This window comes from Xanthomonas sp. NCPPB 3442, assembly GCF_056725145.1.
Genome location: NZ_CM161514.1, coordinates 2,980,562 through 3,038,232 on the forward strand (window position 1 = coordinate 2,980,562; position 57,671 = coordinate 3,038,232).

General features: G+C 65.6%; 40 protein-coding genes and 1 other RNA gene (1 of these 41 cut by a window edge). 22 read left to right on the forward strand and 19 right to left on the reverse strand.

Translation table 11 applies throughout. The annotated features are described in order from the left end of the window. Positions 1-511, reverse strand: partial view of a helix-turn-helix transcriptional regulator gene (locus AC1POX_RS13015; protein ID WP_372356241.1) — the 5' portion only. Its footprint begins 455 nt before the window's first position; 511 of the gene's 966 nt are visible here — the first part of the coding sequence; the start codon lies at positions 509-511; its stop codon lies beyond the left edge, outside the window. Positions 512-615: 104 nt separating this feature from the next. Here AC1POX_RS13015 and AC1POX_RS13020 point away from each other — a divergent pair, with 104 nt between their 5' ends. From AC1POX_RS13020 to AC1POX_RS13060, 9 genes are all read left to right on the forward strand, one after another. Then, entirely contained in the window at positions 616-1,260 is a 645-nt protein-coding gene (locus tag AC1POX_RS13020) for a glutathione S-transferase family protein (protein WP_011347777.1), read from the forward strand. Positions 1,261-1,298: 38 nt separating this feature from the next. After that, positions 1,299-2,753, forward strand: a complete 1,455-nt coding sequence (gene miaB, locus AC1POX_RS13025) for a tRNA (N6-isopentenyl adenosine(37)-C2)-methylthiotransferase MiaB (protein WP_029819632.1) — start codon at positions 1,299-1,301, stop codon at positions 2,751-2,753. A 423-nt stretch (positions 2,754-3,176) separates the two neighbouring features. Next, the gene (locus AC1POX_RS13030; protein WP_372356242.1) at positions 3,177-4,160 is read left to right on the forward strand and encodes a PhoH family protein; all 984 of its coding nucleotides are present in this window, start codon (positions 3,177-3,179) and stop codon (positions 4,158-4,160) included. 2 nt (positions 4,161-4,162) lie between these two features. Beyond that, positions 4,163-4,708: a hypothetical protein gene (locus tag AC1POX_RS13035; RefSeq protein WP_033478442.1), complete on the forward strand. Its 546-nt coding sequence runs from the start codon at positions 4,163-4,165 to the stop codon at positions 4,706-4,708. A gap of 99 nt (positions 4,709-4,807) precedes the next feature. Next, positions 4,808-5,293, forward strand: a complete 486-nt coding sequence (gene ybeY / locus AC1POX_RS13040) for an rRNA maturation RNase YbeY (protein WP_008571323.1) — start codon at positions 4,808-4,810, stop codon at positions 5,291-5,293. Beyond that, positions 5,293-5,811 carry a hypothetical protein gene (locus AC1POX_RS13045; protein ID WP_218560652.1) on the forward strand — a complete coding sequence of 173 codons (519 nt, stop codon included), beginning with the start codon at positions 5,293-5,295 and terminating at the stop codon, positions 5,809-5,811. Before ybeY ends, AC1POX_RS13045 begins: the two co-directional genes overlap by 1 nt. Positions 5,812-5,906: 95 nt before the next feature. Then, positions 5,907-6,785 carry an HlyC/CorC family transporter gene (locus tag AC1POX_RS13050; RefSeq protein WP_008571326.1) on the forward strand — a complete coding sequence of 293 codons (879 nt, stop codon included), beginning with the start codon at positions 5,907-5,909 and terminating at the stop codon, positions 6,783-6,785. 14 nt (positions 6,786-6,799) lie between these two features. Continuing rightward, a complete protein-coding gene (locus tag AC1POX_RS13055; RefSeq protein WP_277574053.1) occupies positions 6,800-8,053 on the forward strand; it encodes a DUF4105 domain-containing protein in 1,254 nt (417 codons plus the stop codon). 15 nt (positions 8,054-8,068) lie between these two features. Then, the gene (locus tag AC1POX_RS13060) at positions 8,069-9,070 is read left to right on the forward strand and encodes a magnesium and cobalt transport protein CorA (RefSeq protein ID WP_011347784.1); all 1,002 of its coding nucleotides are present in this window, start codon (positions 8,069-8,071) and stop codon (positions 9,068-9,070) included. Between the two features lie 172 nt (positions 9,071-9,242). Here the strand turns inward: AC1POX_RS13060 and AC1POX_RS13065 are convergent, their stop codons facing one another. From AC1POX_RS13065 to AC1POX_RS13120, 12 genes are all read right to left on the reverse strand, one after another. Next, a complete protein-coding gene (locus AC1POX_RS13065; protein ID WP_170811214.1) occupies positions 9,243-10,634 on the reverse strand; it encodes an NAD-dependent succinate-semialdehyde dehydrogenase in 1,392 nt (463 codons plus the stop codon). A 183-nt stretch (positions 10,635-10,817) separates the two neighbouring features. Then, positions 10,818-11,666 carry an ABC transporter permease subunit gene (locus AC1POX_RS13070; RefSeq protein WP_008571331.1) on the reverse strand — a complete coding sequence of 283 codons (849 nt, stop codon included), beginning with the start codon at positions 11,664-11,666 and terminating at the stop codon, positions 10,818-10,820. After that, complete coding sequence (locus AC1POX_RS13075) at positions 11,663-12,574, reverse strand: ABC transporter permease subunit (protein WP_057681951.1); 912 nt, start codon at positions 12,572-12,574, stop codon at positions 11,663-11,665. The genes AC1POX_RS13070 and AC1POX_RS13075 overlap by 4 nt, the downstream gene beginning before the upstream one ends. Further along, a non-coding RNA gene (locus tag AC1POX_RS13080) (sX9 sRNA) lies at positions 12,566-12,632 on the reverse strand. The genes AC1POX_RS13075 and AC1POX_RS13080 overlap by 9 nt, the downstream gene beginning before the upstream one ends. Before the next feature lie 61 nt (positions 12,633-12,693). Then, entirely contained in the window at positions 12,694-13,827 is a 1,134-nt protein-coding gene (locus AC1POX_RS13085) for an ABC transporter ATP-binding protein (RefSeq protein WP_008571333.1), read from the reverse strand. A gap of 113 nt (positions 13,828-13,940) precedes the next feature. After that, positions 13,941-15,431: an efflux transporter outer membrane subunit gene (locus tag AC1POX_RS13090; RefSeq protein ID WP_181388257.1), complete on the reverse strand. Its 1,491-nt coding sequence runs from the start codon at positions 15,429-15,431 to the stop codon at positions 13,941-13,943. A 4-nt stretch (positions 15,432-15,435) separates the two neighbouring features. After that, positions 15,436-17,022 carry an MDR family MFS transporter gene (locus tag AC1POX_RS13095; RefSeq protein ID WP_011347790.1) on the reverse strand — a complete coding sequence of 529 codons (1,587 nt, stop codon included), beginning with the start codon at positions 17,020-17,022 and terminating at the stop codon, positions 15,436-15,438. Next, positions 17,019-18,221, reverse strand: coding sequence for an HlyD family secretion protein (locus AC1POX_RS13100; protein WP_372356243.1), 1,203 nt, complete (start codon positions 18,219-18,221; stop codon positions 17,019-17,021). The genes AC1POX_RS13095 and AC1POX_RS13100 overlap by 4 nt, the downstream gene beginning before the upstream one ends. 249 nt (positions 18,222-18,470) lie before the next feature. Beyond that, positions 18,471-19,586 (reverse strand): polyamine ABC transporter substrate-binding protein, encoded by a 1,116-nt coding sequence (locus AC1POX_RS13105; RefSeq protein ID WP_372356244.1) that lies wholly within the window; start codon positions 19,584-19,586, stop codon positions 18,471-18,473. Positions 19,587-19,805: 219 nt separating this feature from the next. Next, complete coding sequence (locus AC1POX_RS13110; RefSeq protein WP_136732657.1) at positions 19,806-21,173, reverse strand: aspartate aminotransferase family protein; 1,368 nt, start codon at positions 21,171-21,173, stop codon at positions 19,806-19,808. A 215-nt stretch (positions 21,174-21,388) separates the two neighbouring features. Next, positions 21,389-22,774: a glutamine synthetase family protein gene (locus tag AC1POX_RS13115; protein WP_008571340.1), complete on the reverse strand. Its 1,386-nt coding sequence runs from the start codon at positions 22,772-22,774 to the stop codon at positions 21,389-21,391. 6 nt (positions 22,775-22,780) lie between these two features. Then, positions 22,781-23,536: a gamma-glutamyl-gamma-aminobutyrate hydrolase family protein gene (locus tag AC1POX_RS13120; protein ID WP_277573923.1), complete on the reverse strand. Its 756-nt coding sequence runs from the start codon at positions 23,534-23,536 to the stop codon at positions 22,781-22,783. 142 nt (positions 23,537-23,678) lie between these two features. Between AC1POX_RS13120 and AC1POX_RS13125 the strand changes: the two genes are divergently transcribed. The 4 genes from AC1POX_RS13125 (at position 23,679) to AC1POX_RS13140 (ending at position 28,348) form a co-directional block, all read left to right on the forward strand. Next, a complete protein-coding gene (locus AC1POX_RS13125; protein ID WP_209261621.1) occupies positions 23,679-25,058 on the forward strand; it encodes a glutamine synthetase family protein in 1,380 nt (459 codons plus the stop codon). Continuing rightward, complete coding sequence (locus tag AC1POX_RS13130) at positions 25,055-26,374, forward strand: NAD(P)/FAD-dependent oxidoreductase (protein WP_372356245.1); 1,320 nt, start codon at positions 25,055-25,057, stop codon at positions 26,372-26,374. The genes AC1POX_RS13125 and AC1POX_RS13130 overlap by 4 nt, the downstream gene beginning before the upstream one ends. 84 nt (positions 26,375-26,458) lie before the next feature. After that, the gene (locus AC1POX_RS13135; RefSeq protein WP_011347797.1) at positions 26,459-27,757 is read left to right on the forward strand and encodes a diguanylate cyclase; all 1,299 of its coding nucleotides are present in this window, start codon (positions 26,459-26,461) and stop codon (positions 27,755-27,757) included. A gap of 129 nt (positions 27,758-27,886) precedes the next feature. Continuing rightward, on the forward strand, positions 27,887-28,348 hold the full coding sequence (locus tag AC1POX_RS13140) for a bacteriohemerythrin (protein WP_005915313.1): 462 nt from the start codon (positions 27,887-27,889) through the stop codon (positions 28,346-28,348). 116 nt (positions 28,349-28,464) lie between these two features. Here the strand turns inward: AC1POX_RS13140 and AC1POX_RS13145 are convergent, their stop codons facing one another. From AC1POX_RS13145 to AC1POX_RS13165, 5 genes are all read right to left on the reverse strand, one after another. Continuing rightward, on the reverse strand, positions 28,465-29,745 hold the full coding sequence (locus AC1POX_RS13145; RefSeq protein ID WP_218540137.1) for an MFS transporter: 1,281 nt from the start codon (positions 29,743-29,745) through the stop codon (positions 28,465-28,467). A 388-nt stretch (positions 29,746-30,133) separates the two neighbouring features. Then, a complete protein-coding gene (locus AC1POX_RS13150; protein ID WP_209261624.1) occupies positions 30,134-30,412 on the reverse strand; it encodes a hypothetical protein in 279 nt (92 codons plus the stop codon). Beyond that, a complete protein-coding gene (locus AC1POX_RS13155; RefSeq protein WP_127168120.1) occupies positions 30,402-32,750 on the reverse strand; it encodes an FdhF/YdeP family oxidoreductase in 2,349 nt (782 codons plus the stop codon). Before AC1POX_RS13155 ends, AC1POX_RS13150 begins: the two co-directional genes overlap by 11 nt. After that, positions 32,747-33,592: a formate dehydrogenase accessory sulfurtransferase FdhD gene (gene fdhD, locus AC1POX_RS13160; protein WP_029819644.1), complete on the reverse strand. Its 846-nt coding sequence runs from the start codon at positions 33,590-33,592 to the stop codon at positions 32,747-32,749. Before fdhD ends, AC1POX_RS13155 begins: the two co-directional genes overlap by 4 nt. Positions 33,593-33,598: 6 nt before the next feature. Further along, positions 33,599-35,278 (reverse strand): OFA family MFS transporter, encoded by a 1,680-nt coding sequence (locus AC1POX_RS13165; protein ID WP_372356246.1) that lies wholly within the window; start codon positions 35,276-35,278, stop codon positions 33,599-33,601. A 515-nt stretch (positions 35,279-35,793) separates the two neighbouring features. On the opposite strand from AC1POX_RS13165, the gene aptA reads away from it, so the two are divergent. The 6 genes from aptA (at position 35,794) to AC1POX_RS13195 (ending at position 46,832) form a co-directional block, all read left to right on the forward strand. Beyond that, positions 35,794-37,158, forward strand: coding sequence for an omega-aminotransferase AptA (aptA, locus tag AC1POX_RS13170; protein WP_338334090.1), 1,365 nt, complete (start codon positions 35,794-35,796; stop codon positions 37,156-37,158). A gap of 134 nt (positions 37,159-37,292) precedes the next feature. Beyond that, positions 37,293-38,141, forward strand: a complete 849-nt coding sequence (locus AC1POX_RS13175; RefSeq protein ID WP_372356247.1) for a plasmid replication/partition related protein — start codon at positions 37,293-37,295, stop codon at positions 38,139-38,141. A 231-nt stretch (positions 38,142-38,372) separates the two neighbouring features. Next, on the forward strand, positions 38,373-39,677 hold the full coding sequence (locus tag AC1POX_RS13180; protein ID WP_011347805.1) for a DUF445 domain-containing protein: 1,305 nt from the start codon (positions 38,373-38,375) through the stop codon (positions 39,675-39,677). Between the two features lie 143 nt (positions 39,678-39,820). Beyond that, complete coding sequence (locus AC1POX_RS13185) at positions 39,821-43,915, forward strand: CHASE domain-containing hybrid sensor histidine kinase/response regulator (RefSeq protein WP_372356248.1); 4,095 nt, start codon at positions 39,821-39,823, stop codon at positions 43,913-43,915. Between the two features lie 30 nt (positions 43,916-43,945). After that, positions 43,946-44,932 (forward strand): HD-GYP domain-containing protein, encoded by a 987-nt coding sequence (locus AC1POX_RS13190; protein WP_008571357.1) that lies wholly within the window; start codon positions 43,946-43,948, stop codon positions 44,930-44,932. Between the two features lie 472 nt (positions 44,933-45,404). Then, positions 45,405-46,832: a DHA2 family efflux MFS transporter permease subunit gene (locus AC1POX_RS13195; RefSeq protein ID WP_008571358.1), complete on the forward strand. Its 1,428-nt coding sequence runs from the start codon at positions 45,405-45,407 to the stop codon at positions 46,830-46,832. Between the two features lie 229 nt (positions 46,833-47,061). Here AC1POX_RS13195 and AC1POX_RS13200 read toward each other — a convergent pair whose 3' ends face one another. Next, on the reverse strand, positions 47,062-52,071 hold the full coding sequence (locus AC1POX_RS13200; RefSeq protein ID WP_372356249.1) for an NAD-glutamate dehydrogenase: 5,010 nt from the start codon (positions 52,069-52,071) through the stop codon (positions 47,062-47,064). Positions 52,072-52,349: 278 nt separating this feature from the next. Here AC1POX_RS13200 and AC1POX_RS13205 point away from each other — a divergent pair, with 278 nt between their 5' ends. Genes AC1POX_RS13205 through AC1POX_RS13215 form a run of 3 tightly spaced genes read left to right on the forward strand, consistent with a single transcriptional unit; the run spans position 52,350 to position 57,514 of the window. Then, on the forward strand, positions 52,350-53,009 hold the full coding sequence (locus AC1POX_RS13205) for a TetR/AcrR family transcriptional regulator (protein WP_008571360.1): 660 nt from the start codon (positions 52,350-52,352) through the stop codon (positions 53,007-53,009). Between the two features lie 14 nt (positions 53,010-53,023). After that, entirely contained in the window at positions 53,024-54,331 is a 1,308-nt protein-coding gene (locus tag AC1POX_RS13210; protein ID WP_122273020.1) for an efflux RND transporter periplasmic adaptor subunit, read from the forward strand. 12 nt (positions 54,332-54,343) lie between these two features. Beyond that, positions 54,344-57,514, forward strand: a complete 3,171-nt coding sequence (locus AC1POX_RS13215; RefSeq protein ID WP_057681945.1) for a multidrug efflux RND transporter permease subunit — start codon at positions 54,344-54,346, stop codon at positions 57,512-57,514. Positions 57,515-57,671 lie beyond the last annotated feature (157 nt).

Consider the following 57,671-nt stretch of genomic DNA (forward strand, 5'->3'; position numbering starts at 1 on the left):
TGCGGGTGATGGCCGTACCCGAATGGCGCCGATAGTCCAGCCGCAGCGTGGCCCGGTCGCGGCAGGCGGCAGCCAACTGGGCGAGCAGACCCGCATCGACCAGCGATTCCGTTTCGGCAGCCGGCATGCTGGCCATGGCGGCATGCGCGGCACTGGCGCGCTGGCCGCTGCGGCGCGGCAGCAGGGGATCCAGCTTGGCCATCACGCGTGCCGCCGCGGCGTCCATCCCGCGCACCGCTGGCGCGGCGGCGCGCAAAGCGACCGCCACGGTCAGCGCCTCGTCTTCTTCCAACAACAGCGGCAATGCCGCACCGCCCTGCCCCAGCCGGTAGCCGCCGCCGCTGCCGGGCGCTGCATGCACCGGATAACCCGCTTCGCGCAGGCGCTCGATATCGCGCCGCAGGCTGCGCGGATGGATGCCCAAACGTTCTGCCAGCGCCACACCGGACCAACTCCGGCCACCTTGCAGCAGGGAAAGCAGACGCAACAGGCGAGCAGCGGTGGAAGCCATCGCGCCACCGTATTGCGGACAGAAACTGTCCGCAAGTGGTCCGTAAGATCGCGATACCCGCCATCCCCACTCGCATCGCCACCGCAGCCACCCTGGAGACCGCAATGTCCGACGACCGCCACGTCACCCTGTTCCACAACCCCCGCTCTCGCTCGCGGGGGGTCCTGGTCTTGCTGGAAGAATTGGGCGCACGCTACAGCCTGCAGCCCATCGATCTGGAAAAGGAGCAGCAGCGCATGCCGGAATTCCTTGCGATCAACCCGATGGGCAAGATACCGACCATCGTCCACGGCACCAGCGTGGTCACCGAGCAGGGCGCCATCTATCAGTACCTGGCCGAGCTATATCCGGAAGCCGGCCTGTCACCGGCGCCGGGCGATGCCGATCGTGGCGCCTACCTGCGCTGGCTTGCGTTCTACGGCTCGGCCTTCGAACCGGCGATCATCGATCTTGCGCTCAAGCGTAGCGCCCCGCCGCGCTCGCTCTCGCCTTATGCCGACGCCGACACGGTGCTGCAGGTGGTTGATGCGCAGCTGGCCAAGGGCGATTACCTGCTGGGCGAGCGCTGCAGTGCGGCCGATGTGCTGTGGGGCGGCGCCTTGGCGTGGATGGTGGAGTTTGGCCTGATCGACCCGCCCGCCCCGACCCGCGCCTATATCGCCCGGATGGCCGCGCGCCCGGCAGTGGCGCGCGCCGAAGCCGTCGACGCCGGGCGTGCGGCCGCGGACGGCGCCAGCGCAAGCGGGTAAACTGCGCGGCTCTCTTCTACCCGCCTGGAATAAGCGCCATGCCCGGGACACCCGTTTCCGACCTGTCCGCGGCAGCTGCCGTGGACGCACCCGCCCTGTTGCCCTTGCCCGTCGCGCGCCCATCGGCGCCTGCCGTGGTACGCGGCAAGCTCTATATCAAGACCCACGGATGCCAGATGAACGAGTACGACTCGGCCAAGATGGCCGACGTGCTTGCCGCTTCCGAAGGCCTGGAGCTGACCGACAACCCCGAGGAAGCGGATGTGGTGCTGGTCAACACCTGTTCCATTCGCGAAAAAGCCCAGGAAAAGGTCTTCAGCCAGCTGGGTCGCTGGAAGGCGCTCAAGGCCGGCGGCAAGCCGGTGATCATCGGCGTCGGCGGCTGCGTGGCGTCGCAGGAAGGCGAAGCCATCGTCAAGCGTGCGCCCTACGTGGACCTGGTGTTCGGCCCGCAGACCCTGCACCGGCTGCCGGAACTGATTCGCGCGCGACGCGAATCGGGCAAGTCGCAGGTGGACATCAGCTTCCCGGAAATCGAGAAGTTCGACCGTCTGCCCGAGCCGCGTGCCGAAGGTCCGTCGGCCTTCGTCTCGATCATGGAAGGCTGCTCCAAATACTGCTCGTTCTGCGTGGTGCCCTACACCCGTGGCGAAGAAGTCAGCCGGCCGTTCGAGGACGTGCTGGTGGAAGTGGCGCAATTGGCGGCGCAAGGCGTGCGCGAGATCAACCTGCTCGGCCAGAACGTCAACGCGTACCGCGGTGCGTATGGCGCCGATGCCGGCGACGCCGCGCAGTACGCCGATCTGGGCCTGCTGATCCGCACCATCGCGCAGATCGACGGCATCGGCCGTATCCGCTTCACCACGTCGCATCCGCTGGAGTTTTCCGATTCGCTGGTGGATGCCTACCGCGACGTACCGCAGCTGGCCAACTACCTGCACCTGCCGGTGCAGGCCGGCAGCGACCGCATCCTGTCGGCAATGAAGCGTGGCTACACCGCGCTGGAATTCAAGTCGAAGATCCGCAAGCTGCGCGCAGTGCGCCCGGACATCTCGATCAGTTCGGACTTCATCGTCGGCTTCCCTGGCGAGACCGAAGCGGACTTCGAAAAGACCATGAAGCTGATCGAGGACGTGGGCTTCGACCAGAGCTTTTCGTTCGTGTATTCGCGCCGTCCCGGCACCCCGGCATCGGACCTGCAGGACGACACGCCGGAGGCGGTGAAGCAGGCGCGTCTTGCGCGTCTGCAGGCGCATATCAACGCGCACGCGGCGAGCATTTCGCAATCGATGGTGGGCAGCGTGCAACGCGTGCTGGTGGAAGGCCCCTCGCGGCGCGACCCGAACGAACTGACCGGCAAGAGCGAGAACATGCGCCCGGTGAATTTCCCAGGCAACCCGCGTTTGATCGGACAGTTCGTCGATGTGTTGATCACCGAGGCGATGAGCAATTCGCTGCGTGGCCGGATTCAACTGGACGACAGCGCACAGTGATGGCGCGCGGGCGCTGCGCAATGCGGCGCCCCTTCAAGCAAGGCGACCACGCGCCGAAGCGTCTCGCGGGAAATGGTCAAAATTTCACCACACATCCGTAGCGCCTTGCAGCGCAAGGCCTCGTCTTACTTACCCACAGGCTTTGCCGAATTCGATCCACATCCTGTGTGGACAACCCTGTCGGTACTGGCGTTTTTTTCGCCACCAACCCGGCAAACCTTGCGCCAGTAAGCGCGGCGAGTTTTATCCACAGGTTAGTGATGCGTGACTCCACAGCGGTTGTGGAAAACCTGCATGCCTGTGCGGACCGGCGCGTCGCCGAGGTGCCGCGCCGCCCGCTGTGTTGGTGGGATCACATGCCGCGCGCTACCCTTTCGCTCCCGCCCTACCGACGCGCACCCAGGTGCGCCGTCCGATCCAACCATGAACGCACCCGCACATCGCGATTTCACCCTGGAACCCGAGGACATCGAGCGTCTGGCCAATCTGGCCGGTCCGTTCGATGCGCATCTGCGCCAGATCGAACTCAAGCTTGGCGTCGAGATCGCCAACCGTGGCAACGTCTTCCGGGTGACCGGACCGGAGCCGGCCATCGCCGCCGCCCAGTCGCTGTTGACCGCGTTGTACGACGAGGCCGCAATCACCACGTTCGACACGCACGCAATCCACCTGCGGCTCAACGATGCCAACCTCGAGCATGTGGCCGAGCGCGCATATCAGGCCCAGGATGTGGCGATCAAGGTCAAGCGCGGCACCGTGCGTGGCCGTGGCGCCAACCAGGCCAAATACCTGCACGCGATCGCCACCCACGACATCAATTTCGGCATCGGCCCGGCCGGCACCGGCAAGACCTTCCTGGCGGTAGCAAGCGCGGTTGAAGCACTCAACGAGTCGCGGGTGCAGCGGTTGATCCTGGTGCGCCCGGCAGTGGAAGCCGGCGAAAAACTCGGCTTTCTTCCGGGCGATCTCAGCCAGAAGGTCGACCCGTACCTGCGCCCGCTCTACGATGCGCTGTACGAAATGCTCGGCGTGGAAAAAGTGGTCAAGTTGCTGGAGCGCAACGTCATCGAAATCGCGCCGCTGGCCTATATGCGCGGTCACACGCTCAACGATGCATATGTGATTCTGGACGAAGCGCAGAACACCACCATCGAACAGATGAAGATGTTCCTGACCCGCCTGGGCTTCGGCTCCACGGCGGTGGTCACCGGCGACCTCACCCAGATCGATCTGCCCAAGCACGTCAAATCCGGCCTGCGCGATGCGATCGAAGTGCTGCGCGATGTGGAAGGCACCAGTTTCACCTTCTTCGAAGCGCGCGACGTGGTGCGTCATCCATTGGTGCAGCGCATCGTCACCGCCTACGACAAGCGCGATAACGCGCTGCAGCCTCCTGCGGCCGACTGACCGTGCAAGGCCGCGCCCTACTGTTGGGAGTCTGGTTGGCGCTGGCTTGCCATGAACCTGCGCATACGCAGGCACGCCAGCAGGCCGACACGACCACGCACGTCATGTTGCGGCAGCAACTTGCCGCGTCCTGTGTCTCGGTGGCCGCTGGGCAAGCGACCATCCTGCTGGATCGGGCCGAACTGGAACACCTGGCAGTGGCGAAGGCTGCAGCCGGTGCGGGGGTTGACGAGGATGCGCAGCGACAAGCGCTGCTTGCCGGCACGCGAGCGCAGGCGCTACTTGCCTCTACCGGCAAAGCGCACGACCGCTTCGGCTGCGCGGTGGCTCAAGATGACAAGGAAAGCGCCGACACGCGCTATCTGGTAGGTCGCCTGCTGGAGCGCGGCCAAGCCGCAATCTGGACACAATCGCCACCAGGTTTCGCGCCGGCCCTGGAAGTCAACCGGGTCGATCCGCATTGCCAGAACGGGCCGATGGGCAGTGCGTTTTATCGTGTTGCCAACGGTGGCGCGCTTGTCATGGTGCTGGTCGAGTGCGTTCGCTGATCCCGGACCGGCCGGCCAAGCACGCACACGCAGGCGTCGCCGCAAGACGCTACTCGGGCGATACTGTCACCTCTGTCTGATCTGAATGCTGGTGTTCCCATGACCAAGGGCCCTGTCCGCCTAGACGTTGCCGTCAGCTATGCGCTGCCGCGCGCCGGCCTGCCGTCGGCGGTGAGTTTTCGCAAGTGGGTGGCCGCGGCGTTGAAGGGACGCATCCGCGAGGCCGATCTGGCAGTGCGCGTGGTCGACGAGAAGGAAGGCTGCTCGCTCAATCACCATTACCGCGGCAAGGATTACGCCACCAACGTGCTGAGCTTCCCTGCCGAACTGCCGGAAGGCCTGCCCAAGGGCATCAAGATGCCGCTGCTGGGCGATCTGGTGATCTGCGCACCGGTGGTGGCGCGCGAGGCCGCAGAGCAAGGCAAATTGCTGGCTGCGCACTATGCGCACCTGACCGTGCATGGCACCTTGCACCTGCTTGGCTGGGATCACGAAGACGACAAGGAGGCCGAGGCGATGGAGCAACTGGAGCGCGAGATCCTGGCCGACCTCGGCATCGACGACCCTTACGCAGGAGAACACTGATGCGTTTTTGCATTGCCGGCGCCCTGCTGCTGTTGAGCGCGCCCGGCGCCTGGGCGCAGACCGCACCGGTGCGCCCGGACCTTGCCGCCTTGATCGAATGCCGCCAGCGCATCGGCGATTTCAGCGCGTTGGCGCCGGTACTGGCCGACCCGCTCAAGGCGGTGGCGCTGGGCTGGACGCCGCTGGATCAGTCCAACCTGTTCATGACCGAGTACACGCTCAACACGCCCATTCGCGTGTTCGGCCACAGTACCCATCACATCGCGTTTTCCGGCGCCAGCATCATGGCGATCCTGGACCTGCCCGACCCGCGCCCGCTCGCCAAGCAGTTGGATCTGGAACTGGGCGTGGATAACGCCGAGAAGGTCATGTACGGGCGCGAGCTGGTCAGCGAAGACACCACCAATCCCAAGACCGGCGAGGCCATGATCGAATCGGTCGTGCTGAGCGTGACCAACGTCAAATCGCACCCGGGCAAGACCGTTGTCGGCTGCGGCTACAGCCTGGATCTGCCCTGAGACCGGCCAGGTAACGGCGCATCCACAGCGCCTTGCCGGCTTCCTGCTAGACTGATGGCTAACGCCTGGTTTGCCGGGTGCCCTTCCCCGTCACGATGTCCGAAGACGACAGTAGCCAATCCCCAGAAACACCGGAAAAACGCCGTAGCTGGCTCGAGCGCCTCAGCGCTGCCTTCTCCGGCGAACCCCACACCCGCGACGAACTCGTCGCCTTGCTGCGGACCGCCGAACAGGACGGTCTCATCGCCGCAGACACCTTGCGCATGATGGAAGGCGCGATCTCCGTGTCCGAGCTCACCGTGGGCGATGTGATGATCTCGCGCTCGCAGATGGTCTCGCTGCCGGTGGAGGCGCGTTTCATCGACCTGATGAAGCAGGTGGTCGAATCGGGCCATTCGCGCTTCCCGGTCCACGGCGAGAACAAGGACGAAGTGCTCGGCATCCTGCTGGCCAAGGACCTGTTGCGCGGCGTGGTGGCCGACAACGGCCCGGGCAACGTGCGCGAACTGCTGCGCCCGGCGGTGCTGATCCCGGAGTCGAAGAAGCTCAACGTCCTGCTCAAGGAATTTCGCCTCTCGCGCAACCACATGGCGATCGTGGTGGACGAATACGGCGGTGTTGCCGGGCTGGTCACCATCGAGGACGTGCTCGAGCAGATCGTCGGCGAGATCGACGACGAGCACGACGATGCCGAAGAAGAGAATTCGCTCATTGCGATCCAGGCCGATGGGCGCTATGTGGTCGATGCGCTGACGCCGATCGAAGACTTCAACGAACGCTTTGGCGCCGAGTTCCCCGACGACGAGTACGACACCGTGGGTGGGCTGGTCACCGATGCGATCGGGCACCTGCCCGAAACCGGCGAAGAGTTGACGCTGGGGCGCTTTGCATTCCGCGTGGCCAAGGCCGATGCGCGGCGCGTGCATGCCTTCCACGTCACCATTCTGCCGCCCGATCCGCAGGACGACGCTTGAACCTGTCGCATGGCATGACCGCTGCAGCGCCGGCGCGCTGCAGTGCCCGGCGTTGGGCTGCGTGCTGGCTGCTGGCGTTGCTGTCGCTGTTGGTGACACCGGCGTCCTTCGCGCAGGCGCCCGCCCCGGAAGCCGACCCTGCGTCCCAGTCGGCGCCGCGGATCGGCGTGGTGACCATGCAACCGGGCGAAGTGTTTTTCGAACGTTTCGGCCACGATGCCATCGTGGTGGTCGATCCGCGCACGCAGCAGGCCACCTCGTACAACTTCGGCTTCTTCGACCCGAGCGAGCCGGACTTCGTACCGCGTTTTGCGCGCGGCGAAATGATGTATTACCTGGTCGCGCTGCCGCTGGAAGAAGACCTGTCGCAATATCGCGATGCCGGGCGCGGTGTCAGCATCCAGTGGCTGGATCTGCCGCCAGACCAGGCGCGCGCGCTGGCCGAGGGCTTGGCGGTGCGTAGCCAACCGGAAAACGCGCGCTATCACTACGACTACTTCATGGCCAACTGCGCCACCATGGTGCGCGACACGTTGGACCGTGCGATGGGCGGCGCGCTCAAGTCGCAGCTGGCCGGCCGTTCGCGTGGCAACACCTTCCGCAGCGAAGCGGTGCGCCTGGCCTCCCCTGCCCCGTGGATGTGGCTGGGCTTCGACCTGGGCCTGGGACCGTACGCCGATCGCCCATTGTCGCGCTGGGAAGAAGCCTTCGTGCCGATGCGGCTGGCCGACAGCCTGACCCAGGTGCACAACAGCGCCGGTCGCCCGTTGGTGCAATCCACGCAGGTATTGCTGCCGCATCGCATCGCGCCCGAGCCCGCCGAACAGCAGCGACACTGGTGGCCGTGGTTGCTGACCGGGCTCATCGTGGCCGCAGGCGTGCTGGCCTTGGGCCGCAGGCAGCGCCTGCTGGCTGGACTGGCGTTACCGTTCTGGCTGGTGTGCGCCATCGGCGGCGGCCTGCTGGTGTATCTGTGGGGATTCACTGCCCATCAATCGGCATGGGCCAACCGCAACCTGCTGCTGGTCAACCCGCTGTGCGTGCTGCTGTGGTTCGGTGGCATACGGCTGCAGCTGGGCCATCGGCCGGGCCGCTGGTTCAACGTGCTGTCCTGGGTGGTGGCGGCGTGCGCGCTGGCGGCGTTGGTGATCCATTGGCTGTCCTTCCAGGCGCAGGACAACCTGCAATGGGTGATGCTGCTGTTGCCGATCCACACCGCACTTGCTATTGCCCTGCGACCGCGTGACCTGCCCGCACGTACGCGCTGATTGAAGGATGCGCTCATGAACAGCAACGGCCATCATCCCGATAATCCGTCCTGCGTCATCACCTGCGCTTATTACGACGGCGACGGCAAGCGCCACGACATCAGCCTGGAGCACATCAGCGACGTGCTGCAGCGGCCGGATGGCTTCGTCTGGGTGGGGCTGTACGAGCCGCAGGAATCGGTGCTGCGCAAGTTGCAGGACGAATTCGGCCTGCACGATCTGGCGATCGAAGACGCGCTCAAGGCGCATCAGCGCCCCAAGGCCGAGAGTTACGGCAATTCGCTGTTCGTGGTGGTCAACACCGCGCAGCTGGTCAACGAGCGCATCCGCTATGGCGAGACGCACGCGTTCCTGGGAAGGCGCTTCCTGTTGACGGTACGGCATGGCGCGTCGCTGTCGTACGCGCCGGTGCGGCATCGGGTCGAACGCGAGCCGGCGATGCTGCACATGGGCGCGTCGTTCTGCCTGTACGGCGTGCTCGATTTCGTGGTCGACAATTACCTGCCGATCATGGACGAGTTCCGCGACACGCTGGAACGCCTGGAAAAAGACATCTTCGCCGACGACTACAAGCGCGAGACGGTGGTGCGCCTGTATGAGCTCAAGCGCGAACTCAACAAGATGCGGCTGGTGGTGGCGCCGTTGCAGGACGTGCTCTCGCACCTCAAGCGCAACCCCGGCTCCCTGATCCACGAAGAAGTCGGCATTTACCTGCGCGACGTGCTCGATCACGCAGTGCGCATCAACGATGCCATCGACACCTTGCGTGAGATGCTGGGCACGGCGCTCAGCGTCAACCTGTCGATGGTGACGCTCGCCCAAGGCGAAACCGTCAAGCGCCTTGGTGCCTGGGCCGCCCTGTTGGCCGCCCCTACCCTGATCACCAGCTGGTACGGCATGAACTTCGCCCACATGCCCGAACTCGATGCCCGCTACGCCTACCCATTGCTGGTCGCCGGCGTCGTGGGCTCGTGCCTGGTGCTGTATCGCCTGTTCAAGCGCGCCAAGTGGCTATAGGGCCGCTGCGCGGCCCGGGATTCGGGATTGGGCATTCGGGATTGGTTTGAGCAGTTGGCCGGTTGTTGATTTTCAACCTAGGCCAGGGTGCTCATAAGTCGCGAGCGCCTGCTCTTGCGAATCTCCAATCCCAAATCCCGATTCCCGATTCCCGATTCCCGATTCCCCGCCATCAAGCCACATAGATCGTCTTGACGTTCATGAACTCATGGATGCCGTGCTCGGCCAGTTCGCGGCCGAAGCCGGAGCGCTTGATGCCGCCGAAGGGCAAGCGCACATCGCTCTTGACCACTGAGTTGACGAACGCCGCGCCGCACTGCAGCTGCTGCGCCACGCGCTCGCCGCGCTTGGGGTCGGCCGTCCACACGCTGCCACCCAGCCCGAAGCTGGTGTCATTGGCCACGCGCACCGCTTCGGCCTCGTCGGCCACCCGGATGATCGAAGCGACCGGGCCGAAGAATTCTTCGTCGTATGCCGGCATGCCGGGGGCGACGTTGTCGAGGATGGTGGCCGGATAACCGGCATGCGAGCCGGCGACCGGTTCGCCGCCCAGCAAGACCTTGGCGCCCTTCGCCACGCTGGCCTGCACCTGCTTGTGCAATTCCTCGCGCAAGTCGGCACGGGCCATTGGCGCCAGCGTGGTGCTGTCCTGCTGCGGGTCGCCCACGATGCGCTTGGCTGCCGCTGCCACGAAGCGCTCGATGAACCGGTCGGCGATCGCATCCACCACGATGAATCGCTTGGCGGCGATGCAGGTCTGCCCACTATTGTCGAAACGTGACTGCACGGCCGATGGCACGGTGTGCTCCAGATCGGCGTCTTCCAGCACCACGAAGGCATCGCTGCCGCCGAGCTCCATCACGCACTTCTTGAGCTGGTCGCCCGCATTGGCGGCCAGCGAGCGACCGGCGCGTTCGCTGCCGGTCAGCGTTACCGCAGCAATGCGGGCATCACGCAGGACATCGGCAGCCTGGTCGTTATCGATATGCAGGACATCGAACACGCCCGGCGGAATGCCGGCGGCGTCCAGCACCTCTTTCATGGCGTCAGCGCAGCGCGGCACGTTGCTGGCGTGCTTGAGCAGCGACACGTTGCCGGCCATCAGGCTTGGTGCCAGGAACCGGAACGCCTGCCACAGCGGGAAATTCCACGGCATCACTGCGAACACGCAGCCCAGCGGTTCGTAGCGCACATAGCTGGATTGCGCTTCGGTGGGAATGTCGCGCGGCGCCAAATAGTCGGCGGCGTGCTCGGCGTAGTACGCGCAGGCCTGCGCGCACTTGTCGACTTCGGCCAGGGCCTCGGCGCGCAGCTTGCCCATCTCGGCCGTCATGATGCGTTGCAGGTCCTCGCGGCGCTTGGTCAGCTCCTCGCCAATGCGGCGCAGCAAGGCGCCACGCTCGGCCAGCGGCAACGCGGCCCAGGCCGGAAATGCCTTGGCGGAAGCGGCCAGACGCGCTTCGATGGCAGCGGCGTCCAGGGTCTGCTGGGTGTGCTCGACCTGGCCGTTGGCGGGGTTGACGGTGTCGTAGGACATGACGGTCTCCTGTTGCGAGGCGGTCATGCTAGACGCCGGCAAGTTCGGGGCGCGTCACAATCGCCTGAAACTGCTGCAACACTGTGTTCGCAAGCACCACGGCCGCCACCACACTGGATGCATGCAGCCGCATCGGTTTTCGAAGCAGTGCTGCCGAAGGCTTACTTGCCCTCGCACGCCTCTGCACCTCGCGCGCCCCTGCGGAAGCGCTCAACCTTCGCGTTGCAACGCCAGCTGCGCATCGCGCATGCGGCGCTTTTCGCTGCGCGCCAGCAGCCACCAGCCAATCACCGCGGCAATCGACACCGCCAGCACCATCACCGTGGCCAGCGCATTGATCTTGGGGCTGATGCCTAGCCGCACCGACGAAAACACCTTGATCGGCAAGGTGGTAGAACTGGGCCCGGCCAGGAAACTGGCGATCACCACATCGTCCAGCGACAGCGTAAAGGCCAGCAGCCAGCCCGACGCCAGGGCCGGCGCGATGATCGGCAACGTGATCTGGAAAAACACGTGCAGCGGCGTGGCACCGAGATCCATCGCGGCTTCTTCCAGCGAGCGGTCCAGTTCCTGCAGCCGCGAAGAAATCACCACGGTCACGAACGAGACGGTGAAGGTGACATGCGCCACCCAGATCGCCACTGCGCCGCGCGGCGCGATGCCGAGCACGCCCCCCATCGACACCAGCAACAGCAGGATCGACAGACCGATGATGACTTCGGGCATCACCAACGGCGCGGTGATCAATGCGCCGAACAGGGTTTTGCCGGGAAACCGCCGCAGGCGCACCATCGCCATGGCGGCCATCGTGCCCAGCACCGTCGATGCGCAGGCCGTCCAGAACGCCACCTCCAGGCTGACCCAGGCTGCGTCGAGCAATTGCCGGTCGCGCACCAATTCGCCGTACCACTTGGTCGAAAACCCGCCCCACACCGTTGCCAGGCGCGAGGCGTTGAACGAATACACCATCAACAACAGGATCGGCAGGTACAGGAAGCCGAAACCCAGCGCGAGCACGCTGCCGCCGAGCAGGCGCCCACCGCGCGAAGCGCGCATCATGTCAGCCGCCCTTCCAGCTCACGCTGCTGGTAGCGGTGGAAGATCACGATGGGCAGCAACAGCAGCAACAGCATCACCGTGGCCACTGCCGCTGCCACCGGCCAGTCGCGGTTATTGAAGAACTCGCCCCACAGCACGCGCCCGATCATCAGGGTGTTCGGCCCGCCGAGCATTTCCGGGATGACGAACTCGCCCACCGCCGGAATCATCACCAGCATGCAGCCGGCCACGATGCCGTTGCGCGATAGTGGCAAGGTGATGCGCGCGAACGCCTGCCATGGCCGCGCGCCCAGGTCGTAGGCCGCTTCGAGCAGGCGCTGATCGTGCTTGACCAGGTTGGCGTACAGCGGCAACACCATGAACGGCAGATAGCAGTACACGATGCCGAGATAGGCGGCGATCGGCGTGTACAACAACTGCAACGGCTGCTTGATCACACCCAGCGCCAACAGCACCTGATTGAGCACGCCATTGCCATCGAGAATGCCGATCCACGCGTATACGCGGATCAAAAACGAGGTCCACGACGGCAGCACCACCAGCATCATCGCCACGTTGCGTGTGGCCAGCGGCAGGCGCGCGATCACATACGCCATCGGATAACCGATCAACAACGCAAGCGCCGTGGAAATGGCCGCGATCTTGATCGAACTCAGGTAGGCAGCCACGTACTGGCTGTCGCGCAGCAAGGCCAGATAGTTGCCCAGATGCAGCTTTAGGCTCATCGCACCGTCGGCAGCAACCGCCAATAGCGGCGTATACGGCGGCATCGCGGTGGCGCGCTCGGCGAAGGAAATCTTCAGCACGATCAAAAACGGAATCGCGAAGAACACCAGCAGCCATAGATACGGTGCGGCGATCACGCCCCAGCGCGCGCCCGGCAAGCCACGGCTAAGAGTGGCTAGCAGAACGTAGCGAGCAGCCGCCAGGGGGGCGCGCAGGAACCGCAGTGTACGAGTGGTACATGAGGATTCCGAGCACCGGCCGCGCCCCCCTGGCGGCTGCGCAGTAGTTTTGCTGGCCGCTCTCATGCGGTGAGCACCACGCCGTCGTCTTCGCCCCACCCGACCCACACGGTGTCGCCCCAGGTCAGCGCTTCGCTGGCCCAACGCTGGCGATTGGCGAAATTGGCCATCAGCTTGACCCCGCTGGGCAAGCGCACGTGGTAGACCGAGTGGCTGCCGAAATAGGCGATGTCTTCGATCACGCCCTGGGCCTTGTTGCAGGCCTGGGCCGGCTCGTCCTTGCCGATGGCGAGCTTTTCCGGGCGCAGCGCGAACGCCACCGCCTGCCCTTCGAAGCCGGTGATGCCGTGGCCGATGCGGATGCAGGCATCGAACGCAGGCGTTTTCAAGGTGACGTACTCGGGCGCATCGTCGGCGATGAGCGCATCGATCAGATTGACCGAGCCGATGAACTCGGCCGCAAACCGGTTGGCCGGCTGCTCGTAGATTTCATCGGGCGTGCCCACCTGCTGGATCCAGCCCTGGTCCATCAGCGCGATCCGGGTGGCCATGGTCATGGCCTCTTCCTGATCGTGGGTGACCATGACGCAGGTCACGCCGGAGGTTTCGATGATGTTGACCAGTTCCAGCTGCATCTGCGAGCGCAGTTTTTTATCCAGCGCACCCATCGGTTCGTCCAGCAACAGCAGCTTGGGGCGCTTGGCCAGCGAGCGCGCCAGGGCCACGCGTTGCTGCTGCCCGCCGGAGAGCTGGTGCGGTTTGCGCTTGGCCAGCGCGCCAAGCTGCACCAGTTCGAGCATCTCGCCGACGCGGCTGGCGATCGCAGCCTTGGGCAAGCCTTCCTGCTTCAACCCGAAGGCGATGTTCTGCTCCACACTCATATGCGGAAACAGCGCGTACGACTGGAACATCATGTTGATCGGGCGCTCGTACGGCGGCAGTGCGTCGATCGGTTGACCATCCAGGACGATGCGCCCCTTGGTCGGCCGCTCGAACCCGGCAAGGCAGCGCAACAGCGTGGATTTGCCGCTACCGGAACCACCGAGCAACGCGAAGATCTCGCCCTTGCGAATCTGCAGGCTGACGTCGTCGACCGCGACGAAGCCGTCGAACTCCTTGCGGACCGCGTCGATGCTCAGGTAGCCGCCGTCGCCAGCGGTGAGGTGGGGCTGCGGGGTGGCCTCGGGTGATGCCATTGAACCTCTCGATTGCGCATTGCATGCGCCACAACGGCCAATGCCGACCATGATGGCAAAACCCGGACGCGGCCGCGCATGGGCTGCCGCGTCGCAGATTGCCCTGGCTGCTCTCAGCGCGCGTCCTGCGCCGGTGCGCTCCAGCCCAGCCCCAGACTCTTCTGCAGGGCCACGTAATTCACCAGCAACTGCACCTGCGCCTGTGCGGCAGCGTCCTGCGCCGACAACTGCTGGCGCTGCACATCCAGCAGATCGATCGATGAGGTGGCACCGGCATCGCGACGCTGCTGCATCAGCCCGGCCGAGCGCGTGGCCGAGGCTTCGGCCTGGCGTGCGACCACCAGCTGCTTGCGTGCCGAACCGAAGCGCGCCAACGCCGAATTGGCATCCTGCAAGGCAGCCAGCACGGTCCCTTCGTACGCTGCCGTACGCCCCGCATTGCCGGCACGCGCCTGCTCCACCTGCGCGCGGGTCTTGCCGAAATCGAAGATCGACCAGCGCAGCATCGGCACCGCCAATGTGGTCAGCGCGTCGGAATTGAAATCGCTCGGCGAGCCGGCGACCCAGCTCAGCCCGCCCAGCAGACTCACCTGCGGGAAGTAGCCGTTCAACGCCTCGCCGATCTGCGCGCTGGAGGCGGCCAGCTCGCGCTCGGCCTTGCGCACGTCCGGGCGCCGGCGGATCAACGCGCCGGCATCGTCCACGCGCACCTGTGTCGGCAGCATCGGCAAGGGCTGCGGCGTGCTGAGCTGGGCATCCAGCGCGCCGGGCTCGCGCCCGACCATCAGGGCCAGCTGGTCCTGCGCTTCCTGCGCCTGCATTTCCAGCGGCAGGCGTTGCGCCTCCTGCTGCTGCACCTGGGTGGCGATCTGCTCGACCTGCAGGTCCGAGGCGGCGCCCTGCCCGCGACGTTGCTGCACCAGCTGCAGCGACTGGCGGATCTTGTCCAGGTTGGTATCGGCAATGGCCAGGCGCGCCTGCAAGCCGCGGTAATTGAGATAGACCTGCCCGACTTCGGCGGCCAGCTGCACCTGCGCATCGGCCAGCTCGGCTTCGGAGGCCTGTGCCTGCGCCAGCGCGCCTTCGGCGGCGCGACGGCGGCGGCCGAAGAAATCTAGCTCCCAGCTCGCATCGAAGCCGGCGCTGTAGATCTGCGTCTCTTCCAGGTTCAGCGCCTGGTTGCCGGCCGCCGGCGGCTGGCCGGGTTGACCCTGTTGCAGCCCGCCGAGCGTGTCGACAATGGTCTGCGGCGGTTCGGCGTAGGCATACAGTGCGCTGGCGTTGAGCTTGGGCAGGCGCTCGGCGCGGCGTTGCTGGGCCAGCGCGCGGTTGGCACGCAGCCGCGCCTGTGCCGCTCGCAGGTTGGGGCTGTCGGCCAATGCCTGGGTGACCAACTGGGTCAGGAGCGGGTCGTGCAATTCCTCCCACCAATGGTTCAACGGTGCGGCGGCGACCACGTCCGCGCCGCTGGCACGATGCAGGGCGGGTGCCTGCATCGCCGCGTCGGCAACCGCTGGTGGCTTGGTGTAGTTGGGGCCGAGCATGCAGCCGCCAAGCAGCAGCATGCCCAACGCAGCAGCCAGCGGCATGCGGATCAGGCGCATGGAATCAGTGCATTGCAAGGTGCGCCCCCTTGGGTAACGGCTTGAGCAAAAAGGCCAGCGGAATCGTGCAGACCACGATCACGCCAAAGATCCAGAACAGGTCGCTATAGGTCATCACCAGGGCCTGCTGCTGCACGACGCGGGCGAACTGGGCGATCGAGCGGGCTGCCGCCTCGCCGCCGGCGCTGCCCTGCATCTGTGCGGTCAGGCCGGCCAGCGCCTCCTGTGCACGGCTGGCATTGGCGGTGATCGAGCTGCCGATGGTTTCGGTGTGGAAGGTCATGCGGCGCTCCTGAAAGGTGGAGATCAGCGCCAGCCCGACCGAGCCGCCCAGGTTGCGGCCGGCATTGAACAGGCCCGAGGCATCGCCCGCCAGTTCCGGCGGCACCGAGGAGATCGCCGCCTGGTTGAGCGACATCATCGCCAACGCCAGGCCGCAGCCCTGCAGCAGCTGCCCGGCGACAAAATGGGTGCCCACGGTGTCGGCAGTCAGCGACAGATTGACGAAGCAGGCAGCGGCAAAGCAGATCAGCCCGGCAATGACCAGGATGCGCACATCCACCGTTTCCAGCAGCTTGGGCATCATCGGCATCAGCAGCACGGTCGGCAGGCCGGACAGCAGCAGCACGTACCCGGCCTGCTCGGTGTTGTAGCCGGAGATCACCGCCAGGAACTGCGGAATCATGTACATGACGCCGAACAGGATCATGCCCACCGCCATGACCATGATGAACACCGCGCCGAAGCTGCGCTGCAGCAGCAGCGACAGCCGGATCACCGGAGGGCGCCGCCGGAACTGGCTGATCACCAGGGCGATGAAGCCGCTCAACGCAAGCAGGCTCAGGGTATTGATCTCGCTGGATTCGAACCAGCGCTCGCGCTGGCCTTCTTCCAGCACCACGGTCAGCCCGCCCAGACCCGCGGTCAACCCGTAGATGCCCAGCCAATCGGCGTCGAGCAGGCCTGCCCAGTCACCCTTTTCGTGCTTGAGGCCGAGCAGCAGCAGCGCAACCAGGCCAACGCAGATCGGCACGTTGATGAAGAACGCGTAGTGCCAGCTGACGTTTTCGGTCAGCCAGCCGCCGAGCAGCGGGCCGATCACCGGGCCCATGATCACGGTCATGCCGAACAAGGCGGTGCCCATGGTCTGCTGGCTGGGCGGCAACCGCGTGGCGACGATGGTCAGCGCGGTCGGAATCAGGGCGCCGCCGGCCAGGCCCTGCCCGACGCGGCCGATGATCATCATCGAAAGCGACGTCGACAGCCCGCACACCACCGAGAACGCGGTGAACATCACCGCGCAGATCAGCAGGAAATTGCGCAGGCCCAGCGTGCGCACGAACCAGCCGGTCAGCGGGATCATGATGATCTCGGCCACCAGGTAGGCGGTGGAAATCCAGGTGCCTTCTGTACCGCTGGCGCCGACCTCGCCCTGGATGGTGGGCAGCGCGGCATTGACGATGGAAATATCCAGCGTCGCCATGAACGAGCCGATGGTGCCGGCCAGCACCGCCAGCCAGGCGCCCGGCTCGGCCTTCTCGCGCTGGGCGCTGCCGCCGGCACGCGGGCCGGTGGCGGCCGCTGCACTCATCGCGCGCGCTCCTGCTCCTGCACGCGGTCGGATTCTTCTTCGGCACGCTGCTTGGCGTCCTTGGCCGAGCGCGTGTCCACGGTGACCTCCACCGACATGCCCGGCACCAGCACCTTGCGCGCCTCTTCACCGGCCAGCACACGGATGCGCACCGGCACACGCTGTACCACCTTGGTGAAATTGCCGGTGGCGTTTTCCGGCGGTAGCAACGCGAACTGCGAGCCGGTGCCCGGCGACAGGCTCTCGACCTTGCCGTGCAACTTCACTCCGGACAGCGCATCGACCTCGATCTCGGCCGGCTGGCCGGGACGCATCAGGCCGACCTGGGTTTCCTTGAAATTGGCAACCAGATACAGCGATTCCTGCGGCACGATGGTCATGGTGCGGGTGCCGGCGCCGAGGAACTGGCCCACCTGCACGGTCTTGTCGCCCACCCGGCCGTGGATACGGCTGGTCAGACGGGTGTCTTCCACCGCCACCCGCGCCTGGTCGGCATCGGCGGTGGCCTGTTTCACGCCGGCCTGTGCCTGTTCCAGTTGCGCGCGGCTGGCCTGGATCTGGCTCTCGCCGGCCTTGGCCTGCGCCTGCGCGGCGCCGTACTGCGCACGTGCGCGTGCCAGATCGTGCTGCAGGCTTTCCTGATGTTCGTGGGTGTCTGCGCCGGAGGCGGCCAACGGCGCGAAGCGCTTCACTTCGGCCTGGGCGAACTTGAGGCTGGCAGCAGCGGCGGTGACCTGGGTACGCGCCTGCAGCAGCGCCGATTCCTGCGCGGAGACATTGGCGGTGGCGGCGACGATATCGGCCTGGCGTGCGGCAATGGCGGCTTCGGCCTGCTGCAGGGTGGCCTGGTAGGTGCGATCGTCGATCTGCAGCAACGGCTGTCCGGCTTCCACGATCTGGTTGTCGCTCACCAGCACCTTGGTCACGTAGCCGCTGACGCGCGGTGCCACGGCCACCGAATCGGCCTGCAGATAGGCGTTGTTGGTGTCCTGCATGTAGCGGCCCTTGATCAGGTAATAGGCCAGCCACACCACCAGCAGGATCAGCACCAGCACCCCGACCAGGATCAGCGTCCACTTCACCTTGGGGTTCTTCAACGGCGAGGGCTTGGGCGCCTGCTGCTCGTCGCGCGCGCCGGCGCCCTGCGCATCCGTGGCCGAGGACTGGCCGTCATTGGACTGATGGTCGTGGTTGCTCAAAAGGATGCGTCCTGTGTGATGGGCGAGGCGCGCCACGCAGCGGCCGTCTCGGCGGCGTCGGCAATGGCGGCGCAACCATACAATTATTTGAACTGCCCGGTACAGATTGCGTGATGACCCGACCGGCCGACAACCGGCCCACCAAGTCGCGATGGTGCCATTCCTACGCAGTGCGCTTGGCCCCTGGGATGGGCCGTCGCACGGGGCAGCACTGCGCTCGGGCGCAGCACCCGCCGCCGACGCAGCCGGTCAATGCCCGGTCTTGATCTCGGTCCACAGCCGCGTGTACAGCCGGTCCACGTCCGGCGGATTGATCGCGTAGGTAAACATCTTGGCCGTCACTTCCGGCGGCGGGTAGATGGTGGGGTCGTTGCGGATCACCGCATCCACCAACGGCGTGGCCGTGCGCACCGGGTTGGCGTAATGGATGAAGTTGGTGTTGGCCGCGGCCACGTCCGGCTTCAACAGATAATTGATGAAGGCGTAGGCGTTGTCAGGGTGCTTGGCATCCTTGGGAATGGCCAGTATGTCGAACCACTGCGGCGCGCCTTCCTTCGGAATGGCGTAAGCCACCTTGATGTTGTTGCCGGCTTCCACGGCACGGTCGCGCGCCTGGATGATGTCGCCGGACCAGCCCACCGCCAGGCAGGTATTGCCGTTGGCCAGCGAGGTCACGTACTGGCTGGAGTGGAAGTTCTGCACGTACGGGCGAATGGCCTTGATCAGCGCGGCGGCCTTTTCGATCTCGGCCGGCGCCGTGCTGTGCGGATCGAGCCCGAGATAATTGAGCGCGATCGGAATCATGTCCGAAGGCGTGTCCAGGATGGTCACGCCGCAGTCCTTGAGTTTGGACAGATTCTCCGGCTTGAACACCAGATCCCAGCTGTTGGCGACATCGGTGTTGCCGAAGATCGCCTTGAGCTTGTCGACGTTGTAGCCGATGCCGGTGGTGCCGATCATGTACGGCACGCCATAGGCATTGTTCGGGTCCTGCGCGGCGATGCGGCGCATCACGTCCGGATCCAGATTGACCAGATTGGGGATCTTGCTCTTGTCCAGCGGCAGGAAGACGCCGGCCTGGATCTGCCGGCCGAAGAAGTTCAGCGTGGGCACCACCACATCGTAATCGCTGCCGCCGGCCAGCAACTTGGTTTCCACCATTTCGTCGCTGTCGAAGACGTCGTAGGTGACCTTGATGCCGGTGCTCTTTTCGAACCCGGGAATGGTGTCCTCGGCGATGTAATCGGAATAGTTGTAGACGTTGAGCACCTTGGCCTGCGCGTCGGTCTTGCCGGGCGCGCCAGCGCCGCCACAGCCGGACAACAGGGTGATGGACAGCGTCAGGGCGAGCAGTCGCAGCGTCATGTGGGTCTCCAGGCAGCACGATGGGGCGGCCGGTATCGAATCCGGTCTCTTCCCAGCCTACTCACCACGCCCGGGTTTGCCCAGCGCAGCGGGACCGGCACGGACCGACCTTGCCGGCTGACCAGCGCGGCAGCCGCCACGAAGGCACCGCTGCGCGCATGCGTGCTCACCGACCTCGTCACTGCCCGCTGCCGTGCGGTGGGACGGCTTGTGCAGGAGCTATCGACCCAAGGCCTGCGCGGTGTCGTCCAGCGCGGCCCAGGCCTTGTCGAACAGTTCGTCGACCTGCTCCCGGGTAATGATCAACGGCGGCGACAGCAGCATGGCATCGTAGGTCGCGCGCAGGATCAGCCCGCGGCGCAGCGCGAAATCGCGACACATCGCCCCTACCCGCCCGCGCCCGGGGAAATACGCACCACGGCGCTGCTTGTCCGGCACCAGCTCCAGCGCCCCGACCAGCCCGGCGATGCGTGCCTCGCCCACCAACCGGTGCTCGCCCAGCGCGGCCCAGCGCTGCGCCAGGTACGGCGCAACCTGCGTGCGCGCGGTCTCGACAATGCCCTCGTCCTGCAGCAGGCGCAGGTTTTCCAGCGCCACCGCCGCGCACACCGGATGCCCGGCATAGGTACCACCGTGCGCCAGCTCGCCGCCTTGGGTCTTGAGCACGCCGGCCACGCGGTCGTTGAACATGGCTGCCGCCAGCGGGATGTAGCCGGAGGTGATGCCTTTGGCCAGCGTCATCACGTCAGGCTGGAAGCCGAAGTACTCCGCACCGAACCACTCGCCGGTGCGGCCGAAACCGCAGATCACTTCATCGGCGACCAGCAGGACGTCGTAGCGCCGACAAATCCGCTCGATTTCCGGCCAGTAACTGCGCGGTGGGATATAGACGCCGATCGCGCCCATGATCGGCTCACCGATGAACGCAGCCACATGTTCGGGGCCGAGTTCCAGAATCTTGTCCTCCAGACGACGTGCCGCCAGCAACCCGTAGTCCTCCGGATCCATCTGCCCGCCATCGCCGAAGTGATACGGCGGTGCGATGTGATGGATATCGGCAATCGGCAACCCGCCCTGCCGGTGCATCCCCTTCATGCCGCCCAGGCTGGCGCCGGCCATGGTGGTGCCGTGATAGCCATCGTGGCGGCCGATGAAGATGCGTTTTTGCGGCTGCCCCTGCACGGCCCAGAAATGCCGCACCAGGCGCAGGATGGTGTCGTTGGCCTCGGACCCGGAGTTGGCGAAGAACGCATGATTCAAATCGCCCGGCGCCAACGCCGCCAGCTTGGCCGCCAGCCGGATGGTGGGTTCGGTGGTGCACTGGAAGAAGCTGTTGTAGTAGGCCAGCTGCTCCATCTGACGCGCCGCTGCCTGCGCCAGTTCCTTGCGCCCGTAGCCGACATTGACGCACCACAGTCCGCCGAACGCATCCAGAAACTGATTGCCGTCGGCATCCCACACGTACACGCCCTCACCGCGCGTCAGGATGCGCGTGCCCTTGTGCGCCAATGCCGCGTTGTCGTTGAACGGATGCAGATGATGGGCGGCGTCGAGCCGCTGCAACGCCTTGAGCACCGAAGGATCCACGACCTGCTCCGCGCGTGAGGGGTTACAAGCATACCCAGGCCCTGTTGCCGGACCGTGGACGGTTTTGCAGAACGCCCGGCTAATCGCTTGCACACCGGGCAGGCAGCTTGGCCGCGAGAACTTCCGTTGCCGCCGAGGTCGCCCTCATCCATCCTTCGGGCATTTTCTCCCGGGAGGAGAAGGAACACAGCACGCGCGTGAGATGCAAGAACGCCTCACACATTCAACAACAAGAACTCCCGTTCCCACGAACTGATGACCCGGAAAAACGTCTCGTACTCTTTCCGCTTCACCGAGATGTATGCACGCACGAACCGCCGCCCCAACATCTCCTGCAACGCCTCGCAGCCTTCCAGTTCATCCAGCGCTTCGCCCAGCGAGCGCGGCAAATCGTAGCCCTGCTCCTTGCCATTGCTGCTGATCGGCGCGGTCGGTTCGAGCTTTTCGCCGATCCCCAATAACCCGCAGGCCAAGGTCGCTGCCATAGCCAGATACGGGTTGGCGTCGGAGCCGGCAAAGCGGCTTTCCACCCGCATGTTCTGCGGCGCATCGATGGGCACGCGCAGCCCGCAGGTGCGGTTGTCGAAGCCCCACAGCACATTGCTCGGCGACACCTCGCCGAACATCAACCGCCGGTATGAATTGACGTTGGGCGCCAGCAGGCCCATCGCCATCGGAATGTATTTCTGCAAGCCGCCCAGATAATGCGCGAAGGTATCGCTGAAACCGCCCTCGCGCTTGCCGCTGAACACGTTCTTGCCGGTGCCGGCATGCAACAGGCTCTGGTGGATATGCATCGCACTGCCTGGCTCGGTTTCCATTGGTTTGGCCAGGAACGTGGCATACACACCGTGCCGCAGCGCGGCTTCGCGCATGGTGCGCTTGAACAGGAACACCTGGTCCGCGCGCGACATCGGGTCGGCATGGGTGAAGTTGACTTCCAACTGCGCGGCGCCGGATTCGTGGATCAGCGTGTCCACGTCCAGCTCCATCGCATCGCAGTAGTCGTACATCAGGTCCAGGATGGGGTCGAACTCGTTGACCGCGTCGATCGAGTACGACTGCCGCGCCGTTTCCGGCCGCCCGGAGCGCCCTGCCGGCGGCAGCAACGGGAAGTCGGGGTCGGTATTTTTCTGCACCAGGAAGAACTCCAGCTCCGGTGCCACCACCGGTTGCAGCTTGGCCTGGGCATAGGCGTCCAGCACGCGGCGCAGCACGTTGCGCGGGGCAAGTTCGTGCGGCTGGCCATCCTTGGTATAGCAGTCGTGGATGACCTGCGCGGTGGGGTCGGCCGCCCACGGCACCATGCGCACGGTGCTGGCATCCGGGCGCAGATGCATGTCCGAATCCGACGGTGAGGTGAGCGCGTAATAATCGTCGGGGAAATCGCCGGTCACGGTGGTGGCGAAGATGCCTTCCGGCAGGCGCGTCCCGTAGTCATGCGAGAACTTGTCGGCGGGAATGATCTTGCCGCGCGCGTTGCCGGTAATGTCCGGCACCAGGCATTCCACCTCGGTGATGCTGCGCTCTTTCAGCCAGCGGCGCAGCGCGCTCTCCGGCTGCTTGGACGGGGTCTTGCGCGAACGCGTGCGGATGGACATGCAACCTCACTTGCCGCGTCGCGCGGCGTATTGGCGACAAGCCTCGCCGAAGGCCTGAAAGATGGCACGGTAGAACGGATGCTGTGTGACACGCCATTCCGGATGCCATTGCACTGCCAGCAGAAACCCCGGGCCGGAGCCGCGGAACGCTTCGATCAGCCCGTCCGGCGCGGTGGCTTCGATCAGCAGCCCCTCAGCCAGCGTGGCAATGCCCTGCCCGTGCAGGGAATTGACCCAGACCTGGGCGCTATCGCTCATGCACGCCAGCCAGCCGCCGGGATGCAGGTGCACCACATGCGCCGGGCCATATTGCATGTCTGTCGGTGTGCCGCGGTCTTCCCGGTGGTCGGCCAGGCCGGGCACGTCGTGCACGCGCTGATGCAGGCGCCCGCCCAGTGCCACATTGACCTCCTGCAGCCCGCGGCAGATCGCCAGCACCGGCAGGCCACGCGCAAGCGCCTGCGGGATGAGCGCAAGGCTGGTGGCATCGCGCGCCGGGTCGTGCGGGTTGCCTTCCCAGCTGGGCTCGTCGCTGTAGTGATGCGGCTCCACATTGCTGACCGCCCCGGTCAACAACAACCCATCCAGCCGCTCCAGCCACGCGCCTGCATCCAATGCCGGCTGCAGGCTGGGCAACAGCACCGGCATCGCAGCGGCTGCCTCGACCACCGCGCGGATGTACTTCTCGCCGGCAGCCAGAAACGGATGAGGCCCTTGCAGGATGCGATCGGTCGGCAGGCCGACCAGCGGAACGACTGCCATGCGCGAAATCCGATACGTTCGGTGGAACGTCGATACGCTCGAAGTTACCGCGCCATTGCCGGCATTGCCAAGCGTGCCACTGCGCTTGCGATTACTCACGCGCGCTTTGCTACGCTGCGTGGCGACTTCGCAGGTGTTGCCCATGGCTTCCGAAAACTCCATCGCCTCCCTGCCGGCTGCCGATGCCCACACCCTCTCTCGCATCGCCGGGTGCGAGTCTGTCGATCTGTTATTGCCCGACACCAACGGCGTGCTGCGCGGCAAGCGGGTGACCGCCGAGGCCCTGGGCAAGGTGTATCGCGAGGGCGTGTGCCTGCCGATGTCGCTGATCGCCACCGACATCACCGGCAACACGGTGGAAGAAACCGGGCTTGGCTACGCGATCGGCGACGCCGACCGCATCTGCCGGCCGATCGAAGGCTCGCTACGCCCGGTGCCCTGGGCGCCAAGGCCGATGGCGCAACTGCTGCTGGCGATGCATACCCCCGAAGGCGCGCTGTTCGAAGTCGCCCCGCGTGCGGTGTTGCAGCGCGTGTTGCAGGGGTTTGGCGCACTCGGCCTGACCCCGGTCATCGCAGTGGAGCTGGAGTTTTACCTGTTCGACGCCATCGCCGATGCACAGGGGCGCCCGCAGACCCCGCGCGACCCGATCACCGGCGAACGCAGCGACAGCACGCAGGTGTATTCGCTGCAGGATCTGGACGACCAGCGTGGTTTTACCGATGCGGTCACCGCCGCTTGCAGACAGCAAGGCATTCCGGCCGACACCGCCGTGGCCGAGTACGCTCCCGGCCAGTTCGAAATCAATCTGCACCACCGTGCCGATGCGGTGGCCGCCTGCGACGAGGCAATTCTGCTCAAGCGCACCATCAAAGCCATTGCGCAGCAGCAGGGCAAGCTGGCCAGCTTCATGGCCAAGCCTTTCCCCGGCCAGGCCGGCAGCGGCCTGCATCTGCATGTGAGCCTGCTCGATGCCGCCGGGCACAACGTGCTGGCCAGCGCCGCCGACGCGCCTGCGCAGCCGCTACGCCACGCCATCGCCGGGCTGCAGCGGCATGCGGATGCCTCGCTCCTGATGTTCGCCCCGCATGCCAACAGCTATCGCCGCTTCGTCAGCAACGCGTTCGTGCCACTGGATGCAAGCTGGGGTTTCAACAACCGCACCGTGGCGCTGCGCATCCCGCACAGCGATGCGCACAACACCCGCATCGAACACCGCATTGCCGGTGCCGATGCCAACCCGTATCTGGCCGCTGCAGCCGTGCTGGCCGCGATGCTGGACGGCCTGCGGCAGCCGGCCGAACCCACCGCGGCGGTCACCGGCAATGCGTACGCGCAGTCGGTGTCCACCCCGCGCAGCTGGCAAGGCGCGGTGGATGCGTTCCTCGGCAGCGACTTCATCGCCGAGCAGTTCGGCATGCAGTTCCAGCACGTATTCGGCCAGCAGAAGCAACGCGAGCTGCTCGACTACCAGGCGCAGGTCCCCGACCTGGATTACGCGCGGTACCTGCGCACCGTGTGATGGCTTACCCGCACGCGCCACCGCCGCACAGCGATTCAGCGGGCAATGGGTATCCGGACAGCTGGTACGCACGCAGCACGCCGGGCCTGCCCCAACAACCGCGCCTGCAAGGCGCCGAGCACGCCGACGTCTGCATTCTCGGCGGTGGCTATACCGGCCTCGCCGCCGCGCTGGCGCTGGCCGAGGCCGGTTACGCCGTCATCGTGCTGGAAGCCCGGCGTGTGGGCTGGGGCGCGTCCGGGCGCAATGGCGGCCAGGCCATCGTTGGCTATGGGTGCGAGCAGGAAACGCTGGAAGCGCTGGTCGGCAACGACGATGCTCGCCTGTTGTTCGATTTCTCGCGCGACGGCATGCGCCTGCTGCGCGAGCGCATCGCGCGCCATGCCATCGCCTGCGACTGGCGCGACGGCCACGCGCATGTGCCGCTGAAGCCGCGTCAGGTGCAGGCGCTGCAACACGGCATCGTGCGCATGGCCGAACGCTACGACTACCCGCTGCAATGGTGGGACCGCGCACGCACCCGCCAGGTGCTGGACAGCCCGCTGTACCTGGGCGCCATGTTCGACCCTGCCAGCGGCCATCTGCAGCCGCTGGCCTATGCACTGGGCCTGGCGCGGGCCGCGCTGGCCGCCGGCGTGCGCATCTACGAGGACTCGGCCGTGACCAGGCAGCGGCCCGGCGCGCGCGTGGTGATGCATACCGCCCACGGCAACGTGACTGCCGCGTTCGGTGTGATCGCCGGCAATGCACTGCTGCGCGGCATCGCCCCGACGCTGGAGCAGCGCATCATGCCGGTCGGCACCTATGTCGGCGCCACGCCGCCGCTGGGCCAGGCGCGTGCACGCGCCCTGATCGCCAACGACATGGCGGTGGCCGATACCAACTGGGCACTGGATTACTATCGGCTCAGTGCCGATCACCGCCTGCTGTTCGGTGGGCGCGCCAGTTACTCCTCGCGTCCGCCTGCGGGCTTGCAGCGCCTGATGACCCAGCGCATGCATACGGTATTCCCGCAGCTGCACGACGTGCCGCTGGAAACGCTGTGGGGCGGCTACGTGGACATCTCGCGCAACCGTGCGCCGCACTGGGGCCGGCTGGCGCCCAATCTGTACTTCGCACAGGGCTTTTCCGGACATGGCGTGGCGGCCACCGGCCTGGCCGGCCAGGTCATTGCCGAGGCCATCGCCGGCCAGAGCCGGCGCCTGGACGTGTTCGAACGCATTCCGCACCGCCCGTTCCCCGGCGGGCAGCGGCTACGGACCCCGCTGCTGGTGGCGGCGATGAGCTGGTATCGGCTGCGCGATGCGCTGTGGTGAGCGCCACGCTTTGGAACGTGGTGCTCAAGTTTTGGCGAGCAGGGCCGTTAGCTGACCTGACGGTTCGATCCAGACGGCCAGCCGATGTCCCCAGGTACCCTACATCGCAATAGTGAAAGTGCAGTCCTGCCGCAGCGCGTGCTGTTGGTGGAGAACTCGCGCACGTTCACCAGCATGCTGCGCGAAGCCATCGAGCAACGCGTGGAACTCCCGGTCACGGTCGTCTCGACCCTGGCCGAAGCCGCGCGCGTGCTCGACGAAGAGGACGGCTGGTTCCTGGTCCTCACCGGCCTGGTACTGGTGGACGGCGACCGCGACAAGGTCGTGGAATTCTTTCTCTCGCGCAAACTGCCCACCGTGGTGGTCAGCGGCGTGTACGACGAAGACTTGCGCCAGCGCGTGCTGCAGCAGCAGATCATCGATTACGTGCTGAAAAATGCACCGGGCAGCATCGAATACCTGGCATGGCTGGTGCAGCGCCTGGAGCGCAATCGCCGGATCGCCGCCCTGGTGGTGGACGACTCGCTGTCGGCACGCACCTATGCCGGCGCGCTGCTGTCGATGTACGGCTACCGCGTGGTGCTGGCGGCCGACGGTGCCGCCGGGCTGGACGCGATCGAACGCGACCCCGGCATCCGCCTGACCATCGTCGACCAGGAAATGCCTGGGATGGATGGCGTGGAATTCACCCGCCGGCTGCGCGCGATCCGCTCGCGCGACAAGGTGGCGGTGATCGGCATTTCCGGCAATAGCGATTCGTCGTTGATTCCGCGTTTCCTGAAGAACGGCGCCAACGACTTCCTGCGCAAACCCTTCTCGCGCGAAGAATTCTTCTGCCGCGTATCGCAAAACGTGGACCAGTTGGAACTGATCGGCACGCTGCAGGATCTGGCCACCCGCGACTTCCTCACCGGCCTGCCCAACCGGCGCTACTTTCTGGAACAAAGCCAGCGCGTCATTCCCAAGCTGCTGTTGCAGGACCAGACGGTGACCGCCGCGATGGTGGATATCGACCATTTCAAGCACATCAACGACACCTGGGGCCACGAAGCCGGCGACCAGGCGTTGCGTGCGGTGGCCGCTTCGGTGTCCGGGCATGCGCGGCCGCAAGACCTGGTCGCACGCTTCGGCGGCGAAGAGTTCTGCCTGCTGGTGCCCGGGCTGGATGCGGCCAATGCCACCAGCTATTTCGAAACCCTGCGCGAACGCATCAGCGCCCTGCGCGTGCGCGTGGGAGACGAGACGTTGAGCATGACGGTGAGCATCGGCGTATGCATCGCCAGCGAAAGCGACCAATCGCTGCATTACCTGCTGAACGAAGCGGACAAGCACCTGTATCTGGCCAAGGCCGGCGGCCGTAACCAGGTGCGTCTGGCAAGCTGATCCAGCGTCGCCTGCAGGCCCAAGCGACGCGTGCGGATGACGCGCCTGCCGACATGCCTTGATCCAGATCAACGCACTGCCGGCGCGCGCGGCTTACCGTATGCCCATCGCATTGGGCAAGGTACTTCGATGGCACTGCTGGTCTGGCAGGACGACCTCAACACCGGGATCGAGGTCATCGATCATCAACACCGGCGCATTGTGGACATGATCAATCAGCTGCATGTTGCGCAGACCAGTCTGCAGCAACTGGCAGTGGCGGAGGTGATCGACGAACTGATCGATTACACGCTCTCGCACTTCGCCTTCGAAGAAGAACTGATGCAGGAAGCCGGCTATCCCTTCAGCCAGGCGCACCAGCGCGTGCATGCGGTGTTCGGCAAGCGTGTCGGCGAATACCGCCTGCGCTTCCAGGCCGGCGAAGACGTCAGCGACGAACTGCGCAACATGCTCTCACGCTGGCTGTTCAACCATATTCGCGGTGACGATCAGGCCTACGCACCGCAGGTGATCGCACACCTGGACCGGTTTTCGCGCACACATCAGCATGGTGGCTGGCTGGGCCGCACGCTCAAGCGGATCTTCGGCTAGCAGCCAGATCAACGCCTCGGCTCTGCAGCAGCGCACCGAAGCGCGCGCCATCGCGTCATCGTGGGCCGCCGCGTTGCTGCACGATCGCAGACTCCATCAACCGTTGCGATCTGCGCTCAGCGACGCCAGCGCCGCGCCACGACCAGCGCCATCAGGCTCAGCACGGCCGCCCCGCCCAGGTAATACCCTACCGATTGCACGCCGTAACTGGCCGCCAGTTGCGTGGCCACGTAGGGCGCCGGCGCCGCGCCCAGGATGCTGGCCAGATTGAACGACAGCGATGCGCCGGTGTAGCGCACCTCGGTGGGATACAGCTCGGCCAGCAACGTGCCGCAGGGACCATAGGTCAGGCCCATGAAGAAAAATCCCAGCGACAGGAACGCCAGCACCTGCAACGGGTGACTGGCCTGAAACAGCGGCGCAAACGCCAGGCCGAATGCCACGATGGCGATGCTGGCCAGCATCATCGCCAGCGGCGCGCCGTGCCGGTCGCCAAACTTGGCCGACAGCGGAATGCCGAGCGCAAAAAACACGATGCCGGCCATCTGCAACAACAGGAATTGTTCCTTGTCGTAGCCCAGCGTCTTGGTGCCATAGCCGAGCGCGAACACCGTCATCAGATAAAACAGCACGAAGGTGGCGAACGCGCCCAGCGTGCCGACGATCAGCGCCGGCCAATGCTGCGCGACCACGGTGCCCAGCGGCAACCTGACACGCGTCTTGCGGTCCAGCGTCTTCTGGAAATCGGGCGTCTCGGTGATGCTCAGGCGCACCCACAGCCCCGTCAGGACCAGCAATGCACTGGCCAGAAACGGCACGCGCCATCCCCACTGCATGAACTGCACATCGTCCAGCACTGCGCCCATGCCCAGAAAGGTGCCGGTGGACAACAAGAACCCCAGCGGCGCGCCCAGTTGCGGAAACATGCCGTACCACACCCGCTTGCCCGGCGGCGCGTTCTCGGTGGCCAGCAGCACCGCCCCGCCCCACTCGCCGCCCAGGCCCAACCCCTGGCCGAAGCGGCATAACGCCAGCAACGCAGGCGCAAACACGCCGATCTGCGCGTAACTGGGCAGCAGGCCGATGGCCACGGTGGACAAACCCATCGTCAGCAGCGCTGCCACCAGCGTGGCCTTGCGCCCTACCCGGTCGCCGAAGTGACCGAACACCGCCGAGCCCACCGGCCGCGCAACAAACGCGACCGCAAAGGTCGCCAACGACTGCAGCATCGCCGCACTGCCATCGCCGGCGGGAAAGAACAGCGTGGGAAACACCAGCACTGCGGCGGTGGCGTAGATATAGAAATCGAAGAACTCGATGGTGGTGCCGATCAGGCTGGCGAACAGCACGCGCGCAGGTGAATTGGTGGGTGCGGCAAGCGGCGCAGCGGCAGTCATGGTTGATCGGCATCCGGGAAGCAAGACGGCCGATTCTGGCAGATCGCGGCACTGCTTTGCGCAGGCCAGGCGGGAGCAAAAAGTTGCAGGCGTGACCGACGGTGCTGTGGATCGCGCCCGACTCGTCTTGGAGCAGACGCGTTCGCAGAGGAGAGGTGTCCGGCAACGCGTAGCCGGAGATCGTCAACTGCTCAGCCTGCAAGGTGCGAGGTCTTGGCGTTTGCTGCAGGCCCTTGCGCGCCCACCATCGCAGGACACGCCGCAGGTACGCACTTGTAGGCTCCGTGGCGGGCACCCATGCCGCCAAGGGTCCCGCGACGATGGGCCGGCAAGGACCAGTTGAGTTGGTCGGTCTGCAGAGCTTTCAATCAAGCAGCGGGAAGCTCGCTCAACCGCCCTGCAACGTTTGCGCAGCTGATCGCTGCGCATGCTCGGCCAAACCAACCGGCGTCAGTACTGCAAACTGCCGCTCGCCGCGATCTTCCACGCGCACCCAATCCGGACCCGGCTGGCCGTCCAGGTTCGCTGTCCCCAACCAGGCGAGCGTGCGCAGCAGCACGCTCATGCGCACGCCCAGGTGCTTGCATAGCCGGGCCAGCGACACGCCATCGGGCGCGTCGGCAAGCGCATGCAACAGCTGTGAGGTGAGCTGTGGATCAGCGGACAAGCACCGCTCCGATATCGCGCGGCGCCGCATCGGCGGTTTCGGCGCGGTGCGGCAGCACGATGACCGGAATCGACTTGGAGGTCGGCGTACGCGCCTCGTCGGCGAAACTGGACAACGGCACCAGCGCATTGGTTTCCGGGTAGTACGCGGCCAGGCAGCCACGCGGGATGTTGTAGTCCACCAACAGGAAACGCCGCGCCTCGCGGCGCACGCCGTCCTCGCACAGGCTTTCCAGGTCCACCCAATCGCCCGCCTTCATGTTCAACGCCGCGATATCCGCCCCATTGATGAACAGCACGCGGCGCTCGCCGAACACACCGCGATAGCGGTCGTCCAACCCATAGATGGTGGTGTTGTACTGATCGTGCGAACGCGTGGTGGCCAGCGTAAACACCATCTGCTCGGCGTGGCTGCGGCGCGCGCGGTGGATGGGATTGTCGGTGGGCACCGCATGCGACTTGAACACGGCACGTTGTTCCGGCGTCACCCATTGGCGATCGCGGGCGGTGTTGGACAAACGGAACCCACCCGGCGTACGCACGCGTTCGTTGAACCCGGCAAAGTCCGGAAACACCTGCGCGATGAGATCGCGCACGCGGTCGTAATCGCCCACCAGCCAGCGCCAGCGGATCGCGCTGCGTGCGCCCAGCGTGGCTTCGGCCATGCGCGCCACGATCGCCGGTTCCGACAGCAGATCCGGCGAGGCCGGCGGATTGATGCCGGCCGACAGGTGCACCATGCTCATCGAATCTTCCACCGTCACGCCTTGTGCGCCGGCATCCTGGATGTCGATCTCGGTGCGCCCAAGACACGGCAGGATCAACGCATCGCGCCCATGCACCAGGTGGCTGCGATTGAGCTTGGTGGTGACATGCACGGTCAATTCGCAGTTGCGCAACGCGCGGTGCGTGGCATCGGTATCCGGCGTGGCGGCAGCAAAATTGCCGCCCATCGCGAAGAACACCTTGCCCCGCCCATCCAGCATCGCCTCGATCGCACCCACGGTATCGAACCCGTCTGCGCGCGGGGGCGCGAAACCGAACACCGATTGCAGCTTGTCCAGGAACGCGGCCGGCGGCTTTTCATAGATCATCATCGTGCGGTCGCCCTGCACGTTGCTGTGCCCGCGCACCGGGCAGACGCCCGCGCCGGGCCGGCCCAGGTTGCCGCGCAGCAGCAGCAGGTTGGTGATCATGTGGATGGTCGCCACCGAATGCTTGTGCTGGGTGATGCCCATGCCCCAGCAGGCAATCACGCGCTCGGCATTGAGATAGATCTCGCCGGCCTTGCGCAGCGCGGTTTCGTCCAGCCCGGATTCTTCGACGATGGTGTCCCAGCGCTCCGCGTGCACGTCGGCAGCGAACGCCTCGAAATTGGCGGTGTGCGCCTGGATGAACTCCAGGTCCAGCAAGCGCGGCGTGCCATCGCGCTGCGCCTGCGCATCGCGCTCCAGCACGTGCTTGATGATGCCCTTCACCGCAGCTAGGTCGCCGCCGATCTTGAGCTGGAAATAATCCGAAGCGATGCGCGTGGAGCCGTTGTGCAACATCTCCAGCTTGTCCTGCGGGTCGGCGAACTTTTCCAGCCCGCGCTCGCGCAGCGGGTTGAACGCCGCAATCGCCGCACCGCGCTTGGAGGCCTGACGCAACTCGCCCAGCATGCGCGGATGATTGGTGCCCGGGTTCTGCCCGAAGATGAAGATGGCGTCGGCCAGCTCGAAATCGTGCAGCGACACCGTGCCCTTGCCCACGCCGATCTGCGACCGCAGCGCGGTGCCGGAGGGCTCATGGCACATGTTGGAGCAATCGGGGAAATTGTTGGTGCCGAACTCGCGCACGAACAACTGATACAGGAACGCTGCCTCGTTGCTGGTGCGCCCGGAGGTGTAGAAGATCGCCTCATCCGGCGTTGCCAGGCCATTGAGATGCCGCGCGATCTGCGCAAAGGCATCGTCCCAGCTCACCGGCACGTAGTGGTCGGTCGCAGCGTCGTAGCGCATCGGGTGAGTCAGGCGACCCTGCCCTTCCAACCAGTAATCGCTGTATTGCGACAGCAGGCTGACGGTGTGCGAAGCGAACAGCTCCGGCCCGGCGCGACGTGCGGTGGACTCGGCCGCCACGGCCTTGGCGCCGTTTTCGCAGAATTCGAACGTGGACGTGTGGTCGCGATCCGGCCAGGCACAACCGGGGCAGTCGAAACCGTCCGGCTGGTTGGCGTGCAGCAGCGTCTTGGCGCCCTGCACGGCGATGTCCTGTTCCATCAGGTGCTTGGCCACCGAGCGCAATGCGCCCCAGCCGCCCGCGGGATTGTCGTATTGCTTGATGGTTTTCTTGCTCATGCGGGCTCTCCCACCGCAACGCCCAGATCCAGGCGCTGCGGATGGCTGTAAACGACACAATCGTGATCGCGGGCAAACCCGATCAGGGTCAGTCCCGCACTCTCGGCCAGGCTGATCGCCAGCGCAGTTGGCGCCGAAATCGCTGCGAGCAGCGGAATTCGGGCCTGCGCGGCTTTCATGGCCATTTCGTAACTGGCGCGGCTGGTGACCACCGCGAACCCGTGCGATGCATCGATGCGCGCGCGCGCCAATGCACCGATCAATTTATCCAACGCGTTATGCCGGCCCACGTCTTCGCGGACCAGCTGCACATTGCCCTGCGCATCGGCCCAAGCAGCCGCGTGCACGGCGCCGGTCTGCGCGGCGATGGGCTGCCGTGCATGCAGCGCATCCAGCGCATGCGCCAAGGCATCCACGTCGATCTGCAGCGACGAGTGCAGCACCGGCGGCACACGCAGCACCGCTTCGATGGACTCGTTGCCGCACACCCCGCAACCGCTGCGCCCGTCCAGATTGCGCCGCCGTTGGTCCAACGCGGCTGCGCGCTCGGGCGGGATTTCTATTTGCAGCGAAGCGCCTTCCAGAAACGTCTCCACCGCGATCACGCGCAAGTCCTGCGCGTGATCGACGATGCCTTCGCTCAACGAGAACCCAAGTGCGAAATCCTCCAGGTCCTCCGGCGTGGCCATCATCACCGCGAACGGCACGCCGTTGTAGATGAAGGCGACCGGCATTTCGGCCGCCACCATGTCCTGCACCGTGGCGCTGCGGCCGCCGCGATGGCGACGGACCGTGCGTACCACACTGCCCGGACGCACGGCGCGGGAAGACGGACTGGTCATCTCACCTCAATGGAACAGCACGAAGGCTTTTTGCAGCGTGACCCAGATACCGAACAGCATCGGGATACCCACCGCCAGCCAGGCAAACGCGACCAGCGCGGGGTTGCCGCCATGACCGATGCGCGCCATTTGTTCCGGTGGAATCGTGCCGTGCCCGGTGCGGTCGACCTTTTCGTGCGCCAGCTGCTTTTCGCGTGCCAGTTCGTCGGGCGTCATGAAGTGACGTGCGGCCACCGGGCGCACCAACAGATTGCAGATCAGGCCGAGCACGAGCATGCCGGCAAGGATGTACATGGTGGTGTTGTAGACCTGTGACGGCGGGCTGCCGTGCGCCAGCTGGTACTCGCGCATGTAACCCACCACCACCGGACCCAGGATGCCGGCGGTTGCCCAGGCAGTCAGCAGCCGGCCGTGGATGGCGCCGACCATCTGGGTACCGAACAGGTCGGCCAGATACGCCGGAATGGTGGCGAAACCGCCGCCGTACATCGACAGGATGATGCAGAAGATGCCCGCAAACAGCGCGATGCCGCCAATACCGCCAGCCGACGGCGCCGCTGTATACAGGCAGATGCCCAGCACGAAGAACAGCGTGTAGGTGTTCTTGCGGCCGAGCTTGTCGGACATGCTGGCCCAGAAGAACCGGCCGCCGATGTTGAACAGGCTGAGCAGACCGGTGAAGCCGGCCGCGATGGCCGCGATGCTGGCCAGCTGGGTGGGATCCAGGCTGGCGAAGCCCACATCCACGCCGATCAGACGGCCGCCGAACACTTCCTGCAACATCGGCGAGGACATGCCGATCACGCCGATGCCGGCCGAGACGTTCAGGCACAGCACGCCCCACAGCAACCAGAACTGCGGGATGCCCCAGACCTTTTTCACGTGCACGTGGTTGGCGGTGATCATGGCGTTGCTGCTGGCCACCGGCGCGGTCCAGCCGGCCGGGGTCCAGCCGCTCGGCGGCACGCGGTAACCGAACGCGCCGGCCATCATGAAGACGAAGTACAGCGCCGCCATCACCAGGAAGGTTTCCATCACGCCCACCGAGGTGGGGGTCGCGAAATGGCGCATCAGCGCATCGGCCAAGGGGCTGCCGATCATCGCGCCGCCGCCAAAGCCCATGATCGCCATGCCCGTCGCCATACCGCGTCGGTCCGGGAACCACTTGATCAGCGTCGACACCGGCGAGATGTAGCCCAACCCCAGGCCGATGCCGCCGATCACGCCCGAGCCCAGCCACAGCATCCAGATCTGATGGAAGTGGATGCCGACTGCCGAGATCACCAGCCCGCCGCACCAGCACAGCGCCGAGACCACGCCGGCCTTGCGCGGGCCGGCCCGTTCCAGCCAGCCGCCCCAGATCGCTGCCGAGCACCCCAGCAGCACGAAGAACAGCGTGTACATCCACTGCAGCTCGCTGATCTTCCAGTCGCAGGTGGTGGCCACCATGCGTGCGAACAGGCCCATATCGGCCGGGCATGCGATCGACTCGGTGATGCCCAGCGCCTTGGACAACGGCAGCCAGAACACGCTGAAGCCGTAGGCCATGCCGATGCACAGGTGGATCGCCAGTGCTGCCGGCGGTACCAACCAACGATTGAACCCCGGCCGCGCAATGATGCGCTCCTTGGACAGTAAACCGGCGTCTGCGCCGCTGGCTGTCGCCACGGTGGACCCTTGCGTCATTCTCATTTCCCCCAAAAAACCAACGATGAACTGCGAAAACACGGCTGACAGGACTACCACCAACGCCTGGCGGGCGATGGCGACGTCCTGTCGGCCGTTCCGAATACGATTGATAGCTGCAATCAAATAACGCGTTGCGATATGGGCAGCGACACCGACCAGGCCCAACTGGCGGTCGTCTGGCGCATCATCGGCGATCCCTGCCTGTTTGCAATGCTTGCCAGCGCCCTGCAGTGTTGCAAAGCGCCGCCCATACCCATGTCACGTAAGCGTGCCTTGGTGTTAGCGGCCGCAGCTGCGACTAATTGACTAGTCTGTCTGCACTTCGCCAACCGCGTCGCGAAACCCGTCCCCGCGCCTGCTGCACGCGCAGCGCTGTGGCGGGTGCCGGCATCATCCGGTCCTGGTGTCGCTCGACCGGAATACGCACGATGCGCCTGCTACTCCTGTGCGCCTGCCGGCCTGTCAGGTGACGGCCGAGGCGCCAGCTGCGTACAGTCGGGCGATCCTGCACGATGGAGCCTGCCATGCCCCACCACCTTCCCAGCGACGCCGCCGATGCGCTGCAGGCACCGACGCAGCTGGATGCCTTCTGGATGCCGTTCACCGCCAATCGCCAGTTCAAGTCACGGCCTCGCCTGCTGGCCTCGGCGCAGGGCATGCATTACCGCGATGTCCACGGCCGCCAGATTCTGGACGGCACGGCAGGCCTGTGGTGCTGCAATGCAGGACATGGCCGCGAGCGCATCGCGGCCGCCATTCGCGAACAGGCCGGCACGCTGGATTTCGCGCCGACCTTCCAGATGGGCTCGCCGCTGCCCTTCGTACTGGCGCAGCGGCTGGCCGCAATCGCCCCGCCCGGCTTGGGCCATGTGTTCTTCACCAACTCCGGCTCGGAGGCGGTGGATAGCGCGATGAAGATCGTGCTGGCCTACCACCGGTTGCGCGGCGAAGGCCAGCGCACCCGTTTTATCGGCCGCGAAAAGGCTTACCACGGGGTCGGCTTCGGCGGCATGTCGATCGGCGGGCTGCCCAACAACCGCAAGTGGTTCGGTCCGCTGCTGGCCGGTACCGATCATCTGCGGCACACGCTGGATCTGCAGCGCAACGCCTATGCGCGTGGATTGCCCGCACACGGCGCGGAGCTGGCCGACGATCTGGAACGGCTGATCACCCTGCACGATGCATCCACCATCGCCGCAGTGTTCGTCGAACCGGTGTCCGGTTCGGCCGGCGTGATCCTGCCGCCGGAAGGTTACCTGCAGCGGTTGCGCGCCATTTGCGACCGCCACGGCATCGTGCTGGTGTTCGACGAGGTGATCACCGGCTTCGGCCGCGTGGGCGACGCATTCGCCGCGCAGCGCTTCTGCGTCACCCCGGACATCATCACCGCCGCCAAGGGCCTGACCAGCGGCACCGTGCCGATGGGCGCGGTGCTGGTGGCCGATGCGATCTTTGATGCCTTCATGCACGGGCCGCAAAACGCGATCGAGCTCTTTCACGGCTATACCTATTCCGGCCACCCGCTGGCCTGTGCAGCGGCGATTGCCACGCTGGACACCTATGCCGAGGAAGAGCTGTTCACGCGCGCGATCACGCTTGGCCTGCAGTGGGAAGACGCACTGCACGGCCTGCGCGGCTCGCCGCATGTGATCGACATCCGCAACATCGGCCTGATCGGCGCGATCGAGTTGGCACCACGCGACGGCGCCCCGGGCGCGCGCGGTTACGAGGTCTTCGAGCGCTGTTTCCACGAGGGCGGCCTGCTGGTGCGCGTCACCGGCGATGTCATCGCACTGTCACCGCCGCTGATCGTCACCCCGGAGCAGATCGGGCAGATGGTGGAGACGCTGGGCAAGATGCTTCGCCAGGTGGACTAGGCTCGGCTGGCCATAGGCAACGACCGCAACGTCGGCGACGGGCGCCCGCGTGTCACGCATGCAGGCAGCCGTCAAGCGCGCAAAGCCGGGGCCGGCTCACTACAATGCCCGCCCCGTCTTCCAGCAGTTGCCGTATGAACATCGTTGTCAAAGAAGAACTCAAGGCCTATATCGACCCGCTGACGCCCGACGAGCACGAGGCGCTGGAACGCAGCCTGCTGGCCGAAGGCTGCCGCGATGCCTTGGTGCTGTGGGGCGATGTGCTGGTGGATGGCCACAACCGCTACGGTATCTGCCAGAAACACGGGCTGCCGTTCCAGACGGTGCAGAACCCGCGCTTCCAGTCCATGCAGGACGTGCACCTGTGGATGATCGAACAGCACCTGGGCCGGCGCAGCGTGTCCGACTTCCAGCGTGGCGTACTGGCGTTGCGCAAGCGCGAGATCCTGGCCGCACGCCAACGCAGCCAGCGCGACGCCGAAGCCGAAGCGCCGGCGGTGGCCGGCGACCAGCCGGACACTGGCCTGGAGCAGAGCAGCACGCACACCGCCGACGACACCGACAGCCCGCCGTGGGACGAAACCTCTACCCCGGTCAGCCGTGCCGAGCTGGCCCGCGAAGCGCGTCTGAGCAGCAACCAGGTGGTGATGATCGAACGCATCCACAAGCAGGCCGCGCCGGAAGTGGTGCAGGCGGTCAAGGCGGGCGAGATTTCGATCAGCGCCGCCGCTGCGGTGGCCACGCTGTCGGAGGACGAACAACGCGCCGCCGCGCAGGCCGGCAAGGCCGAGCTCAAACAGGCCGCCAAGCGTGTACGCGATGCCAAGCGCAAACCCAAGGCCGACGAGGCCGAAGGTGACGAAGCCGAACGCCGCGACATCAAGGCCCTGCAGCGCCGCGTCACCGAACTGGAAAACGAGAATGCCGCGCTGCAATCGAAGGTGACCGCACTGCAGGCGCAACTGGAACGCCTGCGCGGCTGAGTGCACCCGACAGTCGACAGCAACACGTAGGAGCGCACCTGGGCGCGACAGGCATTCCCGATAAAGCCCGTCGCGCCCAGGTGCGCTCCCGCGACAGCAACAGCCGCTGGGTCGCCCCAACCCAGGCGCAGCTGGAGCACAAGGCACGCAAGACGCGGCCACAACCTGCGCGCGCGATGGCGCCACCCGCCGTGGACGTGCCCTGGTCAGACGACTGGGTACACTTCACCGATGGAACCCAGTCTCAGCACTCCCCGTCCGATCGATCCTCGTCGTGCCCAGTTGCAGCGCATGAAGCTGTTGGCGGTGGCCTTGTTGCTGGCGATGTTCGCCGGCTTCGTCATCAGCCACCTGATGGGCGAACACGGCATCTGGGCCTGGGTGTCGGCCTTCTGCGAAGCGGCCACGGTGGGCGCATTGGCCGACTGGTTCGCGGTGGTGGCGCTGTTCCGCCACCCGATGGGCCTGCCGATCCCGCACACCGCCATCCTGCCGCGCGGCAAGGAACGGCTGGCCGACGGGTTGGCAGTGTTCGTGCGCGACCAGTTCCTCGCCCCGGATGCGTTGATGGAAAAGCTGCGGGTATTCGATCCCGCCAGCCGGCTGGGCGATTGGCTGGCCAAACCAGAGCAGGCACGCATGCTGGCGCAGATGACGCGCGGCTGGATGCTGCAGGCGCTGGAACTGCTCGACGAGGCAGCCGTCCGCCGCGCGATTCAAGGCTTCGTGGTCGACCGCCTGCGCAAATGGAACGCCGCCGCCACCATCGGCGATGTGATGGCCCTGCTCACCACCGACGGCCGCCACCAGAAGCTGCTGGATGAAGTGCTGCTGCGGCTGGGCGAATGGCTGGACCAGGAGCAGGTCAAGACGCGCGCGTCTGCATTGATCGTGCGTTACGCGCGCCGCGAATGGCCCAAGCTGGTCGGCACCGTGAATTGGGTCAAGCCGATCGAAGAGATCGGCGACAGCCTGGCCGACCGCATGGCGCGTGCGGCGATCGAAGAACTGCAGGACATCCTCAAAACGCCCGAGCATCCAATCAGGCTCGACTACGAAGCGTGGCTGCAGGGCTACATCACGCGCTTGCGCGACGAACCGGAGATGGCCGTGCGCGTGGAAGAACTCAAGCAACGCGCCATCGAACACCCGGCACTGCAGGACTACGTGCAAGGTTTGTGGGGCGAAATTCGCGACGCACTGCGCAATGACCTGGCGCGCGAACAATCGTCGATGGCCGCGCACGTGGAGCGTTCCATGCAATCGCTCGGCCGGGCCTTGTCGCAGGATCCCTCGCTGCGTGAAGCGCTCAATCAACATATGTTGCAGGCCGCCGACAAACTCACCGCGCGCTTGCGCACATCGGTCACCGACCATATTGCGTCGACGATGAAAAGTTGGGACGAACGTCACCTCGTCGAACAATTGGAATTGGGGGTGGGACGCGATCTGCAATACATTCGGTTCAATGGAACGTTGGTCGGTGGACTGATCGGACTGATCCTTCACGCGTTGTCGATCTGGCTGTCGTTTTGATGCGGGAACGTCGATCGCCCATCCGAAAATGACGTGCAGGCTTGGGGGACTGCACACAGCCGCCGGATATCGGGCGGCACCACGAGGTCGACGCAGGTCGGCCAGCACTCTGGGCACGTAACAGGCAAGGCGAAGGAACGAACATGCCGAAGGGCCGCTGGGATTTGCGCAGGACATACGGGCGTCGCGCATTCTTTGGTGCACTGCTGATTCTGAGCGCCGGCCTGGTTGCCGCCATCGTCACCGGCGTGTGGCTGCAACGGCAGAACGAGCTCGAGCGCCAGCAACGCTTCGACTACGTAGTGCGTACGCTGGCGCGCAACATCAGCGAGCGCATGTCCACCTTCGAGCATGGCTTGCGCGGCGCACGCGGTGCGGTGATCGGCGCGGGCAGCGACATCATCAGTCGAGAACGCTTCACCTTGTATAGCCGCTCGCGGGATTATCCGCGCGAGTTTCCCGGGGTGCTGGGTTACGGCTACATCCATCGGGTCGCCCCGGCCGACGAAGCCGCGTTTCTGCAGGCCGCGCGTGCCGACGGTGCGCCGGACATCCATCGCCGGCCGTTGGCGCCATGGGATGGCGAGCGTTACATGGTGCTGTATTTCGAGCCGGAATCCTCGGGCAACCGCCCGCTCGGCATCGATATCGCCTCCGAGCCGCGCCGGCGTGCCGCCGCCCTGCAGGCCGCACGCAGCGGCGAGCCGGTCATGACCTCGCCGATCTCGCTCTCCGGTTACCGCGTTCCCAGCGAAAGCGGCTTTCTGGTGCTGCTGGCGGTCTATCGGGAAGGCATGCCGTTGCAGACCCCGCAACAGCGCATGCTCGCCACCAGCGGCTGGGTGTATGCGCCTTTCAGCGTCGAGCAGATGGTGCGAAGCGCATTGGGTGAGCGCGACGACGTGGCGCTGGACCTGTCCGACCGCAATGAGCCCACCCACAATTTCTATCGCAGCGGCACGCCAGCCAGCGACAGCGCGCTGCGTCCGCCGGTGGTGCGGCTGTTGCCGATCTACGGCCGCACCTGGGTCATCACCGCCCACCCCACCGCCGGCTTCGTCGCATCGCTCAACCAGAGTTCGCCCTGGTTGATCGGCGGGCTGGTGATGGCCGCCACGGTCCTGTTTGCCGCCCTGCTGGTGCTGTATTTCAGCAATGGGCTGCGCCGCGAGGAAGTGCTGCGCAAGCAGATGGAACTGGCCGCGCTGGTCAGCCATTCCAGCGAAGCCATCGTTGCCGAAACCCCGGATGGCCGTATCACGCACTGGAATCCGGCCGCCGAGGCGATGTTCGGTTACACGGCCGACGAGGCGATCGATCAGGACCTGACCATGCTGCTGTCGCCGCAGCCGTATGCGATGCCTGAGGTCGACCATGCCGACGCGGCACTGGCGGGCAACGCATCGGCGGCGCAGACCATGCGCCATCGCGACGGGCATCAGGTGCATGTGCTGGCCAGCAAGGCGCCGATCATCGAAAGCGAAGGCACGCTCAGCGGCCATTCGCATTTCTTCCGCGACATCTCCGACCGCGTGCGCTCGCATCAACGCATCATCGACCTCAATGCCTCGCTCGAACACCAGGTCGCCGAACGCACCAGCGAGCTGGTGAAGTTCTCGGTGCTGCAACGCGCGATCCTGGCACACGCCGGCTACGCCATTATCGCCATCGATTCCAGCGGCTTCGTCACGCTGTTCAATCCGGCCGCCGAAAAACTGTTGGGCTACAGCGCGGCAGAAGTGATCGGACGACGCAAGGCCAGCCAGTTCGTCGAGCCCGAGGAACTGCAGGAGCGCGCGCACATGCTGGCCGAACAGACCGGTACGCCGGTGGCGCATACGCTGGAGGCGATCGCCGCACTCACCAGCCTGGGTCGCAGCGACACCAGCGAGTGGACCTACGTGAGCCATGACGGGCGCCGCCTGCCGGTGCTGCTGACCTTGAGCACCCTGCGCGACGACCACGACCAGGTGATCGGCTATCTCGGCGTGGCGGTGGATCTCACCGAGCAGAAGCTGCACGAAAAACAGCTGCGCCTGGCGATGGATGCGGCCAAGAGCGCTAACCAGTCCAAATCCGATTTTCTGGCCAACATGAGCCACGAAATCCGCACGCCGATGAACGCCATCCTGGGCATGCTGTACCTGCTTCAGCGCAGCGAACTGCCCGGCGCCGCGCAGGACATGGTCGCCAAGATCGATCGTTCCGCGCGCACGTTGCTGGAGATCATCAACGACATCCTGGACTTTTCCAAGATCGAGGCCGGGCGTATCGACCTGGAATGCGCGCCGTTCGATCTGAACCAGCTGTTCGATAACATCGCCGACCTGATGCGCTCCTCGCTCAGCGCCAAACCGGTGGAAATGATCGTCGAACCCCTGCCACGCGACAGCCGTTGGCTGCTGGGCGATGCGCTGCGCATCAACCAAGTGTTGGTCAACCTAGTCGGCAATGCGATCAAGTTCACCGAACAGGGCGAAGTGGTGCTGTCGGTACGCCGCTTCCCCAGCGGCGACCCCAACAAGTTCAAGCTGCTGTTTTCGGTCCGCGACACGGGCATCGGTATTTCTAAGGAAAAGCAGAGCGTGATCTTCTCGCCGTTCCTGCAGGCCGACACGTCCACCAGTCGGCGTTACGGCGGCAGCGGCCTGGGTTTGACCATTAGCCGGCGCCTGGTCGAATTGATGGGCGGCGAACTGGAAGTGGAAAGCGTGCCCGGCCGCGGCAGCGAATTCTATTTTGTGGTGACGCTGGAAAAATCCGCGCCACCGCAGGCACAGCGCGAATTGCCGGCCTTGCCGCCGGAAGCGATGCCGCGCGTGCTGATCGCCGACGACCACGATGCAGCGCTCAACAACCTGGTGCGCATCGCCACCGAACTTGGCTGGCGCGTGGATGCGGTGGCCAGCGGACAGGCCGCACTGCAGGCCATCGAACACGCTGCAGAGCCCTACGATATTTTCCTGCTCGACTGGCGCATGCCCGATATCGACGGGGTGGCCATCGCGCGCGAGATTCGTGCACGCGCCACGCCCGGCCCGCATCCGGTCATCGTGATGGTCACCGCCTACGAGCGCCGCCTGCTGGAGCAGCATCCCGAGCAGCAGGATCTGGATGCGGTGATGACCAAGCCGGTGACCGGCGCGGCCCTGCACCGGCTGGTGGAACAGCTGCTCGAGCAACGCCCGGGTACCCGCCCTGCCACGCCGACATTCGTTGCGCGACGCCTGGAGGGCGCCCACCTGCTGCTGGTCGACGACAGCGACATCAATTGCGAAGTCGCCCAGCGCATTCTGGAGGGCGAAGGCGCCATGGTCACCGTCGCCCACGATGGCGAACAGGCAGTGAGTACGCTCAAACGCGCGCCCAACCTGTTCCACCTGGTGCTGATGGATGTGCAGATGCCGGTGGTGGACGGTTACGAGGCCACGCGCCGGTTGCGCCAGATCCCGGCCCTGGCCAGCCTGCCGGTGATCGCGCTGACCGCCGGCGCGTTCCGCCCGCAGCAGGAAAAAGCGCTGGAAGCAGGCATGAACGGCTTTATCGCCAAGCCATTCAACGTCGAAGAACTGGTCACTGCCATTCGTCATTTCCTGCAGCCGGGCACACGGCGCATTCCATCGCTTCCGCACGAGGCGCAGGCGCACGCCGGTCCCGAATGGGAATACAGCGACCCGGAACTGCTGGACGCCGCACGCGCGCGCAGCCTGTGGAGCGAGCGCGAACCCTATGCGCGCTATCTGATCAAGCTGCTGCGCGACAACCCGGACCCGGCTGAGGTAGCCGCCGAGCATCTGCGTCGCAACGAACTGCCGGCCATCGGCGCGATGGCGCACAAGCTGCGCGGCGCGGCCGGCTCGCTCGCGCTGCCGGCCCTGGCCGGTGCAGCCGGCGATCTGGAGACGCGTATCGAGGAAGGACACGACATCACCGCATCGCTGATTGCGTTGAAGGACGTCATGCAGCGCACCGCCGACGCGATCCGGGCATTCTTGCAGCATGGCGACAGCGACGTTGCCGCCGACGAGGAGGGCGTTGCGTTGGATGCAGACAGCGTGCAGATCCTGACATCGGCCTTTGCCAGCGACGATGCCGACCAGATCGACCATGCGCTGTTGATCTGTGCGCCACGCTTGCCGCGCGCACTGCAGGAAGCCCTGCAACGCGCGGTCGAAGATTTCGACTTCCGCCGCGCCGAAGCCACGTTGCGCGAGTGGCAGGCCACCCACCCGCACTGATCGCTCCCCGAGCGTCTGGCAAGGATCACCATGCCGTCCCGCCCCCTGCTCTGTGTCGACGACGAGTCCAGCAACCTGGCCACCCTGCGCCAGCTGCTGCGCGATGACTTCGCGCTGGTATTCGCCAAATCCGGCGGCGAAGCCCTGGATGCGGTCAGCCGCCACGCCCCAAAGCTGATCCTGCTGGATGTCGAATTGCCCGACATGGACGGCTATGCGGTGGCGCGCGCGCTCAAGCAGCAGCCGTCCAGCAACGCCATCCCCATCCTGTTCGTGACCTCGCGCAACAGCGAACACGACGAACGCCTCGGGCTGGAAGCGGGCGCGGCCGATTACGTCAGCAAGCCCTACTCGCCTGCGCTGCTCAAGGCACGCATCGGTACCCAGTTGAAGCTGGCCGAAAACGCACGCCTTGCCCAGCAATACCGCGAGGCGATCCATCTGCTCGGCACCGCCGGCCAGGGCCAGGACGCCGACACCGGCGCGCATATCTGGCGCATGGCGGTGTATGCGCGTGTCCTGGCCGAGGCGGTGGGCTGGTCGCCGCAGCAGGCGCAGACCCTGCAGGACGCCGCCCCGTTGCACGACGCCGGCAAGATCGCAGTGCCAGGCAGCATCCTGCAAAAGCCCGATTCGCTGGACGAACACGAACGCTCGGTGGTGCGCCAGCACCCGCAAGCCGGCCATGACCTGTTGCGCCACGGCCGCGGCCCGGTGTTTCAGTTGGCAGCGGAAATCGCGCTGCATCATCACGAATGCTGGGACGGCAGCGGGTATCCGCAAGGCTTGTCGGGCGAGGCGATTCCCGAATCGGCACGCATCGTGGCGGTGGCCGACGTCTTCGATGCGCTCTGCGGACGACGCGCCTACAAGGCGCCCTGGACGGTGGAAGACGCCCTACGCAAGCTCGACAGCATGGCAGGCAAGCAACTGGAACCGCGCCTGGTGCAGCATTTCCACGACGCGTTGCCGCAGATTCTGCAGATCAAGGACGCTTGGGACAGCCCTGCGGCTTAGCGCTGATTCGGGCAGGTCAGGCAACCGCCCATTCGCGATGTCAGGTGGGCTGTCTTTCGCCTTACCCTCACCCCTCTCCCGCAGGAGAGGGGCGTTTCCCAGCCGCGATCACTGTCCGCGTGCCGCATCTTGATTCTTCTCCCTCTGGGAGAGGGTGGCGCGTCGCGCCGGATGGGGTGCGGGCAGCTCGGGGACAACCGCCCCACGATGCATCACTTCGCGCATCCCACATCGCCATCGCGCGCTCACCTCACCGCCAGCCGCGTTAGCCGCCACCTTTTGCATCACGCCAACACCCACCACCAAAACGCCGCGTCTGCATCCACAAGCACGCACTGTTACCCACGTGCGCTTGAACCCCGCCCCACCCCAGCAGACAATACCTATGTTGCGCCGCACAACACCGTGCGACGCGGGCCGTTCCTGCTGTCGTCTGCGGCGCAGGCGGCGCGGCCCCGCAACCGAGAGTCCGATGTCCTCCAGCGTGTCCGAGGCAGGCGCTACGCCGCCGCGTTATCCCGATTACCGCATCATCTCGCTGATCCTGGCGTGCGCCATTTTCATGGAGCAGATGGATGCCACTGTGTTGGCCACCGCGCTGCCGACCCTGGCGCGCGATTTCGGCGTAGCGGCACCAGCCATGAGCATCGCGATGACCAGCTACCTGCTGGCGCTGGCGGTGCTGATCCCGGCAAGTGGCGCCATCGCCGACCGCTTCGGCCTGCGCCGCGTGTTCGGCGCCTCCATCTGGGTATTCGTCGGTGGCTCGATCCTGTGTTCGCTGGCCGACAGCTTGCCCACCATGGTCGCCGCACGTGTGTTGCAAGGTGCGGGCGGCGCCATGATGGCCCCGCTGGGCCGGCTGATCCTGCTGCGCACGGTGGAACGACGCCACCTGGTGTCGGCCATGGCCTGGACACTGGTGCCGGCCTTCATCGGCCCGATGCTCGGCCCCCCGCTGGGCGGTTTTTTCGTCTCGTACCTGGACTGGCGCTGGATCTTCTACATCAACGTGCCGATCGGTATTGCCGGTTTCCTGCTGGTGCGGCGTTTCATTCCGGAGATTCCCACCGAATCGACGCCGGCGCGTTTCGATCTGCGCGGCTTCGTGCTGTGCGGTACCGCACTGGGCTGCCTGCTGTTCGGCCTGGAAATGGTCAGCCAGCAAAACGGCATCGGCGAAGCCAGCTGGCTGCTGGCGATCGGCGGCAGCGCTGGGTTGGGCTATCTCTGGCACGCACGTCACCACCCCGCTCCGCTGCTGGACCTGAGCTTGTTGCGCATCGCCTCGTTCCGGTTGTCGGTGATCGGCGGCGCGCTAATGCGCATCACCCAGGGTGCGCAGCCGTTTCTGTTGCCCTTGCTGTTTCAGATCGGCTTCGGCATGAGCGCCGCGCACAGCGGCCGGTTGATCCTGGCCACCGCGCTCGGCGCACTGCTGATGCGCAGCATCACCCCGCAATTGCTGCGTCGCTTTGGCTATCGCAACAGTCTGATCGGCAACGGCGTCCTCGCCAGCCTGGGCTATATGGTGTGCGCGTTCTTCCGCCCCGATTGGCCGCCGGCATTGATGTTCGGCCTGCTGCTGTGCTGCGGCGCCTTCATGTCGTTTCAATTTGCCGCCTACAACACCATCGCCTACGAGAACGTGCCGGCCGCGCGCATGAGCCGCGCCAGCAGCCTGTATACGACCTTGCAGCAACTCATGCTCTCGGTCGGCGTGTGTGCCGGCGCGATGATCCTCAACCTGGCGATGCTGGCCGGCGGCCACGCAACGCCGCATCAGAGCGATTTCTCGCTGGCCTTTTGCATCGTCAGCCTGATTTCGCTCAGCGCCACCTGGTGGCACGTACGCTTCGACAAGCACGCCGGGCAGGAAATGAGCGGGCATCGGGCGTAAGCCAGGCCCGCCTGCAGGGCGGCGTGTGTTGGCCCTGTGCTTGAGCCGCACGACATAGCGCCTGGACATCCAGCGGGGGCCGCACTCAGGGCACGTGGGCGTACGCCGTGCACCGTGCCCTGCACGCAAGAGGCCGCCCGGAGGCGGCCTCTGCATCGACTCAATCACGGCGCTGTCGCGACCACCACGATAGCGAAGCGCTCGCTCCGCCACCGCGGCATTAGGCCACTTACACCCCGTGCGCAGCCAATTGGCCCAACCGCTGCACTGCCACCGACACGGTCGGATAGTCCAGGGTCTTCTGCTCGGCGACGTCGGCGAGCATCGCCAGGGTGAAGCGCAGGCTGGAATCGTCGCGCGCCATCCAGTTGGCGACCTTGTCCTCGGCACTGCTGCCGGACATGGTCAGCACCTGGCCCACCAGCGCACGCTGATGCGCGGCTAGCTCGTCGCGCAACACGCCACGTGCCACGGCATGCCAGCGGCCGTTGACCTCCAGCGCGTCGATCTGTTCGAACAGCCACGGCAGCCGCAGCGCTTCGCCCAGGCGGAAATGCACCTTGGAAACGTCCACCGGCTTGAGCTTGCGGGTGCGTGCGGTTTCGATGATGTCGAAGGCCGGTTCCAGATAACGCAGCTCGGACAACTGCTGCGCCAGTGCCGGGGTCAGGCCCTTGTCCTGCCACTCCTGCACGCTGGCTTCGTACTGCGGGCGCTGTGCGTCCGACAGCACGCCCGACGCCACGCGGATGTCGTTGAACGGGCCGTGGTAACGCTCCACCGCGGCGGTGATGCCGGGCATCTGGCCGGGGCGCAGCAGCAACCAGCGCACGAACGAGCGTTGCAGGCGCCAGATCACTTCCAGCGCGTCGATCTGCACCGACTCGGGCACCTTGCCGTCCAGCGCATCGATCTGCGTCCACAGCGCGCGCGCATCCAGCGTTTCGCGGCTGATGGTATAGGCCTTGGCAACCTCGCCGATGCTGCGACCGGTGTCTTCCTGCATGCGCATCAGGAAGGTGGCGCCCATGCGATTGATGGTGGTGTTGGTGACCGCGGTGGCGATGATCTCGCGCTTGAGGCGGTGACGCTCCATCGCATCGGCGTACTTCTTCTGCAGCGGCTGCGGGAAGTAGCGCTGCAATTCCTTGGACAGGTACGGGTCTTCGGGAATGTCCGATTCCAGCAGCTGCTGGAACGCCACCAGCTTGGAGTACGACAACAACACCGACAGCTCCGGCCGGGTCAGGCCCTGGCCGCGCGCCTTGCGTGCCGACAGCTCGGCATCGGAGGGCAGGAACTCGATCTGCCGATCCAGCAGGCCCTGCAGTTCCAGCGTGCGGATGAAATGCTGCTTGGAGCCGAGCCGCTTGACGCTCATGCGCTCCATCAGGCTGATGGCCTGGTTCTGGCGGTAGTTGTCCCACAGCACCAGATCGGCCACTTCATCGGTCATCGACGCCAGCAGCTTGTTGCGCGCGTCATAGGTCAGCTTCTTGGCCTGCACCATGTCGTTGAGCAGGATCTTGATGTTGACCTCGTGATCGGAGGTGTCCACGCCGGCCGAGTTGTCGATGAAGTCGGTGTTGAGCAGCACGCCGGTCTGCGCCGCTTCGATACGCCCCAGCTGGGTCAGGCCCAGGTTGCCGCCCTCGCCCACCACCTTGCAGCGCAACTCGCCACCGTTGACGCGCAGGCCGTTGTTGGCGCGGTCGCCCACATCGGCGTGCGATTCGCTGGCCGCCTTGACGTAGGTGCCGATACCGCCGTTCCAGAACAGGTCCACCGGCGCCTTGAGGATGGCGTTCATCAGCTCGTTGGGCGAGAGCTGCTTGACGTTGGCGTCCAGGCCCAGCGCTTCGCGCACCGGTGCACTGATGTCGATGGATTTGAGCGTGCGCGGATAGATGCCGCCACCGGCGCTGATCAGCTTGGCGTCGTAATCGGCCCAGCTGGAACGCGGCAACTTGAACAGGCGATCGCGCTCGGCGAAGGACACCGCTGCATCCGGGTTCGGGTCCAGGAAGATGTGGCGGTGATCGAACGCGGCCAGCAGGCGGATATGTCTTGAAAGCAGCATGCCGTTGCCGAACACGTCGCCGGACATGTCGCCGATACCGACCACGCTGAAGTCCTGGCTCTGGCAGTCGCGGCCCATGGCGCGGAAGTGGCGCTTGACCGATTCCCACGCGCCGCGTGCGGTGATGCCCATGCCCTTGTGGTCGTAGCCAACCGAGCCACCGGAGGCGAAGGCGTCGCCCAGCCAGAAACCGTGGTCTAGCGCCAGACCATTGGCGATGTCGGAGAACGTGGCGGTGCCCTTGTCGGCCGCGACCACCAGGTACGGGTCGTCCTGATCGTGACGCACCACCTGCGGCGGCGGCACGATCTTGCCGCCGACGATGTTGTCGGTGATATCGAGCAGGCCCTGGATGAAGAGCTTGTAGCAGGCGATGCCTTCTGCCTGGATGGCATCGCGATCACCGCCGACCGGCGAGCGCTTGACGTAGAAACCGCCCTTGGCGCCGACCGGCACGATGACAGTGTTCTTGACCATCTGCGCCTTGACCAGGCCCAGCACTTCGGTGCGGAAATCCTCGCGGCGGTCAGACCAGCGCAGGCCGCCACGCGCCACTGCGCCGAAGCGCAGATGCACGCCTTCCACGCGCGGGCCGTAGACGAAAATTTCGCGATACGGACGCGGCTTGGGCAGGTCCGGCACGCGCGCCGAATCCAGCTTGAAGCTGATGCAGTGGGGGTGCTTGCCGTTCTTGTCGGTCTGGTAGTAATTGGTGCGCAAGGTCGCATCGATCACATCGATGAAGCTGCGAAGGATGCGGTCCTCGTCCAGGCTGGAGACGCGGTCCATCAGCTTGAGCAAGGTGGCGCGGGTAGCGTCCTGCTGCGCGTTGCGATCGCCGCCACGTGCTTCCAGCACGGCGTCCAGCGCCTTGAGCGTGGCCTCGTCGCCGCCTGCCAACGCAGACAGTTCTTCGCGCAGGCGCTCCTGGCCGGCGAAGATCTGCGCCTTGGTCTCGCTGCCGGTGGACGGGTCGAAGCGTGCTTCGAACAATTCCACCAGCAGGCGCGCCAGCAACGGATAACGGGTGAAGGTGGCTTCGACGTAGGCCTGCGAGAACGGCACCGCCGTCTGCAGCAGGTACTTGCAGTAGCCGCGCAGCAATGCCACCTGGCGCCAATGCAGGCCGGCCGCCAGGATCAGGCGATTGAAGCCGTCGTTTTCGGCATCGCCGTTCCAGATGCGCTCGAACGCTTCGCCAAAGCTGGCATCGGCGTGTGCGGCATTGATCTTGCCGGACGTCGATTCGACCTCGAAATCCTGGATGTAGACCGGGGTGTCGCCGACCTGCAGCCGATACGGCCGCTCGGAAATCACCCGCAGGCCCATGTTTTCCATCATCGGCATCGCATCGGACAGCGGAATATCGTCGAGCTGGCGGTACAGCTTCAGGCGCAGGCCTTCGCCCGCGTCCAGACGCATGCCGTCGTCGCGACGGATTTCCTGCAGGCTCAGGTGCAGATCGTCCGGGCCGTCCAGCGAGGCGAGATGCTCGACGTCGGAGACCGCCGATTCGATCGACGAATCTTCGATATAGCCCGCCGGCAAGGCGCGACCGAAGTTGGCCGCCATGCGCAGGCCAGTGGCCTCGCCATGTCGCGCAACCAATGCTTCGCGCAGGGCATCGCGCCAGTTGCGCAGCAGGTGCGCCAGCCGCGACTCGAGTTCGGTCGTGTCGAACTCCAGCGCCTCGCCGCTCTTGGGGCGCACGATCAGATGCAGCTGTGCCAGCGGCGATTCGCCCAGTACCACGCTGGAGTCGATGTATTCGCCGTGCAGCGCATCCTTCAACAAGGCTTCGATGCGCAAGCGCACATCGGTGTTGAAGCGTTCGCGCGGGATGTACACCAGCGCCGAGATGAAACGCCCGTACTTGTCGCGGCGCAGGAACAGGCGGCTACGCACACGCTCTTGCAGCCCGAGAATACCCATCGCGGTGCGGTACAGCTCTTCTTCGTTGGACTGGAACAGCTCCTCGCGCGGCAGCGTTTCCAGGATGTGGCGCAAGGCCTTGCCGCTATGGCTGCTCGGGGTCAGCCCCGATTTGCTCATCACGTATTCGTGGCGCTGACGCACCAGCGGAATTTCCCAGGGGCGGCGGTTGTAGGCGCTGGACGTGAACAGGCCCAGGAAGCGCTGCTCGCCGACGATGCGGCCCTTGGCGTCGAATTCCAGGATGCCGATGTAATCCATGTAACCGACCCGATGCACGCGCGAGCGTGCATTGGTCTTGGTCAGGATCAACGCATCCTTGAGCTTGGACGAGGCATTCAGGCCATGCGCGGCCAGCGTGGTCACCGGACGCGCCGGCGAGGTGTCGCGACCGCGCAGCAGGCCCAGGCCGGTCTCTTCCAGCGGTGCCAGCACATCCTGGCCACCCTGCTTCTCCACCCGATACTCGCGGTAGCCGAAGAAGGTGAAGTGGTCGGCCGCGGCCCAGCGCAGGAACTCCTGCGCCTCGTGCCGGTTGATGTCGTCGATCGGCAGGCGGCGGGTCGCCAGATCGTCGGCCAGCATGACCATGCGCTCGCGCATCGCCGACCAGTCCTGCACGATGGCGCGCACCTCGGCCAGCACCTTGCGCACGGCCGCTTCCAGCTTGGGCATTTCTTCCGGCGGCTGGCGGTCGATCTCCAGCACCATCAGCGATTCGCCCTTGCCCTCGCCCACTGCGGTGAGCTTGCCGGACTTGTCGCGCGCGATGCGCAGTACCGGGTGGCCCAGCACGTGCACGCCGATGCCCAGGTCGGCCAGGGTCATGCTGACCGAATCCACCAGGAACGGCATATCGTCGTTGACGATCTGCAGCAGGGTATGCGGCGACTCGTAGCCGTGGCTCTTCAAGGTCGGGTTGAACACCCGCACGTTGACCGTGCCGGCCTTGCGCGCGCGCGCGAACTCCAGCATGTCCGATGCCAGCGCCGCCCACTGCTCCGGCGGATGGTTCGGGAATTCGTCTTCCTCCATGCGCCGGTAGAAGTCGGCGGCGAACGCCTGGACTTCGGCCTGACGGGCGGCCGGGTAGCGCTTGCGCAACGCGGCAAACACCGGCTCGAGGGTAACCGCCTGCGGTTCGGTGGCAAGCACGGGGACGGCACGTTCGGCGACCGGTTTGACCGACGTCGTGGACGATTTCGAAGCGGCTTTCTTGGCTGTCATGAGTAGAGCTGGAATGCTCGGTGGAAAACCTGAATTGTACCGGTGCGCGGTGACGACGCCTTGCTGCATAGCGCAAATGTGCGGCCCACGATCGCCCCCGGCGGCATGCAAAAGCACGACATCCATGTAGCGACGAGAACGCAGCGGCGGGAAGGCGGGGCTGGACCGCCACAACCGGCAAAGTCCGGCCAAAGGCTTGGCACAGAAGGCGTTGTGCAGACAACGCTGCGGCCGTCAAGCCTGTTTAAAAACTAAACTGGACGGTATAGTCTACCGCCATGATCCCTCGTTCCCACCGTGCTGCCCGGCGTTCGGACTGCGACCGCCGCATCCATGCGGCAGTGCATGCGCTGCTTGCCGAGCGTGGCATGCGGCTGAGCATGGACGCGGTGGCCGAGCGGGCCGGCTGTTCCAAGCAGACCCTGTACAGCTACTACGGCTGCAAGGAAAACCTGCTGCGCGACGTGCTGCAGGACCACGTGCACCTGGCGGCCGGGCCGCTAGGCACGGTCTCGGGCGATCTCCGCGCAGATCTGCTGGCCTTCGCGCTGGCCCATCTTGACCGTTTGAACAACCCCGATGTGCTACAGACCTGCCGTCTGGTGGAGGCCGAGTCGCACCGGTTTCCCGACCAGTCGCAGCAGATCTTCCACGACGGCGTGGTCGGCATGCAGCAGCGCCTGGCGCATCGCTTCGAACAGGCGATCGACGCCGGCCAACTGCGGCATGACGATCCGCACTTCATGGCCGAACTGCTGCTGAGCATGATCGTCGGGCTGGATTTCGACCGCCAACGGTTTCAAGTCCCCCATCGCGCCGGCCTTCCCGCCAGGCAGCAATGGGCGCAGTTCGCCGTGGACACCTTCCTGCGTGCGTTTGCTCCGGCTCCTGCCGCGCCGACGTCGCCACCACCTTCGCTTCTCACTTCAAGACCCTAACGGAGTTCCCCCTGATGATTGCCCCGCTCCGCACATTCGGCCTGGCCTGTGCCATCACCGTGGCGCTGGCTGCCTGCAGCAAGCCCGAACAACAGCAGGCACCGCCGCCGCCGGAAGTCTCGGTGCTGGAGATGAAGCCGCAGACACTGCCGCTGGAACGCGACCTGGTCGGCCGCCTGTCGGCGTACCGTTCGGCGGACGTGCGCGCGCGCGTGGACGGCGTGGTGCTCAAGCGCCTGTACACCGAAGGCGCCAACGTCAAAGAGGGCCAGCCGCTGTTCCAGATCGACCCCTCGCAGCTGAAGGCCACGCTGCTGCAGGCGCAGGGCCAGCTGGCCGCCGCCGAAGCGACCTATACCAACGCCAAGATCGCCGCGACGCGTGCACGCAGCCTGGCGCCGCAGCAGTACGTCTCGCGCGCCGACATCGACACCGCCGAAGCCAACGAGCGTTCGTCCGGGGCCAACGTGCAGCAGGCGCGCGGCGCGGTCGAAGCTGCGCGCATCCAGCTCGGCTTCGCCACCGTGACCTCGCCGATCACCGGCCGCGCCGGCATTCAGCGCGTGACCGAAGGCGCGCTGGTCGGTGCCGGTGAAGCCACCCTGCTCACCACCGTGGACCAGATCGACCCGCTGTACGTGAACTTCGCCATGAGCAGCGAAGAACTGGCCGCCCTACGTCAGGCGCAGAGCAGCGGCAACGTGCAGCTGAGCGGCGACGGCAAGTCGTCCATCAATGTGGAGCTGGGCAACGGCACGCAGTACCAGCACCCCGGCACGCTGGACGTGTCTGCGGTGACGGTGGACCCGAGCACCGGTGCGGTGTCGCTGCGCGCCACCCTGCCCAACCCTGAACAATCGCTGCTGCCAGGCGCGTTCGTGACCTTCAAGGCCAGCCTGGGCCAGCGCAACAATGCCTACCTGCTGCCGCAGCAGGCGGTGCAGCGCGATGCCACCGGACCCTACGCCCTGGTGCTGGGCAAGGACGGCAAGGTGGTCCGCAAGAACCTGACCGTCGACGGCCAGCAGAAGGGCCAGTGGATCGTCACCGGCGGCATGAGCCCGGGCGATCAGGTCATCGTCGATGGCGTGCAGAAGGCCAAGGAAGGGCAGCCGGCCAAGGGCGTGCCGTGGGATCCGAACAAGCCGGCACAAGGCAGCCAGCCCGGTGCAGCGGGCGCGGCGCCCGGCGCGGCACAGGGCGGCGACGCGAAAGCCGCACCGTCCGCCGACAAGGCCGATGCAGCGGCGCCGGCCGCCCAGCAACAGCCCACGCAGGATGCGGCCGCGCAGCCGGCCGACTCCCAGTCCAAGCAGCAGTGACGGAACCCGGACATGCCTAAGTTTTTTATCGAACACCCGGTCTTTGCGTGGGTGGTGGCGATCCTGATCTCGCTTGCGGGCGTGATCTCGATCCTGAATCTGGGTATCGAGTCGTACCCGACGATCGCCCCGCCGCAGGTCACCGTCACCGCCAACTTCCCCGGCGCCAGCGCCGACACCGCCGAAAAGGCGGTGACCCAGGTCATCGAACAGCAGCTCACCGGCATCGACCACCTGCTGTACTTCAACTCGTCCTCGGCCGCCAACGGCCGCGTGACCATCACCCTGACCTTCGAAACCGGCACCGACGCGGATATCGCGCAGGTGCAGGTGCAGAACAAGGTGTCGCTGGCCACGCCGCGGCTGCCCTCGGAAGTGACCCAGCAAGGTGTGGTGGTGGCCAAGGCCAACGCCGGCTTCCTGATGGTGGCCGCACTACGCTCGGACAATCCCTCGATCGACCGCGACGCGCTCAACGACATCGTCGGTTCGCGCGTGCTCGAGCAGATCTCGCGCGTGCCCGGCGTGGGCAGCACCAACCAGTTCGGCGCCGAGTACGCGATGAACATCTGGTTGAACCCGGAGAAACTGCAGGGCTACAACCTGTCGGCGACCCAGGTGCTGACCGCGGTGCGTAACCAGAACGTGCAGTTCGCTGCCGGTTCGGTGGGCGCCGACCCGACCCCGGAAGGCATCAGCTTCACCGCCACGGTGTCGGCGGAAGGCCGCTTCAGCTCGCCCGAGCAGTTCGAGAACATCATCCTGCGCACCGACAACAACGGCGCCACCGTGCGCCTGAAGGACGTTGCACGCGTGACCGTGGGGCCGAGCAATTACGGCTTCGACACCCAGTACAACGGCAAGCCCACCGGTGCCTTCGGTATCCAGCTGTTGCCGGGCGCCAATGCATTGAACGTGTCCGAGGCGGTCGGCGCCAAGCTCGACGAACTGCAGCCGACCTTCCCGCAAGGCGTGACCTGGTTTGCGCCGTACGAATCGACCACCTTCGTGCGCATCTCCATCGAGGAAGTGATCCACACGCTGGTGGAAGCCATCGTGCTGGTGTTCCTGGTGATGCTGCTGTTCCTGCAGAACTTCCGCGCCACCGTGATTCCCACGCTGGTGATTCCGGTCGCGCTGCTGGGCACGTTCTTCGGCATGTACATGATCGGCTTCACCATCAACCAGCTGACGCTGTTTGCGATGGTGCTGGCGATCGGTATCGTGGTGGACGATGCGATCGTGGTGATCGAGAACGTCGAACGCATCATGAGCGAGGAGCACCTGGAGCCCAAGGCGGCCACCCAGAAGGCGATGACCCAGATCACCGGCGCGGTGGTGGCCATCACCGTGGTGCTGGCAGCGGTGTTCATCCCCTCCTCGCTGCAGCCCGGCGCCTCGGGTGCGATCTACAAGCAGTTCGCGTTGACCATCGCCATGTCGATGGGTTTCTCTGCGTTCCTGGCGTTGAGCTTCACCCCGGCGCTGTGCGGCGCGTTCCTCAAGTCGACCCACTCGACCAAGAAGAACTGGGTCTACCGCACCTTCGACAAGTACTACGACAAGCTGGCGCATCGCTATGTCGGCGTGGTGGGCCATACCCTCAAGCGCTCGCCGCCATGGATGATCGCGTTCGTGGCGCTGGTGGTGCTGTGCGGCTTCCTGTTCACGCGCATGCCGGGCAGCTTCCTGCCGGAAGAAGACCAGGGCTTTGCCGTGGCCATCGTGCAGCTGCCGCCGGGCGCGACCAAGATCCGCACCAACGAGGCGTTCGCGCAAATGCGTGCGGTGCTGGAGAAGCAGCCGGCCGTGGAAGGCATGCTGCAGATCGCCGGCTTCAGCTTCCTGGGCTCGGGCGAAAACGTCGGTATGGGCTTCATCCGGCTCAAGCCATGGGAAGAACGCGACGTCACTGCCGAGCAGTTGATCCAGCAACTCAATGGCGCCTTCTACGGCATCAAGGGCGCGCAGATCTTCGTGGTCAACCTGCCCACCGTGCAGGGCCTGGGGCAGTTCGGCGGCTTCGACATGTGGCTGCAGGACCGTTCCGGTGCCGGCCAGGAAGCGCTGATCAATGCGCGCAACATCGTGCTCGGCAAGGCGGCGGAGAAGCAGGACACCCTGGTCGGCGTGCGTCCGAACGGCCTGGAAAACTCGCCGCAGCTGCAGTTGCACGTGGACCGCGTGCAGGCGCAATCGATGGGCCTGGATGTCAGCGATATCTATAGCTCGATCCAGCTGATGCTGGCGCCGGTGTACGTCAACGACTACTTCGCCGAGGGCCGCATCAAGCGCGTCAACATGCGTGCCGACGATCAGTTCCGCGCCGGCCCCGAGTCGCTGCGCAACTTCTTTACCCCCAGCGCCACGGCCACCGGTGCCGACGGTCAGCCGGCCATGATCCCGCTGAGCAACGTGGTCAAGGCCGAGTGGAACTACGCCTCGCCGGCCCTGAACCGCTACAACGGCTATTCCGCCGTGAACATCGTCGGCAACCCGGCTCCGGGCGGCAGTTCCGGCCAGGCGATGAGCGCGATGGAAGAGATCGTCAACAACGATCTGCCGCCGGGCTTCGGTTTCGACTGGAGCGGCATGTCCTACCAGGAAATCATCGCCGGTAATGCGGCCACGCTGCTGCTGGCGTTGTCGGTGGTGGTGGTGTTTCTGTGCCTGGCCGCGCTTTACGAGAGCTGGTCGATTCCGGTAGCGGTGCTGCTGGTGGTGCCGATCGGCGTGCTGGGCGCGATCACCTTCTCGATGTTGCGCGGGTTGCCGAACGATCTGTACTTCAAGATCGGCATGATCACGGTGATTGGTCTGGCGGCCAAGAACGCGATCCTGATCGTGGAATTTGCAGTGGAGCAGCGTGCGGCGGGCAAGACCCTGCGCGAGGCCACGCTGGAAGCGGCGCACCTGCGCTTCCGCCCGATCCTGATGACCTCGTTCGCCTTCATCCTGGGCGTGTTGCCGCTGGCCATCTCCACCGGTGCCGGCGCCAACTCGCGTCACTCCATCGGTACCGGCGTGATCGGCGGCATGGTGTTCGCCACCGTGCTCGGCGTGATCTTCATCCCGCTGTTCTTCGTGGTGGTGCGCCGCATGCTGGGCGACAAGCTGGACGAGCAGTCCAAGGAATATCTGGCCGTGCAGAACGATGGCGGAACCCACCGCCCGGATCGCTGAGTCAGTCAGTCGTTGCAAACAAAAAGCCCCGGCACTGCCGGGGCTTTTTTTGTGCGGCATCGGTGGAAACCATTGCGAATCCGCCCCTTGTAGGAGCGCACCGGGGCGCGAACGCACTACCGAAAACGCCCGTCGCGCCCAGGTGCGCTCCTACGAG

Bases quoted from the DNA above. Each gene is read 5' to 3' on its own strand.
- AC1POX_RS13175 (WP_372356247.1), top strand. From the start codon at position 37,293: ATGAACATCGTTGTCAAAGAAGAACTCAAGGCCTATATCGACCCGCTG.
- AC1POX_RS13135 (WP_011347797.1), top strand. From the start codon at position 26,459: ATGTCCCCAGGTACCCTACATCGCAATAGTGAAAGTGCAGTCCTGCCG.
- aptA (WP_338334090.1), top strand. From the start codon at position 35,794: ATGGAGCCTGCCATGCCCCACCACCTTCCCAGCGACGCCGCCGATGCG.
- AC1POX_RS13155 (WP_127168120.1), bottom strand. From the start codon at position 32,750: ATGAGCAAGAAAACCATCAAGCAATACGACAATCCCGCGGGCGGCTGG.
- ybeY (WP_008571323.1), top strand. From the start codon at position 4,808: ATGACCAAGGGCCCTGTCCGCCTAGACGTTGCCGTCAGCTATGCGCTG.
- AC1POX_RS13200 (WP_372356249.1), bottom strand. From the start codon at position 52,071: ATGACAGCCAAGAAAGCCGCTTCGAAATCGTCCACGACGTCGGTCAAA.
- AC1POX_RS13050 (WP_008571326.1), top strand. From the start codon at position 5,907: ATGTCCGAAGACGACAGTAGCCAATCCCCAGAAACACCGGAAAAACGC.
- miaB (WP_029819632.1), top strand. From the start codon at position 1,299: ATGCCCGGGACACCCGTTTCCGACCTGTCCGCGGCAGCTGCCGTGGAC.
- AC1POX_RS13145 (WP_218540137.1), bottom strand. From the start codon at position 29,745: ATGACTGCCGCTGCGCCGCTTGCCGCACCCACCAATTCACCTGCGCGC.
- fdhD (WP_029819644.1), bottom strand. From the start codon at position 33,592: ATGACCAGTCCGTCTTCCCGCGCCGTGCGTCCGGGCAGTGTGGTACGC.
- AC1POX_RS13165 (WP_372356246.1), bottom strand. From the start codon at position 35,278: ATGACGCAAGGGTCCACCGTGGCGACAGCCAGCGGCGCAGACGCCGGT.
- AC1POX_RS13105 (WP_372356244.1), bottom strand. From the start codon at position 19,586: ATGACGCTGCGACTGCTCGCCCTGACGCTGTCCATCACCCTGTTGTCC.
- AC1POX_RS13070 (WP_008571331.1), bottom strand. From the start codon at position 11,666: ATGATGCGCGCTTCGCGCGGTGGGCGCCTGCTCGGCGGCAGCGTGCTC.
- AC1POX_RS13085 (WP_008571333.1), bottom strand. From the start codon at position 13,827: ATGGCATCACCCGAGGCCACCCCGCAGCCCCACCTCACCGCTGGCGAC.
- AC1POX_RS13115 (WP_008571340.1), bottom strand. From the start codon at position 22,774: ATGTCCATCCGCACGCGTTCGCGCAAGACCCCGTCCAAGCAGCCGGAG.
- AC1POX_RS13125 (WP_209261621.1), top strand. From the start codon at position 23,679: ATGGCTTCCGAAAACTCCATCGCCTCCCTGCCGGCTGCCGATGCCCAC.
- AC1POX_RS13055 (WP_277574053.1), top strand. From the start codon at position 6,800: ATGACCGCTGCAGCGCCGGCGCGCTGCAGTGCCCGGCGTTGGGCTGCG.
- AC1POX_RS13120 (WP_277573923.1), bottom strand. From the start codon at position 23,536: ATGGCAGTCGTTCCGCTGGTCGGCCTGCCGACCGATCGCATCCTGCAA.
- AC1POX_RS13095 (WP_011347790.1), bottom strand. From the start codon at position 17,022: ATGAGTGCAGCGGCCGCCACCGGCCCGCGTGCCGGCGGCAGCGCCCAG.
- AC1POX_RS13045 (WP_218560652.1), top strand. From the start codon at position 5,293: ATGCGTTTTTGCATTGCCGGCGCCCTGCTGCTGTTGAGCGCGCCCGGC.
- AC1POX_RS13210 (WP_122273020.1), top strand. From the start codon at position 53,024: ATGATTGCCCCGCTCCGCACATTCGGCCTGGCCTGTGCCATCACCGTG.
- AC1POX_RS13195 (WP_008571358.1), top strand. From the start codon at position 45,405: ATGTCCTCCAGCGTGTCCGAGGCAGGCGCTACGCCGCCGCGTTATCCC.
- AC1POX_RS13020 (WP_011347777.1), top strand. From the start codon at position 616: ATGTCCGACGACCGCCACGTCACCCTGTTCCACAACCCCCGCTCTCGC.
- AC1POX_RS13090 (WP_181388257.1), bottom strand. From the start codon at position 15,431: ATGCGCCTGATCCGCATGCCGCTGGCTGCTGCGTTGGGCATGCTGCTG.
- AC1POX_RS13030 (WP_372356242.1), top strand. From the start codon at position 3,177: ATGAACGCACCCGCACATCGCGATTTCACCCTGGAACCCGAGGACATC.
- AC1POX_RS13140 (WP_005915313.1), top strand. From the start codon at position 27,887: ATGGCACTGCTGGTCTGGCAGGACGACCTCAACACCGGGATCGAGGTC.
- AC1POX_RS13185 (WP_372356248.1), top strand. From the start codon at position 39,821: ATGCCGAAGGGCCGCTGGGATTTGCGCAGGACATACGGGCGTCGCGCA.
- AC1POX_RS13065 (WP_170811214.1), bottom strand. From the start codon at position 10,634: ATGACCGCCTCGCAACAGGAGACCGTCATGTCCTACGACACCGTCAAC.
- AC1POX_RS13215 (WP_057681945.1), top strand. From the start codon at position 54,344: ATGCCTAAGTTTTTTATCGAACACCCGGTCTTTGCGTGGGTGGTGGCG.
- AC1POX_RS13060 (WP_011347784.1), top strand. From the start codon at position 8,069: ATGAACAGCAACGGCCATCATCCCGATAATCCGTCCTGCGTCATCACC.
- AC1POX_RS13180 (WP_011347805.1), top strand. From the start codon at position 38,373: ATGGAACCCAGTCTCAGCACTCCCCGTCCGATCGATCCTCGTCGTGCC.
- AC1POX_RS13190 (WP_008571357.1), top strand. From the start codon at position 43,946: ATGCCGTCCCGCCCCCTGCTCTGTGTCGACGACGAGTCCAGCAACCTG.
- AC1POX_RS13205 (WP_008571360.1), top strand. From the start codon at position 52,350: ATGATCCCTCGTTCCCACCGTGCTGCCCGGCGTTCGGACTGCGACCGC.